Annotated in this window: 48 protein-coding genes and 1 pseudogene; 32 read left to right on the top strand and 17 right to left on the bottom strand. The window is 63.5% G+C overall.

Annotated elements, in window-relative coordinates; translation table 11 throughout:
* The 13 genes and pseudogenes from Q7J58_RS19260 to radA form a co-directional block, all read right to left on the bottom strand.
* Positions 1-99 (bottom strand): annotated as a pseudogene (locus tag Q7J58_RS19260) (IS5/IS1182 family transposase); the annotation flags it as partial.
* Positions 100-173: 74 nt separating this feature from the next.
* The gene (locus Q7J58_RS19255) at positions 174-1271 is read right to left on the bottom strand and encodes a glycosyltransferase (protein WP_304831257.1); all 1098 of its coding nucleotides are present in this window, start codon (positions 1269-1271) and stop codon (positions 174-176) included.
* 10 nt (positions 1272-1281) lie between these two features.
* Positions 1282-4497, bottom strand: a complete 3216-nt coding sequence (locus Q7J58_RS19250) for a glycosyltransferase (RefSeq protein ID WP_304831255.1) — start codon at positions 4495-4497, stop codon at positions 1282-1284.
* Positions 4494-5867: an ABC transporter ATP-binding protein gene (locus tag Q7J58_RS19245; RefSeq protein ID WP_304831253.1), complete on the bottom strand. Its 1374-nt coding sequence runs from the start codon at positions 5865-5867 to the stop codon at positions 4494-4496. Before Q7J58_RS19245 ends, Q7J58_RS19250 begins: the two co-directional genes overlap by 4 nt.
* Entirely contained in the window at positions 5857-6678 is an 822-nt protein-coding gene (locus Q7J58_RS19240; RefSeq protein ID WP_304831251.1) for an ABC transporter permease, read from the bottom strand. Before Q7J58_RS19240 ends, Q7J58_RS19245 begins: the two co-directional genes overlap by 11 nt.
* Positions 6678-7223 (bottom strand): dTDP-4-dehydrorhamnose 3,5-epimerase, encoded by a 546-nt coding sequence (gene rfbC / locus Q7J58_RS19235; protein ID WP_304831249.1) that lies wholly within the window; start codon positions 7221-7223, stop codon positions 6678-6680. The genes Q7J58_RS19240 and rfbC overlap by 1 nt, the downstream gene beginning before the upstream one ends.
* Entirely contained in the window at positions 7220-8107 is an 888-nt protein-coding gene (gene rfbA / locus Q7J58_RS19230) for a glucose-1-phosphate thymidylyltransferase RfbA (protein ID WP_304831247.1), read from the bottom strand. The genes rfbC and rfbA overlap by 4 nt, the downstream gene beginning before the upstream one ends.
* Before the next feature lie 17 nt (positions 8108-8124).
* The gene (rfbD, locus tag Q7J58_RS19225) at positions 8125-9024 is read right to left on the bottom strand and encodes a dTDP-4-dehydrorhamnose reductase (RefSeq protein ID WP_304831245.1); all 900 of its coding nucleotides are present in this window, start codon (positions 9022-9024) and stop codon (positions 8125-8127) included.
* The gene (rfbB, locus tag Q7J58_RS19220) at positions 9021-10088 is read right to left on the bottom strand and encodes a dTDP-glucose 4,6-dehydratase (protein WP_304831243.1); all 1068 of its coding nucleotides are present in this window, start codon (positions 10086-10088) and stop codon (positions 9021-9023) included. Before rfbB ends, rfbD begins: the two co-directional genes overlap by 4 nt.
* Positions 10089-10341: 253 nt before the next feature.
* Positions 10342-10548 (bottom strand): zinc-finger domain-containing protein, encoded by a 207-nt coding sequence (locus Q7J58_RS19215; protein ID WP_304831242.1) that lies wholly within the window; start codon positions 10546-10548, stop codon positions 10342-10344.
* A gap of 12 nt (positions 10549-10560) precedes the next feature.
* The gene (locus Q7J58_RS19210) at positions 10561-11502 is read right to left on the bottom strand and encodes a branched-chain amino acid transaminase (protein ID WP_304831241.1); all 942 of its coding nucleotides are present in this window, start codon (positions 11500-11502) and stop codon (positions 10561-10563) included.
* A 62-nt stretch (positions 11503-11564) separates the two neighbouring features.
* Entirely contained in the window at positions 11565-12011 is a 447-nt protein-coding gene (locus Q7J58_RS19205; RefSeq protein WP_304831239.1) for a glycerate kinase, read from the bottom strand.
* 70 nt (positions 12012-12081) lie between these two features.
* A complete protein-coding gene (gene radA, locus Q7J58_RS19200) occupies positions 12082-13575 on the bottom strand; it encodes a DNA repair protein RadA (protein WP_304831262.1) in 1494 nt (497 codons plus the stop codon).
* A 63-nt stretch (positions 13576-13638) separates the two neighbouring features.
* Here radA and Q7J58_RS19195 point away from each other — a divergent pair, with 63 nt between their 5' ends.
* On the top strand, positions 13639-14781 hold the full coding sequence (locus Q7J58_RS19195; RefSeq protein WP_304831237.1) for a hypothetical protein: 1143 nt from the start codon (positions 13639-13641) through the stop codon (positions 14779-14781).
* Between the two features lie 19 nt (positions 14782-14800).
* Here Q7J58_RS19195 and Q7J58_RS19190 read toward each other — a convergent pair whose 3' ends face one another.
* A complete protein-coding gene (locus tag Q7J58_RS19190) occupies positions 14801-15097 on the bottom strand; it encodes an antibiotic biosynthesis monooxygenase (RefSeq protein ID WP_304831235.1) in 297 nt (98 codons plus the stop codon).
* Positions 15085-16140 carry a nitronate monooxygenase gene (locus tag Q7J58_RS19185; RefSeq protein ID WP_304831233.1) on the bottom strand — a complete coding sequence of 352 codons (1056 nt, stop codon included), beginning with the start codon at positions 16138-16140 and terminating at the stop codon, positions 15085-15087. The genes Q7J58_RS19190 and Q7J58_RS19185 overlap by 13 nt, the downstream gene beginning before the upstream one ends.
* Before the next feature lie 105 nt (positions 16141-16245).
* Between Q7J58_RS19185 and hpaR the strand changes: the two genes are divergently transcribed.
* From hpaR to hpaI, 12 genes are all read left to right on the top strand, one after another.
* Positions 16246-16728, top strand: a complete 483-nt coding sequence (hpaR, locus tag Q7J58_RS19180) for a homoprotocatechuate degradation operon regulator HpaR (RefSeq protein ID WP_304831232.1) — start codon at positions 16246-16248, stop codon at positions 16726-16728.
* The gene (locus Q7J58_RS19175; protein ID WP_304831231.1) at positions 16725-17378 is read left to right on the top strand and encodes a fumarylacetoacetate hydrolase family protein; all 654 of its coding nucleotides are present in this window, start codon (positions 16725-16727) and stop codon (positions 17376-17378) included. The genes hpaR and Q7J58_RS19175 overlap by 4 nt, the downstream gene beginning before the upstream one ends.
* Entirely contained in the window at positions 17375-18139 is a 765-nt protein-coding gene (locus tag Q7J58_RS19170) for a fumarylacetoacetate hydrolase family protein (protein WP_304831230.1), read from the top strand. The genes Q7J58_RS19175 and Q7J58_RS19170 overlap by 4 nt, the downstream gene beginning before the upstream one ends.
* A 56-nt stretch (positions 18140-18195) precedes the next feature.
* A complete protein-coding gene (locus tag Q7J58_RS19165) occupies positions 18196-19395 on the top strand; it encodes an AAA family ATPase (protein ID WP_304831229.1) in 1200 nt (399 codons plus the stop codon).
* On the top strand, positions 19392-20708 hold the full coding sequence (locus tag Q7J58_RS19160) for a hypothetical protein (protein WP_304831227.1): 1317 nt from the start codon (positions 19392-19394) through the stop codon (positions 20706-20708). Before Q7J58_RS19165 ends, Q7J58_RS19160 begins: the two co-directional genes overlap by 4 nt.
* 12 nt (positions 20709-20720) lie before the next feature.
* A complete protein-coding gene (gene hpaE, locus Q7J58_RS19155) occupies positions 20721-22190 on the top strand; it encodes a 5-carboxymethyl-2-hydroxymuconate semialdehyde dehydrogenase (RefSeq protein ID WP_304831225.1) in 1470 nt (489 codons plus the stop codon).
* A gap of 352 nt (positions 22191-22542) precedes the next feature.
* On the top strand, positions 22543-23469 hold the full coding sequence (gene hpaD, locus Q7J58_RS19150; protein WP_304831223.1) for a 3,4-dihydroxyphenylacetate 2,3-dioxygenase: 927 nt from the start codon (positions 22543-22545) through the stop codon (positions 23467-23469).
* 14 nt (positions 23470-23483) lie between these two features.
* On the top strand, positions 23484-23927 hold the full coding sequence (locus Q7J58_RS19145) for a 5-carboxymethyl-2-hydroxymuconate isomerase (RefSeq protein ID WP_304831221.1): 444 nt from the start codon (positions 23484-23486) through the stop codon (positions 23925-23927).
* Between the two features lie 3 nt (positions 23928-23930).
* A complete protein-coding gene (hpaH, locus tag Q7J58_RS19140) occupies positions 23931-24758 on the top strand; it encodes a 2-oxo-hept-4-ene-1,7-dioate hydratase (protein ID WP_304831219.1) in 828 nt (275 codons plus the stop codon).
* A 21-nt stretch (positions 24759-24779) separates the two neighbouring features.
* The gene (locus Q7J58_RS19135; RefSeq protein WP_304831217.1) at positions 24780-25541 is read left to right on the top strand and encodes a class II aldolase/adducin family protein; all 762 of its coding nucleotides are present in this window, start codon (positions 24780-24782) and stop codon (positions 25539-25541) included.
* Entirely contained in the window at positions 25538-26551 is a 1014-nt protein-coding gene (locus tag Q7J58_RS19130) for a 2-dehydropantoate 2-reductase (RefSeq protein ID WP_304831215.1), read from the top strand. The genes Q7J58_RS19135 and Q7J58_RS19130 overlap by 4 nt, the downstream gene beginning before the upstream one ends.
* Before the next feature lie 121 nt (positions 26552-26672).
* Positions 26673-27482 carry a 4-hydroxy-2-oxoheptanedioate aldolase gene (hpaI, locus tag Q7J58_RS19125; protein ID WP_304831213.1) on the top strand — a complete coding sequence of 270 codons (810 nt, stop codon included), beginning with the start codon at positions 26673-26675 and terminating at the stop codon, positions 27480-27482.
* Positions 27483-27517: 35 nt separating this feature from the next.
* On the opposite strand, the gene Q7J58_RS19120 is transcribed toward hpaI, so the two are convergent.
* Both Q7J58_RS19120 and Q7J58_RS19115 read right to left on the bottom strand, forming a co-directional pair.
* The gene (locus tag Q7J58_RS19120) at positions 27518-28333 is read right to left on the bottom strand and encodes a GSU2403 family nucleotidyltransferase fold protein (RefSeq protein ID WP_304831211.1); all 816 of its coding nucleotides are present in this window, start codon (positions 28331-28333) and stop codon (positions 27518-27520) included.
* Positions 28330-29520: a hypothetical protein gene (locus tag Q7J58_RS19115; RefSeq protein ID WP_304831209.1), complete on the bottom strand. Its 1191-nt coding sequence runs from the start codon at positions 29518-29520 to the stop codon at positions 28330-28332. The genes Q7J58_RS19120 and Q7J58_RS19115 overlap by 4 nt, the downstream gene beginning before the upstream one ends.
* Before the next feature lie 184 nt (positions 29521-29704).
* Here Q7J58_RS19115 and Q7J58_RS19110 point away from each other — a divergent pair, with 184 nt between their 5' ends.
* The 19 genes from Q7J58_RS19110 to Q7J58_RS19020 all read left to right on the top strand — a co-directional run bounded on the left by Q7J58_RS19110 (position 29705) and on the right by Q7J58_RS19020 (position 54318).
* Positions 29705-30490 (top strand): HipA domain-containing protein, encoded by a 786-nt coding sequence (locus tag Q7J58_RS19110; RefSeq protein ID WP_304831261.1) that lies wholly within the window; start codon positions 29705-29707, stop codon positions 30488-30490.
* 35 nt (positions 30491-30525) lie between these two features.
* Positions 30526-30846 (top strand): hypothetical protein, encoded by a 321-nt coding sequence (locus Q7J58_RS19105; RefSeq protein ID WP_304831208.1) that lies wholly within the window; start codon positions 30526-30528, stop codon positions 30844-30846.
* Between the two features lie 67 nt (positions 30847-30913).
* Complete coding sequence (locus Q7J58_RS19100; RefSeq protein WP_304831206.1) at positions 30914-31279, top strand: hypothetical protein; 366 nt, start codon at positions 30914-30916, stop codon at positions 31277-31279.
* A gap of 22 nt (positions 31280-31301) precedes the next feature.
* A complete protein-coding gene (locus tag Q7J58_RS19095; protein WP_336623512.1) occupies positions 31302-31469 on the top strand; it encodes an anion permease in 168 nt (55 codons plus the stop codon).
* A gap of 456 nt (positions 31470-31925) precedes the next feature.
* Complete coding sequence (locus Q7J58_RS19090) at positions 31926-32942, top strand: TRAP transporter substrate-binding protein (protein WP_304831203.1); 1017 nt, start codon at positions 31926-31928, stop codon at positions 32940-32942.
* Between the two features lie 36 nt (positions 32943-32978).
* Entirely contained in the window at positions 32979-33518 is a 540-nt protein-coding gene (locus Q7J58_RS19085; RefSeq protein WP_304831201.1) for a TRAP transporter small permease, read from the top strand.
* On the top strand, positions 33515-34792 hold the full coding sequence (locus Q7J58_RS19080) for a TRAP transporter large permease subunit (protein ID WP_304831199.1): 1278 nt from the start codon (positions 33515-33517) through the stop codon (positions 34790-34792). The genes Q7J58_RS19085 and Q7J58_RS19080 overlap by 4 nt, the downstream gene beginning before the upstream one ends.
* 102 nt (positions 34793-34894) lie before the next feature.
* Positions 34895-37576 carry a pyruvate dehydrogenase (acetyl-transferring), homodimeric type gene (aceE, locus tag Q7J58_RS19075; protein WP_304831198.1) on the top strand — a complete coding sequence of 894 codons (2682 nt, stop codon included), beginning with the start codon at positions 34895-34897 and terminating at the stop codon, positions 37574-37576.
* Positions 37577-37590: 14 nt separating this feature from the next.
* Entirely contained in the window at positions 37591-39192 is a 1602-nt protein-coding gene (locus Q7J58_RS19070) for a dihydrolipoyllysine-residue acetyltransferase (protein ID WP_304831197.1), read from the top strand.
* Between the two features lie 16 nt (positions 39193-39208).
* Positions 39209-40999 (top strand): dihydrolipoyl dehydrogenase, encoded by a 1791-nt coding sequence (lpdA, locus tag Q7J58_RS19065; protein WP_304831196.1) that lies wholly within the window; start codon positions 39209-39211, stop codon positions 40997-40999.
* A 109-nt stretch (positions 41000-41108) separates the two neighbouring features.
* Complete coding sequence (locus tag Q7J58_RS19060; RefSeq protein ID WP_304831194.1) at positions 41109-43403, top strand: NADP-dependent malic enzyme; 2295 nt, start codon at positions 41109-41111, stop codon at positions 43401-43403.
* A gap of 31 nt (positions 43404-43434) precedes the next feature.
* On the top strand, positions 43435-44769 hold the full coding sequence (locus Q7J58_RS19055) for an NAD(P)/FAD-dependent oxidoreductase (RefSeq protein WP_304831192.1): 1335 nt from the start codon (positions 43435-43437) through the stop codon (positions 44767-44769).
* A gap of 13 nt (positions 44770-44782) precedes the next feature.
* Positions 44783-46417, top strand: a complete 1635-nt coding sequence (phaC, locus tag Q7J58_RS19050) for a class I poly(R)-hydroxyalkanoic acid synthase (RefSeq protein ID WP_304831190.1) — start codon at positions 44783-44785, stop codon at positions 46415-46417.
* Between the two features lie 44 nt (positions 46418-46461).
* Entirely contained in the window at positions 46462-47640 is a 1179-nt protein-coding gene (locus tag Q7J58_RS19045) for an acetyl-CoA C-acetyltransferase (protein ID WP_304831259.1), read from the top strand.
* 128 nt (positions 47641-47768) lie between these two features.
* Positions 47769-48515: an acetoacetyl-CoA reductase gene (gene phbB, locus Q7J58_RS19040; RefSeq protein ID WP_304831189.1), complete on the top strand. Its 747-nt coding sequence runs from the start codon at positions 47769-47771 to the stop codon at positions 48513-48515.
* 194 nt (positions 48516-48709) lie between these two features.
* The gene (locus tag Q7J58_RS19035; protein WP_304831188.1) at positions 48710-50089 is read left to right on the top strand and encodes a cytochrome ubiquinol oxidase subunit I; all 1380 of its coding nucleotides are present in this window, start codon (positions 48710-48712) and stop codon (positions 50087-50089) included.
* 5 nt (positions 50090-50094) lie between these two features.
* Entirely contained in the window at positions 50095-51090 is a 996-nt protein-coding gene (locus tag Q7J58_RS19030) for a cytochrome d ubiquinol oxidase subunit II (protein ID WP_304831187.1), read from the top strand.
* 40 nt (positions 51091-51130) lie between these two features.
* On the top strand, positions 51131-52957 hold the full coding sequence (locus Q7J58_RS19025; RefSeq protein WP_304831186.1) for an ATP-binding protein: 1827 nt from the start codon (positions 51131-51133) through the stop codon (positions 52955-52957).
* Positions 52954-54318 carry a sigma-54 dependent transcriptional regulator gene (locus Q7J58_RS19020; RefSeq protein ID WP_304831185.1) on the top strand — a complete coding sequence of 455 codons (1365 nt, stop codon included), beginning with the start codon at positions 52954-52956 and terminating at the stop codon, positions 54316-54318. Before Q7J58_RS19025 ends, Q7J58_RS19020 begins: the two co-directional genes overlap by 4 nt.
* Positions 54319-54964: the final 646 nt, after the last annotated feature.

Raw genomic sequence — 54964 nt, 5'->3', positions numbered from 1 at the left:
CAAAGCAGCCCAGGGAACCACGGTGTCCATCTGCTGCAAAAACGCCTGTTTGCGGGTGCGCCGCGTGCTCAGGTTCAGGTCAAAGCTGCTTTGTTTCATGGTCACTGAGTGTGCTGCACTGGGCTTACGTCTGCCATACCTCGGGGGTGGTTTTGCAGCGTTTCCCTAAATGGTCAGTGCACGTTTCGCGCTAGCAATCGAATTTCACTAATGGCGCGAATCCAATCACCAGCCCGTGCCTCAAGCGTCCGCTCTGTATGCACGTGCTTAAATGCGCGCTCTCCTAGCTGCTTGCGCATGTCTTCATCCTGAACCAGTGCTTCCATGGCGCGATACCACGCTTCGACGTTATTGTCAACTAGTATGCCAGTGACGCCGTTAAGGACTGAGGCGGGATATGGGCCGATCTTCGAAAAGATACCCGGAATACCCAAGATGCCATAGTCTAAGTATTTGATATCGGATTTGTATTGGTTGAATTGCCTGGATGATAGCGGTGCCAGTCCAATATCCCAATGTACATTGGATCGGAACCAGTTGGCAAAACATTCATAGTGGGCACCGTCAGTGGGTTCCAAGAATTTCACTGCGGTACCAAATAGTCTTTTTATTCGTTCTTGTTCAGCACTCACACCCACAATCTCTAAACGCACACTATCTGCATAATGGTAAAGTAACTTGCGCAACGGCTCTACGATGATTTTCAGATCATAGGCATGGGTAAGTGTTCCCATGTAACCAATTCGTATGAAGTCATCACTCTCTGCGCGACTAAACGGGCGTGAACCTGGGCGCACGACATCTCGTTCTTTAGGTTTGAACAGACGTTCATCAAGAGCATTGGGTAAGACGATCACTCTTGAATTGAGTGCAGAAAGCCGTTGAGCAAGCGCTGGTGTGGAAACGATTAGACCGTGTGCAGTACGGATGAAGTATCGGGTTGCTCTTAGCGTCTCTTCGGCGATGGAATTGCCCTCCTCATCCAATCCGAGATCAAGCAGATTGTCATCCAGAGTGTAAATCAATGTGGCACCACGCTGCCTGACCTCGGCGACGAGTTCAATCGCATCTTGCTCGCACAGGTCCGGCTTCCACCACCGCTCAACGATCACAACGTCCGCTGGTTCCCGAGCAAGTTGATGGGATGTTATCAATCGCACCGACGCAGCCAGGGATGGATGGCCCAACGGCCGCAATAGACGAATATGGGAACAGCCGTGGGCTTCACCCGTACGATCGTGTTCGAAAAGCACATTTATAGTTAGGCTCATGTGGTCTCCTTTATTGAAACAGCGTCTCAAGAATTACACTCGCAGGTTTCTCTGGAAAGAATAGCGCCGCTGAAGCAAGAGCCACACTCTGCATTCTGCGGCGCTGATCGTCAGAATTGATCAAGGTTGAAGCAGCCGCAACTACGGCGTCGATATCTGACGTATCAACAATAAGCGCATTTACACTATGCTGTGCAAAACTCGTTGCCCCACCGGCCTGCGGTAATATAGGAATAGCGCCGCATGCCATAGCCTCCATTGCAGTCAGGCCCATTGCCTGGAAATGTGACATGTCGATAAACAGGTCAGCAGAACTGAGTAGCTGCGCGGTTTTCTGCGGTGTCAATTGTCCGTAGTTTGCGAACTTGGTATCTGCATTGCCCCAGGGGATCGGGGGGCCATCCTTCTCGGTGCCGAAGATTGATACCGCAACCCTGTCGCCGAACGCTGCCTTGATCTTGGCCAGTGCCGTAATCGTTCCCTCCGCATTTCGACGTGGAGAACTTGGACGCACCATTGCCACTATATGTACAGCACCGTTCTGGAATCCCTGTTCTCGCCGCCTCGGAAAGAATAAATCAGCATCAAAGCTAACCCCCACAACGACAGGGCTGCGACCTGTCTTGGCTAAGACCTCGTTCCGATTCCACTCAGTTTTGGTGAACAAACGCATCTTGGGAACAAGACTATATGATGCCAAGGCTGTCTTGTAGGCATCGGTCCCCACGTTAAAGAAATAAGGCTCGAAATCTTGAATGTAGTAACCTAGAACGGGACCATTGGGAACAGTTTGCAGAGGCGCAATCCATTGAACAGAATGATTGGCTGTTGCTATCACAGCGTCGAATCCCACCGCGTGGCGAGGAATGTCTGCACCGGAGTCAACATAGATTAGAGGTATATCCAAGTTAGGATAACTTTTCTCGAATGCCCGCTTGTGGGTGGCGAGATTCAAGAGAGTGACACCAACGCCCATGCGCATCATGGTCAAAGCCTCTGTGATCACAACATTGCCACCACCACCGGCATGCATGATGGGTAATACAAACAGTATCCGTTTTCCTTCCCATGCAGCGCGTGCGCGCGAGGTGACCATCTCGCGTATGAAGTTGGCAGCTGTTCTAGCACGAATCGAAATCAGAGATCGATCCCAACGGCATTGGTCTACTCCTTGCGCAATGATTTCGCTGCCATGTTTGGCTGTGAGTTGCATTCCTGCGTGATCAGCAAGTAATTTTCGCTTCTCATGGCTGTAACTTTTAGATTGTTCGTGGTATACATAGGCATCGTCGGCTAACGCCAAAGACCAGCCTGCTTTTCGCGCACGGAGGCAATAGTCGTTCTCCTCGCCATATCCTCGGCCAAATGTCTCCTCATCAAATTGTCCGATTTTATCGATGACGTCTCGGCGTATCAAAAGGCAAAATCCGTTCAGGAAGCTCATGCGAGGATAGGTTTGTCCCGAGTATTTTGCAACAAGCCCCCCCATTTCTTCAATAGAAACTGCTTCAGGTAACGGATTTGTTGCCCAATCGCCATCTTTTTCAATTTCTGGAATTGATTGCCAAGAGGCAGTATTGCTCAATGGACCTACCAAACCAATTTTAGAATCGGATTCCGCGCATGCCACCATCTTCTCAATCCATCCAGGCGTCACGATGGTATCAGAGTTTAGCAGGATCAGGTATCCGGCCGTTGATGTCCGCATCCCCTGATTCGCCGCAAATGTATATCCCTTGGCTTCTTCGTTGCGCAATAAGATTGCACCTTGCTCTTTGCAAAAATTCAGGAGATAGTCTCGGGTATCATCTCGACTACCATCGTCCACAATTACAATCCCGCATTGCGAGGGTGAATGTCGCACGATGGAGCTCAGACAATTTCTTACGTCATCCAGTGCGTTATGCACACAAACGATAACGTCTACGCTAGTTGGCAAATTGTAAGTTTTCCAAAATCGATAACCTTGGCCAAGCGTCTGAGGATGCAGAAGATCTTGATCATTTGGGTATGGATACCTTAAATTTTCTATCTCCTGATCTGATAACGATAGTGGTGAAACAGTAGCAGGGACTGGTAAAACATACGATCGCGAGCTGGATGAGTTAGAGTAGTCACGCAGACGCTGCATGAATCCCTTGAAGCCTGACGCACTAATGATGTCAAGACTACGCCTAAGCATCATCAAACCGCCCGAGACAAGACCCCCATGATTGCCAATATATTGCCTAGCAAGTCTGATTGCATGTGCGGAGAGGTGAATTTTTCTGCGCAACCACCGAAAAGGCTTAGTTATTTTTAAAGAATTGCTAAGATAAAGTCTATTTAACTCTTCCTGTTGTTCATATTTTTGATGGTTTAAACAGCGAATGAGTCCATCACGCTCTGCTATGGCTGCAGTGAGGACCTGAAAACTTTCGGCTGGCGATGTGGATAAATTGGCCCAATAGTTATTGGACTGCGGCTGTACGTTTATTTCAGAGTCTATAAAGTATAAGTGTCCTGAAGCAACCGATTCATCAGTCCCTGCGATGATTCTACTTCCTAACTGGTTTATTTTTGGGTTATTTTTTTTAATTACGCACATTGAGTTCAGGAATTCCACGGAGTGAATTTGTGCAAGCGTGCGCTCGGAAATTTCAACTTGAAATTTTTCTTTGAATCCGGAAATTAACGCGGTGCGCGTTTTTTCTACTCCCCAATGCTCGTGATTAATGACATCGGCAAGTAACTTGAAGAAGTTAACGGAGGAAAATGGATAATAAATTGCACCATCAAATTCTTGCCAATAGCTACAGTGCAGGTCTTCGGCGACAAATAGACCGCCATCCCTAAGTGCCGGAAAATATTGGGCAAACGCTTTGACGATGTCACCCGATGTGTGCGATCCGTCTTCGATGATCAAGTCAAAAGTAGCTGATTGTTGGTGTATTTTGTGCTGGGTGTCGTTAGTGGTGGCGTCGCCCACGATGACGGTAATGCGTGGGTCTTCATAAGTCAGCTTTGCACAGTCAGGGTTGATATCGCAGCCTACAAATTTTGTTCCATTGATCAAAAACTGACTCCAAATTTCCAGCGACCCACCATTCTGAACACCAATTTCCAACAAAGATATAGGCTGCTCACGGTAGGGGGTAAAAAGCCTGTCGTATTCACTCAAATAGAGTGACCATTTGTCAGAAACTTTGCCAGTGTGGTTTTGATATAGATCGGCCAGTGTTTTCATATTTTGGATATACATACATTTTTGAACTCAACCCCTACCAATCCATAACGGACTTTGCTGGATACCACATGCATGATGAGTGCGTTGTGCAGCCAATGGTGTTGAACGTGATTATATAGGTCGCCATCGGCCAATGAAGTCATGACTGTGTAATCGCCATTGGGCAACATGGGCAATCTGAAGTTGAACTCAGCCTGAAATCGATGTCCTGCCAGTACGGGGTGTGGCTGCAGGTTAGTGAATGGCAATGTGTTTTCGCCAAACAGATCTTGGCCCAATTTATCGCGCACCAAAAAACCAAGGATGGGTCTGTCCATGTCTTCGTGAGCGACGGCTGTGATGCACATCTTGACCATCTCCCCGCCTTGCAGGACGCCATTGCTATTTTTGGGATGGCTGGCCACCGTCAAGTTGACTGCTACTATTTCGCCAGCGCCGCTTTTCCAGCCGTTGGCCTCATTCAGGTTGCTCAGCACCTGGGCTTGAGCGTGGTAGTCCAAAAGGGGCGGTGCACCTGTGGTGTGGCTTCTTTCCGGTTCTATTGCGCGCGCTTCTTCAGGTTGACCTTTGTGGTTTATCCCCAGCTTTTCAATGGCTTGCAGTTGTGCTTCGCCCCCATAGACTTCTTGAAGTGTGTACTGCAAATAATTTTCTGAGATGTCCTTGGCGGCGCCTATCTCGCGCACCTGGCTGCTGTGCAGCCACACTGCGTTCTCACACAAGTTGAGTACAGAGCCCATGTCGTGGCTGACAAAGAGCAAGGTGCCGTTTTCTTTGAATTTGCGGATGAAGCGCATGCACTTCTGTGTAAACACCGCATCACCCACCGCAAGGGCCTCGTCGACCACCAAAATGTCAGCATCCACGTGCGCAATCACGGCGAAAGCCAATCGAACGTACATGCCGCTGGAGTAAGTTTTGACGGGTTGGTAGATGTGATCGCCTATTTCGGCAAACGCAGCAATCGCATCAAAGCGTTGATCGATTTCGGCTTTGTTCAGCCCATAGAGGGATGCGGCCATGTAGACATTTTCAACCCCGCTGAACTCAGGGTTGAAGCCCGCTCCCAACTCCAGCAGCGCGGCTATACGGCCTTTTATCGTGATTTCGCCCGCTGTGGGATTGAGTGTGCCGCAGATCATTTGCAGTAGGGTGGATTTGCCCGAGCCGTTGCGGCCGATGATGCCGACGGTCTCGCCTTTTTTGATCTTGAAACTGACATCTCTGAGAGCCCAAAATTCTTTGTAGTACTGCTTGCGCCCACGCACCAGCATTTGCTTGAGACGGTCGCTGGGCTTGTCGTAGATCTGATAACACTTACTTAGGCTATTCACCTCAATGGCGTATTCGGTGGTGTATTCAGATGACATCGGCAAACCCTTTGCGTGTCTTCTGGAACCAGGCAAAGCCCAGCATGGAAAAGCCCAGGGCTCCGCAAGCGGACATGGTCAGAAGGCGGATGCTAGGGAACTTGCCCCAGTACATCAAGTCTCGAACCATTTCTATAGGCGCGGTGAGTGGGTTCAGGAAAATAACGCTTTGGTACGCAGGCGGCAAAGACGAGGCAGGGTAAAAAATAGGGGTCAAAAACATCAGCATGGTGATGAGCACGCCAATGATCTGCCCTACGTCGCGCAGGTATACGCCCAACGAGGCTAGCGCCCAGCTAAGACCCATCACAAACAGCACAAGCGGCATCAGCACCAAGGGCAGCAGCAGCACATGCCAATGTGGCAAACCAAACAAGATTGCATACGCCACCAGCCAAACACCCAGGCTGACGACAAACTGAAACAAAGAGCTGCCCATGTTGACCCAAGGCAGCACTTCCAGCGGAAAAATGACCTTTTTAACGTAGTTGGCATTGGCTAAAATCAGACCGGGTGCTTTGCTGATGCATTCAGCAAAGAGGTTGAACACCATCAGACCGGCAAACAGAACCAGTGCAAATTCGGTTTTGGAGTCACTGCCACCCGAGCCCCAGCGCGCCTTAAAAACGACACTGAAGACAAACGTGTAGACCATCAACATAAAGATGGGATTGGCCAGCGACCAAAAAATGCCCAACATGGAACCTTTGTAGCGGCCAACCACTTCGCGCTTTACGAGGCTACGGATTAGCGCTTTGTTGCGCCAAAGGCTGACCACTAGCTCCCGAGGAGATGCAGAAAAATTTTGCATCAGGCAAATACCTCAGCTCGTGCAAGGATAAGACCAGCTTGGTCTTTGGCAGATAGTTTTGGTGCAATGTCCGCAGGCCATTCAATGCCAATAGTCGGATCGTTCCACGCAATACACCGCTCGTGCGCAGGCGCGTAGTAATCGGTGGTCTTGTACAGAAAGTCGGCCGTCTCACTCAATACCAAAAACCCATGCGCAAAACCCGCCGGCACCCACAGTTGCTTGTGGTTTTCTTCAGTTAATTCCACGCCAACCCACTGGCCAAAGGTGGGTGAGCTTTTGCGGATGTCCACCGCCACATCAAACACCGCGCCGCGCACCACTCGCACCAGCTTGCCCTGGGGTTGCTGCAGTTGGTAATGCAAGCCGCGCAGCACACCCTTGGCGCTGCGGCTGTGGTTGTCCTGCACAAAGTTCACATTCAGTCCGGTGGCTTCGTTGAAGGCTTTTTGGTTGAAGCTTTCGAAGAAAAAGCCGCGTGCATCACCAAATACCTTGGGTTCAATCACCATCACGTCGGGGATGGCGGTGGGTGTGGCCTTCATACAAAAACCTTTTCGTTCAAGATGCGTTTGAGGTACTGGCCGTAGCCGTTCTTCAGCAGCGGCTGGGCCAGAGCTTCCAGCGCGGCGCTGTTTATCCAGCCATGGCGCCAGGCAATTTCTTCCGGGCAGGCAATCTTCAGGCCCTGGCGGTGTTCCAGCGTGGCAATGAACTGACCGGCTTCGAGCAGGCTCTCGTGGGTGCCGGTGTCCAGCCAGGCGTAGCCGCGCTTCATGATCTGCACGTTGAGCTGGTCCATGTCCAGATACACTTGGTTCACGGCGGTGATTTCCAGCTCTCCCCGAGCGCTGGGCTTGACGGCTTTGGCAATGTCCATCACCTGGTTGTCGTAGAAGTACAGCCCGGTGACGGCGTAGTTGCTCTTGGGCTTGAGGGGCTTTTCTTCGATGCTGCTGGCTTTGCCGGCGGCGTCAAACGCCACCACGCCGTAGCGCTCGGGGTCTTGCACGTGGTAGGCGAACACGGCCGCGCCGCTGGTTTGTGCATCGGCATCGCCCAGCAGGTGGGTGAAGTCGTGACCGTAGTAAATGTTGTCGCCCAGCACCAGCGCGCTGGGCGCGTTGCCCACAAACTGCTCGCCGATGATGAAGGCCTGCGCCAAGCCGTCCGGGCTGGGTTGCACCGCGTATTGCAGGTTCATGCCCCAGGCGCTGCCGTCGCCCAGCAATTGGGCAAAGCGCGGCGTGTCTTGCGGCGTGCTGATGATGAGCACATCGCGAATGCCCGCGAGCATGAGCGTGCTCAGCGGGTAATAAATCATGGGCTTGTCGTACACCGGCAGCAGTTGTTTGCTGATGGCGAGGGTGGCCGGGTGCAGCCGCGTGCCGGAGCCGCCTGCGAGGATGATGCCTTTGCGTTGGGTCATGGGTGTTCCTGTTGCGGTCAGAGAATTTCGCTCAGCATGCGCCGCACGCCGTGTTGCCAGTCGGGCAGCACCAGGCCAAAGGTCTGGCGCAGGTGGGTGGTGTTCAGGCGCGAATTCAGCGGGCGCGTGGCGGGCGTGGGGAAGGCGCTGGTGGGCACCGGGGCCACGTCTTGCACCGCCAGAGCCAGGCTGGGCTTGAGGGCGCGCGCAGTGTCGATGACGAAGCGGGCGTAGCCGTTCCAGCTGGTTTCGCCAGCAGCAGCCAGGTGGTACACGCCGTTGCAGCCGGGGTCTTGCTGCGCTTGCCTTATGGCGTGGGCCGTCACGTCGGCAATCAGCTCGGCACCGGTGGGGGCACCCCACTGGTCGTCGATCACGGTCAGGCGTTCGCGCTCGGCGGCCAGGCGCAGCATGGTTTTGGCAAAGTTGCCGCCGCGTGCCGCGTACACCCAACTGGTGCGAAAAATCAGGTGGCGGCAGCCGCTGGCTTGTATGGCGCGTTCGCCGTCGAGCTTGGTGCTGCCGTACACGCTCAGCGGGCCGGTGGGCGCGTCTTCGCTCCAGGGTGTGGTGCCGCTGCCGTTGAACACGTAGTCGGTGGAGTAGTGAACCAGCAGCGCGCCCACGCGGTGCGCGGCCTCGGCCAGCACACCGGGGGCCAGCGCGTTGAGGGTGCGGGCCAGTTCGGGCTCGCTTTCGGCCTTGTCCACAGCAGTGTGTGCGGCGGCGTTGACGATCACATCCGGGCGCAGCGCCAGCACGGTCTGGCGCAGGGCGTCCAGCTGGCTCAGGTCGCCGCAGCCGCCGTCGGCCTCGGTGCTGTGGCGGTCCAGCGCCACCAGTTCGCCCAAGGGGGCCAGGCTGCGTTGCAGTTCCCAGCCCACCTGGCCGTTTTTGCCCAGCAGCAACATCTTCATGCTGCGCTGCCACTGTATTGTTTGCCCACCCATTCCCGGTAAGCGCCGCTTTGCACATGGGCCACCCAGTCGGGGTTGTCCAGGTACCACTGCACGGTTTTGCGGATGCCGGACTCGAAGGTTTCGGCCGGCTTCCAGCCCAGTTCGGCTTCGAGCTTGCGTGCGTCGATGGCGTAGCGCCGGTCGTGGCCGGGGCGGTCGGTCACGTAGCTGATCTGGGCTGCATAGGGCTGGCCGCCGGCGCGCGGGCGCAGCTCGTCGAGCAGGGCGCACACGGTGTGGACGATCTCGATGTTGGGCTTTTCGTTCCAGCCGCCCACGTTGTAGACCTCGCCCAGGCGACCCGCTTCGAGCACGCGGCGGATGGCGCTGCAATGGTCTTTCACATACAGCCAGTCGCGGATTTGCATGCCGTCGCCGTACACCGGCAGGGCTTTGCCCGCGAGGGCGTTGACGATCATCAGCGGGATGAGTTTTTCTGGGAAATGGTACGGGCCGTAGTTGTTGCTGCAGTTGGTGGTGAGCACCGGCAGGCCGTAGGTGTGGTGGTAGGCGCGCACCAGGTGGTCGCTGGCGGCTTTGCTGGCGCTGTACGGGCTGTTGGGCTCGTAGCGGTGGTTCTCGGTGAAGGCGGGGTCGTCTTTGCCCAGGCTGCCATACACCTCGTCGGTGGACACATGCAGAAAGCGGAACGCTTCGCGCTCGGCGCCTGGCAAGCTGCCCCAATAAGCCCGCACCGATTCCAGCAGATGGAAGGTGCCAACGATGTTGGTCTGGATGAAGTCTTCAGGCCCGTGGATGGAGCGGTCCACATGGCTTTCGGCCGCAAAGTTGACCACGGCGCGCGGGCGGTGCTCGGCCAGCAGGCGCGAGACCAAAGCGGCGTCGCCAATGTCGCCTTGAACGAACACATGGCGGGCATCGCCTTGCAGTCTGGCCAGGGTTTCCAGGTTGCCTGCGTAGGTGAGTTTGTCGAGGTTGATGACGGGCTCGTCGTGCTGGGCGAGCCAGTCGAGCACAAAATTGGCGCCAATGAAGCCAGCGCCGCCGGTGACGAGAATCATGTGGTTTCCCCTTGTTGGTGTCTGTTGAGTAGGTTTTTCTAGACTACTTCGCACCAATTATTTAACCTACTTGGGGCTCTTAAAGGCCCCATTTTTATTTCGTTGAATAGATCGTATGCAGTGTCTGCAGATCGATGAATCGTGATTGGCCTTGTTGCGTTGTCTTAACAAGGAACAAGGCCAATTGGGTGGTATTGCGCTGAATCAGCGCAATCGGTTGGCTTGAACGGGCCTCTTTGGCGCCACGCCTTTTTTAATGGCCGTGGCCCACCGTTTCGCCCGCCTTGAGCCGGTACACCGTGCCGCAATACGGGCAGCGGGCTTCGCCGGTTTTGGCCACATCCAGGTACACCTTGGGGTGGGTGTTCCACAGTTTCATGTCGGCCAGCGGGCTGGGGCAGAACACCCCGCCGTGGGCGTTGAGGTCTTTGGCGGCCAGTTCAATCGCAGCGTTGCTCATGGTGTGTGGACCTCAGACTTGGGTGAGCCAGTGGGCGTAATGGGGGTTGCGGCCACCGACGATGTCGAAGAACGCGCTCTGGATTTTTTCGGTGATCGGGCCACGGCTGCCTGCGCCGAGTTCAATGCGGTCGAGTTCGCGGATGGGCGTCACTTCGGCGGCGGTGCCGGTGAAGAAGGCTTCGTCGGCAATATAGACCTCGTCGCGCGTGATGCGCTTTTGCACGATCTCCAGGCCCAGGTCTTTGGCGATGTGGAACACCGTGTTGCGGGTGATGCCGTTGAGCGCGCCGGCCGACAGGTCGGGCGTGTAGATCACACCGTTTTTGACGATGAAGATGTTTTCACCGGCACCTTCGCTCACGAAGCCCGAGCTGTCCAGCAGCAGGGCCTCGTCGTAACCCTCGTCGGTCACTTCCATGTTGGCCAGGATGCTGTTGGTGTAGTTGCTCACCGCCTTGGCCTGCGTCATGGTGATGTTGACGTGGTGGCGGGTGTAGCTGCTGGTTTTGACGCGAATGCCGCGTTTCAAACCCTCTTCACCCAGGTAAGCGCCCCAGGACCAGGCGGCCACCATCAGATGGATGGTGTTGCCTTTGGGGGATACGCCGAGCTTTTTGTCGCCGATCCAGGTCAGGGGCCGAATGTAGGCGCTTTCCAGCCGGTTCTCGCGCACCACGGCTTTTTGCGCTTCGTTCACTTCCTCTTTGGTGAACGGCAGCTTCATGCGCAGAATTTTGGCGCTGTTGAACAGGCGTTCGGTGTGCTCTTCCAGCCGGAAGATGGCGGTGCCGCCGTCGGCCGTTTGGTAGGCCCTCACACCCTCAAAGGCGCCGCAACCGTAGTGCAGGGTGTGGGTCAGCACGTGGATTTTGGCGTCGCGCCAATCGACCATCTGGCCGTCCATCCAGATCTTGCCGTCGCGGTCTGACATCGAGGGAACTACGGGGCTCATGTGCGGTGTCCTTTGAGGAGGTGGTGGGGTGGTGGCAGTGTGCCCTGCCAAACCTGCTGATTTTACGGCGCTGGGTGGAGGGGCCGCGTGGCGGTGTCCGGCGCGGGCGTCTCACCGTCGGGCGGGGGGCGCTGCAGGGTCCACTGCACCAGCTTGCCGCCCTGAAAGTCGGCGCTCACGGCCGATCCGCCGCTGTCGGTCCAGCGAAAACGCTCGGGTTCTTCGCCCTCGGGCGAGAGGCGTTCACCCAGCGAGCGCGTCATGGCGATCACGTGCATGAGCGTGACGCCGCGTTTGAGCTTGGCGTTGAACATGACGGCGCTGCCGACGTGGCCTATCGGGCGGTTGGCGGCGCGTTTGAGCACGGTCATGAGGCGTGTGAAATGCAGCATCACCCACATCATCACGGCGCCCAGCGCTGCGGCCACGCCGGGCCAGCCGTAGGTTTGGTGCGCCATGGCCACCAGCGCGATGCCCGCCAGGGCCACCAGGATTTTCTGAAATGTCATGCGCCGATTGTCCAACGCCGCGCGGGGCCGGGCATTGCGGTTTGTACGCAGGGCGTGGCGCAGGCCAGGTTCAGGTCAGTGAGCGGGCCAGCTCCATGGCCTCTTCGATGCGCTCCACGCCGTGCACCGTCAGGCCTTCAAAGGCTTTGTCGTTCTTTTTGGGCAGGTTGGCCTTGGGCACCACGGCCACGCTGAAACCGAGTTTGGCGGCTTCTTTCAGCCGCTCCTGGCCGCGCGGAGCCGGGCGCACCTCGCCGGCCAGCCCCACCTCGCCGAAGGCCAGAAAGCCTTTGGGCAGCGGTTTGCCGCGCAGGCTGGAGGTGATGGCCAGCATCACCGCCAAATCCGCCGCCGGCTCGCTGATGCGCACGCCGCCCACCGCGTTCACAAACACGTCCTGGTCCATGCAGGCCACGCCCGCATGGCGGTGCAGCACCGCCAGCAGCATGGCCAGGCGGTCGCGGTCCAGGCCCACGCTCAGACGCCGGGGGCTGGGGCCGCCGGTGTCCACCAGCGCCTGAATTTCCACCAGCATCGGCCGCGTGCCCTCCAGCGTCACCATCACGCAACTGCCCGGCACGGGCTCCGAATGTTGCGAGAGAAAGATGGCGCTCGGGTTGCTCACGCCTTTCAGGCCTTTTTCGGTCATGGCAAACACGCCGATTTCGTTCACCGCGCCAAAGCGGTTTTTGATGGCGCGGATCAGGCGAAAGCTGCTGTGCGTGTCGCCCTCGAAATACAGCACCGTGTCCACCATGTGCTCCAGCACGCGCGGGCCGGCCAGTGCGCCTTCCTTGGTCACATGGCCCACCAGCACAATGGCCGTGCCGCTGGCCTTGGCCGCGCGCGTCAGGTGCGCTGCGCATTCGCGCACCTGCGCCACCGAGCCGGGCGCGCTGGTGAGTTGTTCGGAATACACGGTATGGATCGAGTCGATCACGGCCACGGAAGGGCGGTGCGCGTCCAGCGTGGCGAGTATTTTTTCGAGCTGAATTTCGGCCAACACGTTGACCCGCGAACCCTCCAGCCCCAGCCGGCGCGCGCGCAGCGCCACCTGGGCGCCGCTTTCTTCGCCGGTGACGTACAGCGTGCCCCCACGCTCCCCCGCTGCGCGAGGTCCGCTGCCCCCCAAGGGGGCTTTCGCGCCTTGGGACGGCCCGGCGTCGCTCAGGAACGTGCCCCCGCGCTGCCCCGCACGGCCCGGCGCAGCTTCCCAGGCGCGCTGCAAAGAATCCAGCGCTTGCAGCAGCAGGGTGGACTTGCCAATGCCCGGGTCGCCGCCGATCAGCACCACGCCGCCTTCCACGATGCCGCCGCCGAGCACGCGGTCCAGCTCGTCGTGGCCGGTGGGCGTGCGCTCCACGTCGCTGGCTTCAATGTCGGCCAGCGCGGTCACCGCAGCGGTTTTGGCCAGCGAGGCAAAGCGGTTTTTGGTGGGCGCGGCGGACTCGGCCACCGATTCAATCAAGGTGTTCCAGGCGTTGCAGTGCGGGCACTTGCCCAGCCACTTGGGGCTGGTGCCACCGCATTCGTTGCAGGTGTAGAGGGTTTTTTCTTTGGCCATGTGGCTGGCAATATAGTCGAGTCCCGCCGCGCCTTGGCGCAGCCCGAACCCTTGGGACACACCTTGTCAGCCAGCCCCGATTCTTTTCCGCCTGCGGTGGCGCAGGCCTTGCGCGTGCAGCCGCCGGGCGACGTGCCCGCGTCCGCCGCTGCGCGGGCCTTCAACCTGCAACTCACCCGCATCGACAAGCTCAAGGCCCAGCTGGACGCGCTGGACGCCCTGGGCCAGTCGCACCGGGTGGAACTGCACCAGTGGGTGGCACCCTTGCAGCAGCGCCAGCGTCAGCGCACGCGCGACATGGCCTTGTGGCTGGCCGAATGCCTGCAGGGCAAAGCGCTGAGCCGGCTGCAACAAGACACCGCCACCGAAGCGCTGTGCCGCCTGGCACAAACGCTGGCCGACGACGGCGATGCAAGCATGGCGGTGCTGCACGACCGGCACAGCCGCCTCACGCTGGCGCAAAAAAAGCAGGCCGCAGCCGAGGCCATGCGCGCCAGGCTGGAAGCGGTGCTGGGCGAGCCCCTGGCCAACACCGACCCGGACGCCCCGATGGAAGAGCTGCTGCGGGTCGGCATGGCGCGCTGGCGCGAGGCGCAAGACGCCGCGCAGGCGCGCCGCCGCGACAAGAAAAATGCGCGCAAGGCCCGCCAGAAACCGGGCGCCGAGCAGACACAAGCGCAGGCGCAACAGGCCGACGCCGACACGCAGCTGCGCACGCTGTTTCGCCAGCTGGCCAGCGCCTTGCACCCCGACCGCGAACCCGATGCGCAAGAGCGCCTGCGCAAAACCACCCTGATGAGCGAGGCCAACGCCGCTTACGGCCGCAAAGACCTGGTGACGCTGATGCAGATTCAGCTGCGCGCTGAACTGGCCGACCCGGCGGCGGTGTCGCGCCTGGCCGACGACAAGCTGGCCGCGCTCACCCTGCTGCTCAAGCAGCAGGTGGCCGAGCTGGAGCGCGAGCGCGCGGCCCGCCAGGAGCGCCTGGCCGCCGAGTTTGACCTGCCGCCCGGCGCCGTGACCAACCCAAACACCCTCAAACAAAGCCTGCTGGCGCAGGTGGAGGCGCTGGAGCGGGATGTGGCGCAGCTGGAGCGCGACCTGGACCAGATGCAGGAGCCGGCCGGGCTCAAGCGCTGGTTGAATGCGCAGCACAACCAGCCGAAGCACGACCGCAGCGACCGCGATCCCGACGACTATTGCTGATCGTGCAGCCTGTCCAGGTTCACGGCGCCGGGTGGCGGTAGTGCCGCTTCACCTCGGCAATCTCCACCGAATACGCGGCGTACCAGCGCTCGCGGCCCAGTTTTTGTGCCGCCAGGTGGTCGGTGTGCTGTTTCCAGGCGCGGATGCTGGCTTCGTCGGGCCAGTACGACACGGCAATCTCCTGTTCGCCTTCGGTGGCGGCGGTGAAGTCGAGGCAACCGAACTGCGTCAGCGCCAGCTCGCGCATCTGCGCGGCCATGGCGCTGTATTCGGCGTCGAGCGCGCGGGCTTGGGCGCGGAAGATCACAACGTACATACGAATCCTTGCGTGAGTTGGCGGGTGATGTCGGCGGCCGGCAGGCTGTGGCAGCCGTTCGTGTTCTGCCCCGCCCACAGCGGTGAAAAGTCGCTACAGCCCTGCGCTTCAAAGTGCGCGCGCAGCGGCGCCATGGTGGCGGTGGCCAGCGGAAAGGCGGGCGCGGCCAGGCTCATGGGGCCCAGCTCGCGCATCGCGCGGTTGACGATGCCGCGCGCCGGTCGGCCGGTGAACACGTTGGTGAGCGCCGTGTGGCGCGCCGCCTCGCTGTGCAGGGCGGCGCGGTGCAGGGCGCTGGTGGTGGCTTCCACGCTGCACAGGTAGGCCGTGCCCACCTGCACGCCCGCAGCACCCAGCGCCATGGCCGCGGCCACGCCCGCCGCGTTGGCGATGCCGCCAGCGGCGATCACCGGCACGTCCACCGCCGCCACGATTTGCGGCAGCAGCGCCCAGGTGCCCATCTGCGCGCTGAGGTCGTGCGACAAAAAGTGCCCCCGGTGGCCACCCGCTTCCAGGCCTTGCGCAATCACGGCATCGGCGCCGTGCGCCACCAGCCAGCGCGCCTCGTCCACCGTGGTGGCGCTGGACAGCACCACGCTGCCCCAGCCCTTCACGCGGGCCAGCAGGTCGGGCGCGGGCAGGCCAAAGTGGAAGCTCACCACCGGCGGGCGAAAGGGCTCGATGACATCGGCCACCGCGTGGCTGAACGGCACGCGTCCGGCGCCGGCGGGCACCGCCGCCATGTCCTCCAGCCCGGCTTCGGCATAGAAAGGCGCCAGCGCCTCGCGCCAGCGCGCTTCGTGGGCGGCGTCGGGCACCGGGGGCGTGTGGCAGAAAAAGTTGACGTTCCAGGGGCGTTGTGTGCCCCCGCTCAGGGTGGCCAATTCGGTTCGCAGCGCCTCGGGCGTGAGCATGGCGCCGGGCAGCGAGCCCAGCCCGCCGGCGTTGCTCACGGCGATGGTCAGCGCCGCGCCCTGCGCGCCGGCCATGGGCGCCTGGATCAAGGGATGTGTGGTGCCCAGCAGGGCGGTCAAGGTTTTCATGGCGGGCATTGTCTCCCGTTGGGTCCCGCCCGCGTGGCCCGGACCGCGATGGCAGGGAAAACCCTGGCTTTTGGATTTTTAAAAATCATTTAACATATTAAATAAATGAACGAGCAAACTCCCTTTGTCCACCGCAACCTGCCGCGCCTGCTGCTCGAAGCGCGCGAGGCCGTGATGCAGCACACCCGGCCCAGCCTGCGCGAGCACGGCCTGTCGGACCAGCAGTGGCGCGTGTTGCGCGTGCTGGGCGAACACGCCGCCGAGCCCGGTGGCGTGGAAACGGGCCGTGTGGCGCGCGAGGCGCTGCTGCTGGGCCCCAGCCTCACCGGAGTGCTCACGCGCATGGAGCGCGATGGGCTCATCACCCGCGCGCGGTGTCCGCAGGACGCACGCCGCACCGTGGTGCGCGCCACGTCCGCGGGCCTGGAGCTGGTGCACACCTTGTCGCAGACCATTGAGGCGCACTACGCCTGGATGGAGGAACAACTGGGCAAGGCGCAGCTGGCCGCGCTCTATGGCTTGCTGGATGCGGTGATTGCGCTGGAAGCGCCCGAGGGCGATGGTTTGTCTGAGGAGCAATGCGAATGAACACAACCCCCTACCTTCCCAGCGGCACGGTTTACGGCACCCTGCTGAACTTTCAGCGCGAGCACGCGCTGTGGGTGCCGCGCATGGGCGAGCCGCCGTACAAGGCGCCGCCCCAGGCGCCGGTGCTCTATATCAAAACCGCCAACACCTTCACGCCGGCGGGCCAGGCCATTGCCTTGCCACGCGGTGTGGCCGAGGTGGACGTGAGCGCATCGCTGGGTCTGGTGGCGGGTGAGGGCGGTGCGGTGGCGGGCTGTGTGCTGTTCAACGACGTGGCGGTGCCGCACGCGAGCTATTACCGCCCACCGGTGAAGTTCCGCTGTGTCGATGGCTTTCTGGGCGTGGGCCGTGCGCTTCGGCCTTGGGATGCTGTGGGCGGTTTTGAGGGCTTGGCGGGCTTGCAGCTGGAGCTGCGGTTACACGGCGTGCTGAAACAAACCGTGGCGCTGGCCGATCTGGTGCGCGATGCCGCCACGCTCTGGGCTGATGTGAACGCCTTTCAAACCCTGCGCCCGGGCGACGTGCTGATGTTGGGCACCGACTGCCTGAGCGACGGCAGCCGACCGCGTGCCCGGGTGGGCGATGCGGTGGAGATCACGGCCACCGGATTTCAGCCGTTGGTCAACCATTTCACCGGGGAGCAGACATGAAAAGAGCCCGCATCGCCTGGGCCGGCGCGGTCCACGACGCCATCGAAGCCGATGGCCAACTGCAACTGCTCACCCCCGCTTTTTTGGGCCACCGCGTCGGCTTTGACGAGGTGGTCTGGCTGCCGCCGCTGGCGCCCGTGCCGCGCCCGCGCACCGTGCTGGCGCTGGGCCTGAACTACGCCGACCACGCCAAGGAACTCGCCTTCAAAGCACCCGACGAGCCGCTGGCGTTTGTGAAAGGCGAGGCCTCGCTGATCGGCCACCGCGCCTTCACCGTGCGGCCCGACGGCGTGCAGTTCATGCACTACGAATGCGAGCTGGCGGTGGTGATCGGCCGCGTGGCCAAACGTGTGAAACAAGCCGACGCGCTGCAGTACGTGGCGGGCTACACCGTGGCCAACGACTACGCCATCCGCGACTACCTGGAGAACTGGTACCGCCCCAATCTGAAGGTGAAAAACCGCGACACCTGCACCCCCATCGGCCCCTGGCTGGTGGACGCGGCGGACGTGCCCGACCCGCAAGCCCTGGCGCTGCGCACCACGGTCAACGGACACGTCACGCAGCAGGGGAACACGCGCGACATGATTTTTGACGTGCCCACGCTCATCGAATATTTCAGCGCCTTCATGACGCTGATGCCCGGTGACCTGATCCTGACCGGCACGCCCGACGGCGTGGTGGACTGCCAGCCGGGCGACGTGATCGTCACCGAGATCGACGGTATTGGTGCGCTCGTGAACACGATCACAAGGGTTTGATGTGCGACGACTTCATCGTATGATGTTTTCATCGTAAATCAAATTCATCGTACATCATGAAGATCAATCCCGGTGGAACCCTGGCGCTGGAAGACATCGTGGGTCGTGACGCGCTCGTCAAAGACATCTGCGCGCGCCTGGACCTGCAAAGCGTGATCCTGGTGGCGGAGCGCCGCATGGGCAAAACCCATGTGCTCGCCAAGCTCAGCGCTGAGGCGCCGAACGGCTGGGTCGTGTTCCGTCGCGACGTGGAAGGGGTGCGCAGCGCCGCAGAATTCGTGCAGAAGATCGTCGCCGACCTGCACCCTCACCTGGACAAAACCACCCAGTTCCGCGACTGGGTTCACACCATGGTCACAGAACTCAGCGGCACCAAGGTAGGCCCGCTGACCTTGCCCAATTTCCAGAGCAAACACTGGAAGCAGGCCCTGTGCGACACCTTCGATCACGTCCAGGACGCCAAAGACCTGGATCGGGTGGTTTTCCTGTGGGATGAGATCCCCTGGATGATCCAGAACATCGCACGCGCCGACGCGCAGGAAGCCATGGAATTGCTGGACGTGTTGCGTGCCCTGCGCCAGCAGCACGCCAAGCTGTGCATGGTCTTCACCGGCTCCATCGGCCTGCACCACATCGTGCGCCAGCTCAAGGCGCAGGGCTACACCAACGCGCCCACCAACGACATGGCGGCCATCGAGGTCGCGCCGTTGGAGGCGCCCGATGCCACAGGGCTGGCCAACAAGTTGCTCAAAGAAATCGGCCTTGGCGCCGAAGGCAGCACGACAGCCGCCGACATTGCGCATGAGGTGGACGGCGTGCCGTATTACATCCACCACGTGCTGTCTGACATCGCCAAGCGGCCCGACCCCAAAGCGCCGTTGACCCGCAGCGACCTGCATCGCATCGTTCGCACTGCGATCCAGTCGGCCCACGACACCTGGAACCTCAAGCACTTCGAGGAGCGCACCCAAGACTATTACGGGGTGCAGCGAGACGCCTGCCTGGCCATGCTCGACGGCATTGCCGCAGCACCAACCAGCCTGGAAGTGCAAACCGCCATCAATGGCGCCAAAGCCAGCTTTCCCGACATCAAGCAAAACGACTGGATTGAACTGGTGCGCTTGCTGGAGCGCGACCACTACCTGCTGCGCGACCCGGACACGGGCCAACTGGGCTTCAAGTTCAGCGTACTCAAACGCTGGTGGCAATGGCACCGGTTGAACCAGCCCATCATGGTGGAAGAGGCAGCATCATGAGCACGATCCAGACCCAGGCGGTTTCCCCTGTGGCAAAAAAGGCCCTGTACCTGTCGCATTTCACGCCGAGCATGATGCCGCCCGAAACGCTGCAAGCCATGCTGGTGCAACGCGGCCCCCTGCTCCAGCGGACGGTGGACAGCGTGGTGCACAGCGTAGAGACCGCCGCCAAACACCACCACCTGTTTGTCGGCCCGCGCGGCATTGGCAAAACGCACCTGATCTCGCTGATACACCACCAGATCAGCCAACACTCCGCCGTGCAAACCCAAGCGCTGATTGCCTGGATGCGCGAAGAGGAGTGGGGCGTCACCAGCTTCATGGAGTTGGTCCTGCGCATTCTGCGCACGCTTGATCAGACCTACCCCGAGCTGGGCATCGACACCCAAACGCAGGCGCTCTATGAGCTGAGCATGGCGCAGGCCGAAGAACAGGCGACGCAGATCCTGCTGCAAACCCTGGGCGACAAAACCCTGGTGATCCTGCTGGAAAACCTGGACGACCTGTTCGACCAACTCAAGTCCACCAGCCAGAAGCAACTGCGCGCCCTGATCCAGAACCACCCGCAGTTCGTGTTGGTCGCCACCACGCCCTCGCTGTTCACCGCCGTCACCTCGCAAAACTCGCCGTTTTATGGGTTCTTTGACATCGACCCGCTGGAGGAGCTGAGCTTTGAAGAAGTGGTGGAGCTGCTGGAAAAAATCGCGCTCGAACGCGGCGACACCGGTTTGGCAACCTTCATTCAAAGCACCGAAGGCCGAGCCCGCATTCGTGCGGTTCACCATTTGGCCGAAGGCAACCCGCGCATCTACATCATCTTTGCGCAGTTCATCACGCAAGAAGCATTGGACGAACTGGTGCAAGCCTTCATGCACACGCTGGACGCCTTGACGCCGCATTACCAGGGGCGCATGAAAGCCCTGTCGGGGCAGCAACGCAAGATCGTTGAATACCTGGTGCATTACCGGGGCGCGGCCACGGTGAAGCAAATTGCCCAGTCCTGCTTCATTACGCAGCAGGTGTGCTCAGGGCAACTCAAGCAACTGCGCGACAAGCGCGTGGTGCGCGCTTTTGCGCGAGGCCGGGAGAGCTATTACGAGTTGGCAGAACCCCTGATGCGCTTGTGCATGGAAGTCAAGCAGCAGCGCGGTGAAGCCCTCGCCAAGTTCGTCGTGTTGTTGCGTGAAAGGTGCGCACAAACCGACGCCGCACCATGGCCGAGGCCACAGAACCACACGTCTGTACTGGCCATGGCGTGCGAAGAAAGAAAGCTGCTGGAGCCGATGGCCAGCGTGTCACACCCCATGAAATGAAGAAACCACAACATGCCCATTAACCACCTCATCAACGGCAAAACGGTTGCCAGCCGCGACTACTTCGAAACAACCAACCCAGCCACCCAAGGCGTGCTGGCCGAAGTGGCCTCTGGCAGCGCGGCGGACGTGAACGCTGCTGTGCAGGCCGCCAAAGACGCGTTCCCGGCCTGGGCCGGTCTGCCCGCCACCGAGCGCGCCAAAAAAATGCGTGCGCTGGGCGAGCTGATCGCGAAACACGTGCCGGAGATTGCCAAGACCGAGACCGACGACACCGGCCAGACCATTGCGCAGACCGGCAAGCAGCTGGTGCCGCGTGCAGCGGACAACTTCACCTATTTCGCCGAAATGTGCACCCGCGTGGACGGCCACACCTACCCCACGCCCACGCACCTGAACTACACGCTGTTCCACCCGGTGGGCGTGTGCGCGCTCATCAGCCCGTGGAATGTGCCGTTCATGACTGCGACCTGGAAAGTGGCGCCCGCGCTGGCCTTTGGCAACACGGCCGTGTTGAAGATGAGCGAACTCAGCCCGCTGACCGCCGCACGCCTGGGCGAGCTGGCGCTGGAGGCGGGCATTCCGGCGGGCGTGCTGAACGTGGTGCATGGGTTCGGGCAGGACGTGGGCGAGCCGCTGTGTGCGCACCCGGACGTGCGGGCGATCAGCTTCACCGGATCGACCGCCACCGGCAACCGCATCGTCAAGACCGCGGGCCTGAAGAAGTTCAGCATGGAGCTGGGTGGCAAGAGCCCGTTTGTGGTGTTTGCCGACGCCGACCTGGACCGTGCGCTGGACGCGGCGCTGTTCATGATTTTCAGCAACAACGGCGAGCGCTGCACCGCTGGCAGCCGCATCCTGGTGCAGCAAAGCATTTACGCCGACTTTGCGCAGAAGTTCGCCGAGCGCGCCAAACGCATCACCGTGGGCGACCCGCAAGATGAAAACACCACCATTGGGCCGATGATTTCCAAAGCGCACTTGGCCAAGGTGCGCAGCTACATCGAGCTGGGGCCGAAGGAAGGTGCGACGCTGTTGTGCGGCGGGCTGGACCGGCCTTCGTACGCCGCCGAATTGCCCGCGCATGTGCAGGCGGGCAACTTTGTCTGGCCCACCGTGTTTGCGGATGTGGACAACCGCATGAAGATTGCGCAGGACGAGATTTTTGGCCCGGTGGCGTGTTTGATTCCGTTCAAAGACGAGGCGCACGCCATTGCGTTGGCGAACGACATTGCTTATGGGTTGTCGAGCTATGTGTGGACCGAGAACATTGGCAAGGCGCACCGCGTGGCCGCCGCGGTGGAAGCGGGCATGTGTTTTGTGAATTCGCAAAACGTGCGCGATTTGCGGCAACCGTTCGGCGGCACCAAGGCCAGCGGCACCGGGCGCGAGGGCGGCACCTGGAGTTACGAGGTGTTTTTGGAGCCCAAGAACGTGGCGGTTTCGCTCGGGTCGCATCACATTCCTCATTGGGGTGTGTGAGGTGCTGCGTTGGTGTGGCGCTTTACCGTTTGTGGTGGATCGGGCGTGCGGTGCGCCTGGCTCCGCGAATGTCCCCCGGAACGGGTTTTGCCCGTCCCTCCTCCTTTACTTCGCTGCGCCAGACACACCGCCCGCCCGATCTGCCAGCCGTGTTGGTGCGCTACGCATTCGATGCATTTTTGCTGTGTTCGTTACGCCGGGCATACCGCCAACCCGAGCTTCAAACCCGGTGGGCGACCAATGCATGCAACGCATCCCAGCGCCACGGTGCCAAAGACCACTCACCCGCACAACCCAAGCAGCCCAAAAAGCCAAAGAAACAACAACCATCCACTGACAGGAGACAAACCCCATGGGCACCGTAGCACTGGTCGGAAAAATCACCCACGTCCCCTCCATGTACCTCAGCGAGCTCGACGGCCCGCGCCAAGGCACACGGCAGGACGCCATCGACGGCCACATTGAAATCGCCCGCCGCTGCAAAGCCCTCGGCGTGGACACCATCGTCGTCTTCGACACCCACTGGCTCGTCAACGCCAGCTACCACATCAACTGCGCGCCCCACTTTGCAGGCACCTACACCAGCAACGAACTGCCGCACTTCATCAGCAACCTGCCGTTCTCCATCCCCGGCAACCCCGCGCTGGGCCAGTTGCTGGCCAAGGTGGCCAATCAACACGGCGTGGAAACCCTGGCCCACCACGCCACCACCCTCGGCCCCGAATACGGCACCCTCGTGCCCATGCGCTACATGAACGCCGACGAGCACTTCAAGGCCGTCTCCGTCTCGGCCCTGTGCACCGTGCACTACCTCAACGACAGCGCCCGCCTGGGCTGGGCCATGCGCCGCGCGGTGGAAGACCACTACGACGGCACCGTGGCTTTTCTGGCCAGCGGCAGCCTGAGCCACCGCTTCGCCCAAAACGGCCTCGCGCCCGAATTCGCCTTCAAGGTCTGGAGCCCCTTCCTCGAAACGCTGGACCGCCGCGTGGTGCAGATGTGGGAAAACGGCGAGTGGGCCGACTTCTGCGGCATGCTGCCCGAATACGCCGCCAAAGGCCACGGCGAAGGCTTCATGCACGACACGGCCATGATGCTGGGCGTCTTGGGCTGGAGCGAATACGCAGGCAAAGCCGAAGTCATCACACCGTACTTTGGCGCCAGCGGCACCGGGCAAATCAACGCCGTGTTCCCTGTCACACCCGTCACAGGCCAAGCCATTCCCAAAGCACAGGCATCCACTGCCGACGGCTTCAGCCTGGTCAGTACGAGACTTTGAGCCGGACCGCCACCATGCCCCACCTCGTCATCCTCTACACCCCCAACCTCGACCAACCCGCCCCCGAAGGCGTGGACATGGCCAGCTTGTGCCGTGCGCTGGCCGACACCATGCTCGCCGTGCGCGACGAGCAAGGCAAACAGGTCTTCCCCACCGGCGGCACGCGCGTGCTGGCCTACCCGGCGGCGCACAGCGCGGTGTCCGACGGCGGCGCGGCGGGCATCGCGGCGGGCCTGGGCGCCGACTACGCGTTTGTCTACATGAACCTGCGCATGGCCCAAGGCCGCAGCGCGCTGGTGCACCAGCGCGTGGGCGAGGCGCTCAACGCCTGCGTGAAAGAGCGCTTCGCCGCGCAACTCGCCCAGCGCCCCATCGGTATCACCGTGCAGGTGGATGAAGGCCACGAGGTGTTTGATGCCAAGAACAGCTCTTTGCACCCACTCTTTCAGAACAAGTAAACCATGTTTGACGACACCCTCATCCAGCAACTCGCCGCTGAATTGCAACAGGCGCAACAGACGCGCACGCCGGTGGAACACTTCTCCAAACGCCACCCCGGCATGACCATCGAAGACGGCTACCGCATTGGCCGCGCCTGGGTCGAGCAGCAAAAGGCCGAAGGCAGAAAAGTCATCGGCCACAAAATCGGCCTCACCAGCCGCGCCATGCAGATCAGCAGCCAGATCGACGAGCCCGACTACGGCACGCTGCTCGACAACATGCTCTTCACCGCCCCAGCGGGCGAGGTGCTGGAGATTCCGACCAAACACTTCATCGCGCCGCGCGTGGAGGTGGAACTGGCCTTTGTGCTCAAGGCCCCGCTGGCCGGGCCGAACGTGACCGTGGACGATGTGCTCAACGCCACCGCCTACATCACCCCCGCCATTGAAATCATCGACGCCCGCATCGAACAGTTCGACCGCCACACCAAAGCCATGCGCAAGGTGTTTGACACCATCAGCGACAACGCGGCCAACGCGGGCATCGTCATCGGCGCGGGCGACCCGGCCTTGCGCGCCGACCCGCACACCACCAACCGACCCTGGTGCGGCGCCATCCTGCGGCAAAACGGCGCGGTGGAAGAAACCGGCCTGGCCGCCGGCGTGCAGGGCGACCCGGCCATCGGCATCGCCTGGCTGGCCAACAAACTGGCCCCCTGGGGCGAACGGCTGGAAGCGGGCGAAATCGTCTTGGCCGGCAGCTTCACCCGGCCCGTGGCGGCCCAAGCGGGCGACTTGTTCGAGGCCGATTACGGGCCACTGGGTTGCTTGCGTTTCCGCTTCACCTAAAAGAAACCGAGGAGACCCCGCATGTCCAAAGCCTTCTTGCGACCCACCCGTTTCAGCGAAGCCGAATGGGCCGCCCGCGTGCAGCTCGCCGCCTGCTACCGCATCTTTGCCCACCTGGGCTGGTCTGAGCTGATCTACAACCACATCTCTTTAAGGGTGCCCGGGCCCGAAGACCATTTCCTCATCAACCCCTTCGGCCTGCACTACACCGAAGTCACGGCCTCCAACCTCGTCAAGGTGGATATCGACGGCCACACCGTGGGCCACAGCGACTGGCCCATCAACCCCGCAGGCTTCACCTTCCACGGCGCCATCCACGCCACGCTGCCCGACGCCCACTGCGTCATGCACGTGCACACCACACCCACCATGGCCGTGTGTTGCCTCAAAGACGGCCTGTCGTTCACCAATTTTTACGCCGCGCAGCTCCACGGCCAGGTGGCCTACCACGACTTTGAGGGCATCACCGTGCACCGCGAAGAGGGCGCCCGCATCTTGGCCAGCGCCCAAGGGCGGCGCGTGCTGCTGCTGCGCAACCACGGCCCGGTGATCATCGGCAACTCGTTGGCGCAGGCGTTCAACCTCATGTGGCTGGTGCAGCGCGCCTGCGAAATCCAGGTGGCCTCGCAGCCGCTGGGTGAATTGCAGCCCATCACCGAAGCCGCCCTGCAAGCCTGCGTGCGCGACTCGCTCAACTTCAACCCCAAGTTCGGCGCCGGTGAAGATTCCTTCGCAGCCATGCAGCGCCTCATCGACCGCATCGACCCGGGCTACCGCGCATGAACACCCCAGTTTCCCTTCAAAAAGTGGCCATCGTTGGCGTCGGCGCCATCGGGGGCTTGTTCGCCGGTTGGCTCGGCTCGCGCCTGCCGGTTGGGCAAGTCCAACTCTCCGCCGTGGCACGCGGCGACACGCTGCGCACCTTGCGCGAACGCGGCCTGACCTGGGTCGACGCCGAGGGCGCCGAACACCGCGTCGCGGTGAACGCCAGCGAAGACGCGGCGAGCCTGGGCGTGCAAGATCTGGTGATCGTCTCGGTCAAGGGCCCGGCCATGCCGCAGGTGGCACCGGCCGTGCGCGCGCTCATGGGGCCGCACACCACGGTACTGGTCGCGATGAACGGCGTGCCCTGGTGGTTCTTCGACGGCCTGCCTGGTGACGCAGCCGGCCTTCAACTCCAGGCCGTGGACCCGGGCGGCGCGACGGCCACGCAGATCCCCACGTCGCAGGTCATCGGCTGCGTGGTGCACGCCAGCGCCGCCGCGCCCACCCCAGGGCGCATCGAAAGCATCAAAAACAACCAGCTCATCATCGGCGAGCCCGCCGGCGGCGTGACCCCGCGCGTGCAGGCCGTGGCTGCGCTGCTGGGCGCGGCCGGTTTCGGTGTCACCGTTTCCGAGCGCATCCAGCGCGACATCTGGTTCAAACTCTGGGGCAACATGACCATGAACCCCGTCTCGGCCATCACCGGCGCACCCTGCGACCGCATCCTGGACGACGACCTGGTGCGCGGCTTTTGCAGCGCGGTCATGCTCGAAGCGCAGGCCATTGGTGCACGCATCGGCATACCCATTCACCAGCAACCCGAAGACCGCCACGGCCTCACCCGCAAACTCGGCTCGTTCAAAACCTCCATGCTGCAAGACGTGGAGGCCGGCCGCCCCATCGAACTCGATGCGCTCGTGGGCGCGGTGCGCGAAATCGGCCAACACCTGGGCCTGCCCACACCCAACATGGACGCACTCATGGGCCTGACGCGCCTCATGGGCCAGATGCGCGGCTTGTATCCATGACCCTCCTGCGCCGCTGCGCGGCTTCCCCCCAGGGGGACAGCACTGGCCGTCTGGCAAAGCCAGCCCGGCGGTGCTCCTGGACGAAGGCACGGCCCCCTCAACACTTTTCAGCACCTCGATCATGAAGATCCCCCCAAACACCTTCCGCGACGCCCTGCAAGCTGGGCGGCCCCAAATCGGCTGCTGGGTCGGTTTTGCCGACGCCAACGTGGCCGAAGCCCTGGCCGGCTGCGGTTTTGACTGGCTGCTGCTTGACGGCGAACACGCCCCCAACGACCCGCGCACCGTGCTCGACCAACTGCGCGCCATCGCGCCTTACAGCGCCACACACCCGGTGGTGCGCGCGGTGCAGGCCGACGTGGCGCTGGTCAAGCAATACCTCGACGTGGGCGCGCAAACCCTGCTGATTCCCATGGTGGACACGCCCGAACAGGCCGCGCTGATGGTGCAAGCCATGCGCTACCCACCCGAAGGCATTCGCGGCATGGGCGCCGCGCTGGCCCGCGCCTCGCGCTGGAACCAGGTGGACGACTACCTGAACCAGGCCAACGGCCAGATGTGCCTGCTGGTGCAGGCCGAAACTGTGACGGCGGTGAACAACCTCCAGGCCATCGCCGAGACCGACGGCGTGGACGGCGTCTTCTTCGGCCCCGCCGACCTCTCAGCCAGCATGGGCTACCGAGGCCAGCCCGGCCACCCCGAGGTGCAAAAAGTCATCTTGGATGGCATTGCCACCGTGCGCGCCGCAGGCAAAGCCGCCGGTATCTTGGCGGTGGACCCAGCGCTGGCGCAGCAATACCTGGACGCGGGCGCACTGTTTGTGGCGGTGGGGGTGGATACGACGCTGTTGGTGAAGGCGGCGACGGGGTTGGTGCAGCGGTTTGGCTCGGGCGAGTCAAAGGGACCGGCTGCGCCTTCGGGTGGGTACTGACCTGAGACGAGTCACCTAAGTACCCGAAGCCGACCTCAAAGCCCCAGAATCTGCTGAAAAGCGTATTGGCACGTGACCCGCAATTCCTCCGGATCGACCCTGCGGTCTTGTGGAATGCGGGCGGCATCTCGAATCGCGTCTGTCACGGTGTTGAATGATTCTCTGCATTCCTGCACAACGGTTTTGATCGCACCGGCTTCAAGCGACGGTGCTATGGCGTTCTCCCAGTTCGCCTTTAACTGAGGGAGCATGTGACCAAACAGTTGGATAGTGTCGAAGACATACAGGAGGTCCTGCCTGTGTTTGGCTGCAGTGCGTTGCTTCTTGATAAGGAATTTCTGCATCATGAAGCACAGCGGGTTGGCCACCTGCAGGTCTACCGGCTCATCCAGCGGCACTCCGTTCATTGGGCCAACAGTCACTATCCATGGGTCTGTCAGCAAGATGCCGAGGTGTCGGATCTTCTGGGCCGATATTCCGCCCGCCACCATGGTAGCGTCGGTTTCACCGGTTCGCTTGATGCTGCGGCCTACAAGTGGTGTCAGGAACTCTGCGTAGAAGCCACTAGTGTCACTGCCCAGCATGTAGTGGGCAACTGGCGGTCTTGCTTCACCCGAAAGTTTCTCCTTGAAACCCTTTTCAGTGAGAGCGTCTTTGAGGTTCCCCTCCATCGGGACCTTGTTGTGAAAGGCCAGGTCGGTGTCTTTCGTAAATACGGGCTGGAAATCCAGTTGGCTGGCAAACGGATGCAAGGTGTGTAGCCGGTGGGACCACCCTCCGATGAAGACCAACTGGCCGCGCCATGGGTCCAGCGCTTGTACCAGCTTTGCGAATGCTTCGAGGTCGTTCATTGCTCGCCTTGGTTGACGAGGGGCCGCAGGACTGTGTTGTAGATGTGGTCTGCCTGCTCTTGTCCCCGAGACGGGTGGTTGGAGACATCCAGCCAGACTTGGATAATGTCCGCGCAAAGGAAACCCTCACGGCGCACAGCCCCCTTGAAGGTGGCTTCAGGGGCTATCGCCTGCCGCACGATGAAGTCTGGAGCCCCTTCGGGGTAGAGGGTGACCTTGGCCCAGGCCGGGTTGTTCCGGTCGTTCGCAAAGCCAGGTAGCTTGGGCACGTATATGTAGGGTGGGACGCCGCTGACATGGCCCATTCCCAGGGCATCGGCCGCAGAAAATAGCCCCAGGCAGGTTTGGACCTGGTCTGATTGCAAGAGCTCGTGCAATTGCTGTTGAATGGCGACGCGCGCAGTGAAGCGCATGGGAATTTCGGGCGATGACCGCATGGCCGCCGCGCGCCAGCGCCTGAACAGCTCTTGGCGCCGGACGACTTGGAGTGCACCGCTGTATTCATCCAGGAACCCTTCCTGACGCAGATGCTGCAGAAGCCTTGATGCACTCATCTGGGAGCATTGGGCGGCAATGGCGAGCTCAGAGCCCGTTCGGTAGGTGTTTCTAGGCGCGTTGAGCAGATCTTCTTGGATGTCAGGGGCCAGAAGGACCTTGAGCATCCACTGGTTGAGGTCGGAAAACAGGTTGAACAACTTGGGCGGTGCCGTGTTTACGGTACCCGGGAGCCTTGCCATGTTGCGTGCGGTTGGTCTGTCTGAGTCGTTGATTTCGTAGGCATCCCCCTTGTTCCAGCGAACCAGACCTATTCCCTCAGGGGTGACGATGGCGATCGCCGCATTGGGCCTATAGGCGTCCATGAAACCGACGACCTTCTTGAACATCGATTCCGGCGCGCGTTCCACGTACAGAACCGCCATCGGCTGGGTTCCGTGGCGTTCGGCCGCGTAGCGCTGCGCTTGCAGGATGGCTTGTGAGAGCAGAGGGATGACGCGGTCAGTGCGACCTTCCGAGAGTCTCTTGACTTCGACGGTATATCGCACGCCGTCTTTCATGATTTCGCCGTCCATGGCTAGGCCAACAGCGGCCTGTTGAGGCTCGGTGTACTTGGCGCCCACCTGCTCGAAGAAGCTTGCCAGCCTGGCTGTGACATGGCTCTCCTTGCTGCGATGAAGATGACTGGGCATGCTTGATCTTCTTTAAACATGCGCATGTTACTAAACATGGGCGTGTTTGTAAACATGCGCATGTTTAAAATCTCGTGTGGTAGCTGCTTCGCCTCGGCCAGCATGGGCCACTGCTCATTCCTCCTCATGCGTTGTAATGTCCGTTTTCTAGGAGTGGCACCACCTTTGCCAACAAACGTACGACATCCATGAAACTGATCAGCGTGATTCACACCAGCGAGGCTGCAGTAGATTTGCGCCAGCGACTGGAGCGATCGGGCATTGCCGTGATCGTGCAGTCCCCGCTCTCATGCCGGTGCGGACCGAGTCGTACGCCTACCCCGATCTGCACCCCGTGTTCCGCATGAATCTGCCCGAGGGCTTTTTGCTGTCCATCTTGCAGGAGCAACTGGGGCCGCACGTTGGCGCATCGCCGCTCAACCTGCTGTCGGTCGTGGGGCGCAACGCCATCGGGCGCGTCAAGGTGGCGGCGCCGGGCGCCGACCCCACCCAGCCCCCGGTGCCCTTTGAACTGGCGTCCATTCTTCGGGGCGACAACTCCGAGGCCGCCTTCGTCGAACTGGTGCGCCGCTACGCCGCCTCCGGCGTATCGGGCGTCGTCCCAAAATTTCTGTCGCCCCACACGCTGGCCGAACACGGCAAAGGCACGCTGGCCACCGACCGCCACATCATCAAAGGCACCACCGCCCGGCTCCCGGGTGTGGCGCTCAACGAGCACTTCTGCATGGAGGTCTCGCGCCAGGCCGGGATTCCCACCGCACAGACCGAGGTGTCCGACGACGGCCAGGCGCTGGTGGTGCATCGCTTCGATGTTGAAGACGACGGCGTCACGCGCAAGGGCATGGAAGATCTGTGCAGCCTGCCCTCGCTGGACCAGGCCATCGAACAGGCGCACTTCTCGGATGTGGCGCCGATCGTGCCGACACCGCAGGAAAAAATCGGGCGCTCGCCTTTGCTGGGGAAACGCTGAGGGGCAGTTGAACTGCCAAGTAAGCAGAACGGGTGTTGAGCGGCTGGCTGGCGCGTTTCAGAGACATTGACAGGGTGTTCAAAACGGAAGAAAAAATCTTCAAAGTTGTCTTTTCTGAAGATAAATTCAGAGTTCTGAAGATTTTTTCGGCCACCACCCTTCCTATGCGGCGCATTACTTCGTGGGGTCGGTCCATCCGGTTCGCAGCCCTGCTCAGGCGCGCTCACGAGCCGCGCCCCCTGACCGAAGACCTGCTGGTGGAACTGCAGAACGCGGCCATTTCCAACCCCTTCGATCAGGCCTCCGCACAGAGCAAAACCGGCTGCAACGCGAAGCGCCCGGTGCCGCAGGCGTGACCTATGTGCCGCCCGAGCCTGAAACCACTGCCTGGGCCAGTCGGGCCGCCTGCCGCCGCACTTCCTGTTGCCGATTTCGGTGGCCATGAAGAAGCACGAGGCCGACACCTGGTTCCGCCACATGGACCTGACCGAGGCGGTGACATTCACCCAGGCCATGGCCGAAGCGTCACTGGATACCCACATGCGCCAGGAGGTGGAATTCCTCGGCCTGTTCGACCACGTCAAACGCCACATCAATGAGCGCTTCGACCTGCGGGGCAGCGATCTTGCCACGCTGATCGTGACCATCTTCCAGAACGGCGGAACCCTGTCCAACAACCGGCGCAAACGCTACGCGGACAGGGTGCAGGCGCATGTGCTGGACGCGGTGGACAGCGCGGTGGCCAGGGCCATGCGGGGGGAGTTGCTGGACGATGCGGAGCAGGGGTGAGCTGGCTGCGACCTGTGCCTTCATGCTGCCGGTGGGCACGCCGCCGAACGCAATCGTGTTCGGCACCGGCTGCGTCAGCATCTGCGAGATGGCTCGGGGCGGGCTGCTGCTCAACCTGGTGGGCGTCGTGCTGATCACGATCTTCACCGTGCTGCTCGGCCCCTGGGCGCTCGGTTTGATCATCCCCTGACGGACCCCGGCCTCGGGCCGGCAACCCCGCACGGGGCACCAGCAGAGCGCCGCGCTGCTGCAGGCCATGAGCCTGAGACCCTGAGAGCGATTCAAGGCCGGTAGGCCGGCCCCGGCGCTGGCAGATCAACGCCGCCGTCCCCGCGCAGGCGGGGACCAGCGCTTCCCGCGTTCTGAAGACGGAATGCCCTGGATTCCCACCTTCGCGGGAATGACGTTTTCTCATGTCACAGACTAGGGTTTACGCAAACCCGCCCGTCCGGCAGTCCGGACATCGCACGGCGGCGATCGCCGGAAATCCGGCGGCCCGACGGCGCGTGCGGGCACATGATCCGACGCCAAATCAACGACTTAGCGCAACTGAGTGGGTGCCGTCTCGGCTGGCACGTTGGTTGCGTTAAACAGTGCCGAGCGCATCGCCAGATGCATTCCCACAGCAACACATTGGAGACATGCCATGACTACAGCCTTCTCGCTGCGCAAGCGAGCTCTGCTCGCCACCGCTCTGCTCACCGCCACACTGACCCTGCCCGGACTGGCGCAGGCCCAGGCGCCCATGGTGATCAAGTTCAGTCACGTGGTGGCCGAACAGACACCCAAGGGCCAGGCCGCGCTCAAGTTCAAGGAGGCAGCTGAAAAGAAGCTGCCCGGCAAGGTTCAGGTGCAAATCTTCCCCAGCTCGCAATTGTTCGGTGACGCCAAGGAGCTTGAGGCGCTGCTGCTCGGCGACGTGCACATCATCGCCCCCTCGCTGTCCAAGTTTGACCGCTACACCAAGAAGATCCAGCTCTTCGACCTGCCCTTCCTGTTCGACGATCTCGACGCCGTCGATCGTTTCCAGAGCAGCGCCGCTGGCCAGGGCTTGCTGACCGCGATGACCAACCGCGGACTGATCGGGCTGGCCTACTGGCACAACGGCATGAAGCAGATGTCCAGCAGCAAGGACAAGCTGACCCGTCCGGAAGACGTGAAGGGCCTGAAGTTCCGCATCCAGACCTCCGACGTGCTCGAGGCGCAGTTCCGCGCGCTCGGCGCCAACCCGCAGAAGATGGCCTTCGCCGAGGTCTATCAGGCGCTGCAGACCGGCGTCGTCGACGGCCAGGAGAACACCTGGTCGAACACCTACGCGCAGAAATTCCACGAGGTGCAGAAGACCATCGCCGAAACCAACCACGGCGTGCTCGACTACATGGTCGTGGCCAATGCCAAGTGGTGGAACGGCCTGGCGCCGGACATCAAGAAGGGCCTGACCGAAGCCATGGCCGAGGCCACGGCGCACGGCAACAAGCTGGCCCTGGACATCAATCTGGCCGACCGCAAGAAGATCGCCGAGGCCAACAAGGCCAAGATCCAGGCGCTGAGCAAGGAGGACCTCGCCACCTGGCGCAAGGCCATGGAGCCGGTGTGGAAGAGGTTCGAGGGTGACATCGGGCGCGACCTGATCGACGCGGCACTCAAGTCCAACAACAAATAACACGAGGCGGGGCGGCAACCCGCCCCGAGAAACAACATGCGATGGCTAGAACATCTCGAGGAAGGCCTGCTGGCCTTCCTGTTGACGGCGATGACGCTGGTGACCTTCATGCAGGTCGTCGCCCGCTACATCTTCAACTACAGCTTCGTCTGGGCACACGAGATCACCGGCGTGATGTTCGGCTGGCTGATCTTCATTGGCATGTCCTACGGGGTTCGCGTCGGCGCCCACATCGGCGTCGATGCCTTCGTCAAGTCGCTGGGTGACGGCGCCGCGCGCGTGGTGGCCATGCTGGCCGCATCCCTGTGCATCGTCTACGCGCTGATCGTCACCGTGGGCGGCTACCAGTACGTGAGCAAGATGTACGAAGTGGGCATCCTGATGCAGGACGTGCCGGTGCCGCAGTGGCTGCCGCGCACCGTGCTGCCACTGGGCTTTGCCTTGCTCGCACTGCGCTTCGCGCAGGTGCTCCATCAACTGGCCACCGGCGGCAAGGCGCACCTGCTTGGCGACGAGGCCAAAGACGCGCTGAAGCTGCGCCAGGACAGCGCCGACGACGACGAGGTGAAGCCATGACCACTGCCGTTCTCTTCCTGCTGCTGTTCGCGCTGATGTTCATCGGCATGCCGGTGGCGGTGGCGCTGGGCCTGTCGTCGCTGCTGACGATCCTGTTCTTCGCGCAGGACTCGCTGGCCTCGCTGTCGCTCAAGATGTTCGAGACCTCCGAGCACTACACGCTGCTGGCGATTCCGTTCTTCATCCTCGGCGGCGCCTTCCTGACCACCGGCGGCGTGGCCAAGCGGATGATCCGCTTCGCCAATGCCTGCGTCGGGCATCTGCGTGGCGGCCTGGCGATGGCCTCGGTGATGGCCTGCATGCTGTTCGCCGCGGTGTCGGGCTCGTCGCCGGCCACCGTGGTGGCGGTGGGCTCCATCGTCATTGCCGGCATGGTCAAGGCTGGCTACCCGCAGCCCTTCGCCGCCGGCGTGATCTGCAACGCCGGCACGCTGGGCATCCTGATACCGCCGTCGATCGTGATGGTGGTCTACGGTGCAGCCACCGAGACCTCGGTGGGCAAGCTGTTCATGGCCGGCGTCATCCCGGGGCTGCTGCTGGGCCTGATGCTGATGGTGGCCATCTACGTTCGCGCCCGCATGATCGGGCTGCAGGGCTCGCCCAAGGCGTCGGCCGCCGAGGTCCTGAAGTCGGGGCGCGATTCGCTGTGGGGGCTGATGCTGATCCTCATCATCCTGGGCGGCATCTACGGCGGCATCTTCACGCCCACCGAAGCGGCTGCCGTGGCGGCGGTGTATGCCTTCGTCATCGCGGTGTTCGTCTACCGCGACGTCAACCTGAAGCAGGTGCCGCACGTGCTGCTCGACGCCGCCAAGGTGACGGTGATGCTGATGTTCATCGTCGCCAACGCGCTGCTGTTCGCGCATGTGCTGACCACCGAGCGCATTCCGCAGCAGATCGCCGAGACCATCATCGGCTGGGGCATGGCGCCGTGGCAGTTCCTCATTGTGGTCAACATCCTGCTGCTGATCGCCGGCATGTTCATGGAGCCCACCGGCATCATCCTGATCCTGGCGCCCATCCTGTTCCCGATCGCCACGAAGCTCGGCATCGATCCGGTGCATCTGGGCATCATCATGGTGGTCAACCTGGAGATCGGCATGGTCACACCGCCCATCGGCCTGAACCTCTTCGTCACCGCCGGCATCACCCGAATGTCGATCACGCAGGTGGCCAGAGCGGCGCTGCCCTGGACCCTGGTGCTGCTGGCGTTCCTGGTGATGGTCACCTACATCCCGGCCATCACGCTGGCCCTGCCCAACTGGCTGTTCTGAACCGGGCCCTGACCGGATGCGGCGAGCCGGCGCTCGCGGCGCCGGTCGGCCAAGCACTCGCACCGCGGGTCGATGCGAGCCAACAAGATCGAGGAGAAGACCATGAGCACGACGAGCGACCTGGACCCGCTGGAAACCGCGGAGTGGACCGACGCGCTGAGCGCGGTGCAGCTGCACCGCGGCGGCGAACGCAGCAACTACCTGATCAACCGCCTGGTCGACCAGGGCCGCCGCCACGGCGTGTACGTGCCGCGCTCGCTGACCACCGCCTACTGCAACACGATCCCGCCCGAACGCGAGCAGCTCAATCCGGGCGACCGCGCCATCGAACACCGGTTGCGCTCGATCATCCGCTGGAACGCGATGGCGATCATCCTGCGCGCCAACAAGGACTCGTCGGAGCTGGGCGGTCACATCGCCAGCTTCCAGTCGGCGGCCACGCTGTACGACATCGGCTTCGGCCATTTCTGGCACGCGCCCACCGACACGCATGGCGGCGACCTGCTGTTCATCCAGGGGCACAGCTCGCCGGGCATCTACGCGCGCGCCTTTCTTGAAGGGCGGCTGAGCGAAGAGCAGCTGCTGGGCTATCGGCAGGAGACGGGCGGCAAGGGTCTGTCGTCCTACCCGCACCCCTGGCTGATGCCCGACTTCTGGCAGTTCCCCACGGTTTCGATGGGCCTGGGCCCGCTGATGGCGATCTACCAGGCGCGCTTCCTGAAGTACCTGCAGGGCCGCGGCCTGGCCGAGACCTCGCAGCGCAAGGTCTGGGCGTTCATGGGCGATGGCGAAATGGACGAACCCGAATCGCTGGGCGCGATATCGCTGGCCGGCCGCGAGCGGCTGGACAACCTGATCTTCGTCATCAACTGCAACCTGCAGCGGCTGGACGGCCCGGTGCGCGGCAACGGCAAAATCGTGCAGGAGCTGGAGAGTGTGTTCCGCGGCGCCGGCTGGAACGTCATCAAGGTGCTCTGGGGCGGCGGCTGGGATGCCCTGTTCGCGAAGGACACCACTGGCAAGCTCCTGCAGCTCATGGAGGAGTGCGTCGACGGCGAGTACCAGGACTTCAAGAGCAAGAGCGGCGCCTACGTGCGAGAGCACTTCTTCGGGCGCTACGCGGAGACCAAGGCACTCGTCGCGGACATGAGCGACGATGACATCTGGAAGCTCACGCGCGGCGGACACGACCCGCAGAAGGTCTATGCCGCCTATGCCGCTGCGGCCAGGCACACCGGGCAGCCGACGCTGATCCTGCCCAAGACCGTCAAGGGCTACGGCATGGGCGAGTCGGGTGAGGGCCAGATGATCTCCCACCAGGCCAAGAAGATGACGGCCGATGCCCTGCGCGGCTTCCGTGACCGCTTCCAGATCCCGGTCAGCGACGAAGACCTGGCCAGCGTGCCCTTCATCAAGCCGGCCGAGGACAGCCCGGAGATGCAGTACCTGCGCGAGCGCCGCGCCGCGCTGGGCGGTTACCTGCCGCAGCGCCGGCGCAAGTCCACCGCGCTCACGATCCCGCCGCTGTCCACCTTCCAGCGTTTGCTGGAGAACAGTGGCGAGCGCGAGATCAGCACCACCATGGCCTTTGTGCAGATGCTCGGCACGCTGGTGCGGGACAAGCAGATCGGCAAGCACATCGTGCCCATCGTGCCCGACGAATCGCGCACCTTCGGCATGGAGGGCATGTTCCGCCAGCTCGGCATCTATTCGTCGGTGGGGCAGCTGTACAAGCCGCAGGACGCCGACCAGCTGATGTACTACCGCGAGTCCAAGGACGGTCAGGTGCTGCAGGAGGGCATCAACGAGGGCGGTGCCATGTCGAGCTGGATCGTGGCCGCCACCTCGTACAGCACGAACAACGTGCCGATGATTCCCTTCTACATCTACTACTCGATGTTCGGACTGCAGCGCGTGGGCGACCTGGCCTGGCTGGCCGGGGACATGCGCGCACGCGGCTTCCTGCTCGGTGGCACCGCGGGCCGCACCACGCTCAACGGCGAAGGCCTGCAGCACGAGGACGGCCACAGCCACATCCTGGCCAGCACGATCCCGAACTGCGTCAGCTACGACCCGACCTTCGCCTACGAGGTGGTGACGATCATCCGCGACGGCATGCGCCGCATGTACGAGGAGCAGGAGGACGTGTACTACTACGTCACCCTGATGAACGAGAACTACCCGCACCCCGGCCTGGCCGAGGCCGGTGAAGGCGCGGAGAAGGGCATCCTGAAGGGCCTGTACAAGCTGAAGGACGGTGGCAAGGCGACCAAGAAGTCGGCACGCGTGCAGCTCATGGGCAGCGGCACCATCCTGCGCGAGGTGATCGCCGCGGCCGAGATGCTCAAGGCCGACTTCAACGTCACCGCCGATGTCTGGAGCGCCACCAGCTACAACGAACTGCGCCGCGACGGCATGGCCGCCGAACGCTGGAACTTGCTGCACCCGACCGAACCGCGGCGCAAGAGCTGGGTCGAGACCTGCCTGGAAGGCCACGACGGCCCGGTGGTCGCGGCCACCGACTACATGCGCAACTACGCCGATCAGGTGCGCGAATACATCCAGGCCGCAGGACGCCGCTACGTGGTGCTGGGCACCGACGGTTTCGGCCGCAGCGACTACCGCGCCAAGCTGCGCCGGTTCTTCGAGGTTGACCGCCACTACGTCGTCGTGGCGGCACTGAAGGCGCTGGCCGATGACGGGGACATCAAGCCGGCGGTGGTGGCCGAGGCGATCACCAGGTACGGCCTGGATACCGAGCGCGCCGCGCCGTGGACCGTCTGAGCAGGGGCAACAGCATGAGCATTCACATTCAGGTACCCGACATCGGCGACTTCAAAGACGTGCCGGTGATCGAAATCTACGTCAAGGTCGGCGACACGGTGAAGGCTGAGGACCCGCTGGTCTCGCTGGAGTCGGACAAGGCAACGATGGACGTGCCGGCGCCGCGTGGCGGCAAGGTGACGTCCATCGCCGTGCAGGTTGGCGACAAGGTCAGCGAGGGCAGCGTCATCATGAGCTTCGAGCCCGAGGCCGGCGCGAGTGCCGCCCCGGCCGAAGCCGCCAAGCCCAGCGTCAGCGCACCACCCGCGCCCGTGAGCGCGCCGGCCGGCCTGGCCGAGGTGCGCGTACCCGACATCGGTGATTTCAAGGACGTGCCGGTGATCGAGATCTTCGTCAAGGTCGGCGACACGGTGAAGGCCGAGGACCCGCTGGTCTCGCTCGAATCGGACAAGGCGACGATGGACGTGCCGGCGCCACTGGGCGGCGTTGTCAAGGAGATCCGGATCGCGGTCGGCGACAAGGTCAGCGAGGGCTCGGTTGTTCTGGTCTTGTCTTCAAACCCGCCCCCTCTGGGGGAGGGCAGGGTGGGGGCACCGCCCGCCCATGCCTCCTTGGTCAACGTGCCCCCACCCCCACCCTCCCCCAGAGGGGGCGGGCGTGAAAGCACCATCGACGAAGCGGCGTTCGCCCTTGCCTATGCGGGCCCGGCGGTGCGCAAGCTGGCTCGCGAACGGGGTGTGGACCTCGGCAAGGTCAAGGGCAGCGGCGACCACGGCCGCATCGTGCGCGAGGATGTTGAGGCCTTCGCGAAGGGCGGTAGCGGCGCTGCGGCACCGGCTGCCAAGGCGGCGTCCACGCCTGCCGGCGGTGGCGTGGGCGGCATCGACCTGCTGCCCTGGCCGAAGGTCGACTTCGCGAAGTTCGGGCCGATCGAGCGAAAGGAGCAAAGCCGCATCAAGAAGATATCTGCCGCGAACCTGCACCGCAACTGGGTCGTCATCCCGCACGTCACCACGCACGACGAGGCCGACATCACCGACCTCGAACAGTTCCGCGTGCAGATGAACAAGGAGCTGGAGAAGTCGGGCGTCAAGGTCAGCATGCTGCCCTTCATGATGAAGGCGGCGGTGGCCACGCTGAAGAAGTTCCCCGAGTTCAACGCCTCGCTCGACGGCGATGCGCTGGTGCTGAAGAACTACTGGCACATCGGCTTCGCCGCCGACACGCCCAATGGGCTGATGGTGCCGGTGATCCGCGACGTCGACAAGAAGAGCATTTCCGAAATTGCCAAGGAGATGGGCGACCTCGCCAAGCTGGCGCGCGACGGCAAGCTCAAGCCCGACCAGATGTCGGGCGGCACCTTCACCATCAGCTCGCTCGGTGGCATTGGTGGCATCTACTTCACGCCCATCATCAACGCGCCCGAGGTCGCGATCATGGGCGTGTGCAAGAGCTACTGGAAGCAGCATTCCAGCGACGGCAAGAGTTCGAGCTGGCGCCTGACCCTGCCGCTGTCGCTGTCGTGGGACCACCGTGTCATCGACGGCGCCGCCGCTGCGCGCTTCAACGTGCACTTCGCCCATCTGCTCGCCGACATGCGGCGCATCCTGTTCTAAGAGAGGCACCACCACCATGGCACAACTCGTGGAAGTCAAGGTTCCCGACATCGGCGACTTCAAGGATGTCGCGATCATCGAGCTGATGGTCCAGCCCGGCGAGGTGATCGCCGTCGACACCGGCCTGATCATGGTCGAGTCGGACAAGGCGTCGATGGAAATCCCGTCGACGCACGCCGGCACCGTCAAGGAGATCAAGGTCAAGGTCGGTGACAAGGTCAGCGAAGGCTCGGTGTTGCTGACGGTGGAGGCAACGGCCGCTTCTTCCCCTCCCCCTCTGGGGGAGGGTAGGGTGGGGGCAGGGTCGCCAAGCGCTACTCATTCACCGGCCGCCGGGCCCCCACCCCAACCCTCCCCCCAAGGGGGAGGGAGTCAAGCCCAATACACGGGCAAGGCCGATGTGGAATGCGAAGTGCTGGTCTTGGGCGCCGGGCCCGGCGGCTATTCGGCAGCGTTCCGCAGCGCCGACCTGGGCATGAAGACCGTGCTCGTCGAGCGCTACGCCACACTGGGAGGCGTGTGCCTGAACGTCGGCTGCATCCCGTCGAAGGCGCTGCTGCACACCGCGGCGGTGATGGACGAGGTCAAGGCACTGGGTCACCACGGCATCAAGTACGCGGCGCCCGAGGTGGACCTTGACGCGCTGCGAGGCTTCAAGGACGGCGTGATCAAGAAGCTCACCGGTGGCCTGGCCGGCATGGCCAAGGCGCGCAAGGTCGAGGTCGTCACCGGCGTGGGCAGCTTCCTCGATCCACACCACGTGGAAGTGGTCGCTGCCGACGGCAGCAAGAAGGTCGTGAAGTTCGCCAAGGCCATCATCGCCGCCGGCAGCCAGGCGGTGAAGCTGCCCTTCATGCCCGACGACGAACGCATCGTCGACTCCACCGGCGCGTTGCTGCTCAAGCGCATCCCCAAGCGCATGCTGGTCGTTGGCGGCGGCATCATCGGCCTGGAGATGGCCACCGTCTACTCGACGCTGGGCACACGGGTCGACGTGGTCGAGATGCTCGACGGCCTGATGCAGGGCGCCGACCGCGATCTGGTCAAGGTGTGGGAGAAGATGAACACGCACCGCTTCGGCCACGTCATGCTGAAGACGCGGACGGTGGACGCGAAGGCCACGCCGGCCGGCATCGAGGTCAGCTTCGAGGGCGAGAAGGCACCCCAGGAAGCCCAGCTCTATGACCTGGTGCTGGTGGCCGTCGGCCGCAGCCCGAACGGCAACAAGATCGCTGCTGAGCAGGCCGGTGTGGCGGTCACGGAGCGCGGGTTCATCCACGTCGACAAGCAGATGCGGACCAACGTGCCGCACATCTTCGCCATCGGCGACATCGTGGGCCAGCCCATGCTGGCGCACAAGGCGGTGCACGAGGCGCACGTGGCGGCCGAAGCAGCGAACGGCCAGACCTCGTTCTTCGATGCGCGGCAGATCCCGTCGGTGGCCTACACCGACCCCGAGGTCGCCTGGGCCGGCAAGACCGAAGAGCAGTGCAAGGCCGAGGGCATCAAATTCGGCAAGGCGGTGTTCCCCTGGGCCGCGTCGGGCCGCGCCATCGCCAACGGCCGCGACGAGGGCTTCACCAAGCTGCTCTTCGACGAGGCCACGCACCGCGTGATCGGCGGCGGCATCGTCGGCACCCATGCCGGCGACCTGATCAGCGAGGTCTGCCTGGCGATCGAGATGGGCTGCGAGCCCGCCGACATCGGCAAGACGATCCACCCGCACCCAACGCTGGGCGAATCGATCGGCATGGCCGCCGAGGTCTTCGAAGGCCATTGCACCGATCTGCCGCCGCAGAAGAAGTAGGCGCGCCATCGTGACCCCGAACCTGGCTTTCGAGACCATCGGCAGCGGGCCGCCGCTGCTGACGCCGCACCCCCACTGAAAGCCCAACCCCCTCCCTGGAGCTCCCACCATGAACGAAGACCTGCGCGAAGCCGCACTCGACTACCACCGCTACCCGACGCCGGGCAAGATCTCGGTCACGCCCACCAAGGCCATGGCCACGGCGCGCGATCTGTCGCTGGCCTATTCGCCCGGCGTCGCCGATGCCTGCATGGCCATCGTTGACGACCCGCGCGAGGCCGGCAATCTCACCGCGCGCAGCAACCTGGTCGCGGTGATCACCAACGGCACCGCGGTGCTGGGCCTGGGCAACATCGGCCCCCTGGCCTCCAAGCCCGTGATGGAGGGCAAGGGTTGCCTGTTCAAGAAGTTCGCAGGCATCGATGTGTTCGACATCGAACTGGCCGAGAACGACCCTGACGCGCTGATCGAGACCATCGCCCGCATGGAGCCCACCTTCGGCGGCATCAACCTCGAGGACATCAAGGCGCCCGAGTGCTTCTACATCGAGACCAAGCTGCGCGAGCGCATGAAGATCCCGGTCTTTCACGACGACCAGCATGGCACCGCCATCGTCGCCGCGGCGGCCATCCTCAACGCGCTCAAGCATGTGGGCAAGGGCATCGCCGAGGTGAAGCTCGTGGCCTCGGGTGCCGGCGCCGCGGCACTGGCCTGCCTGGACCTGGCGGTGAGCCTGGGCCTGAAACCGCAGAACATCTTCGTCACCGATGCCAAGGGTGTGGTGTACCTGGGCCGCACCGAAGGCATGGACCCGAACAAGGCGCGCTATGCGCGTGACACCCCTGCGCGCACGCTGGCCGACATCATCCCGGGGGCCGACATCTTCCTCGGCCTGTCGGCCGGTGGCGTGCTCAAGCCGGAGATGGTCGAGAGCATGGCACGCGATCCGATCATCCTGGCGATGGCCAACCCGACGCCGGAAATCATGCCGGAGGCGGCACTGGCGGTGCGGCCCGACGCGGTCATCGGCACCGGCCGTTCGGATTACCCGAACCAGGTCAACAACGTGCTGTGCTTTCCCTTCATCTTCCGCGGCGCGCTCGACACCGGCGCCACCACCATCAACGAGGCGATGAAGCTGGCCGCGGTGCGCGCCATCGCCGAGTTGGCGCATGCCGAGATTCCCGAGGTGGTGGCGCAGGCCTATGGCGCGGCGGGCCTGCGTTTCGGCCGCGACTACCTGATCCCCAAGCCCTTCGACCCGCGCCTGATCGAGGTGGTGGCGCCGGCGGTTGCACAGGCCGCGATGGACAGCGGTGTGGCCACCCGCCCCATCGACGACATGCCGGCCTACCGCCAGCGCATGGCGCAGTTCGTCTACCAGTCGGGCAGCAGCATGCAGCCGCTGTTCGCGGCGGCCAAGCGGGCCCCGAAGCGGGTGGTCTATGCCGAAGGCGAGGACGAACGTGTGCTGCGCGCGGCCCAGGTGGTGGTGGACGAAGGCCTGGCGCGGCCGCTGCTGATGGGCCGCGCGGAGGTGATCAGCCAGCGCATCGCTGAATTCGGCCTGCGCCTGACGCCTGGCCACGACTGCGACATCGTCAATGCGCTGGACCCCACCGTGTATGGCGACGCCGCCGACGGCTACTACCAGCTGATGCGTCGCCATGGCGTGTCGCGCGCGGTGGCCCGCGCAGAGATGCGCAGCCGCGGCACCCTGCTGGCGGCCATGTGGGTGCGCCAGGGCCGCGCCGACGCCATGTTGTGCGGCACGGTCGGCGGCTACGCCGAGCACCTGCGCCATGTGCGTGACGTGATCGGCCTGCGCAGCGGTACGAACACGCTGGCCGCCATGCAGATGCTGATGCTGCCCGGGCGCCAGCTTTTCATTTGCGATACGCATGTCAACCGCGACCCCGATGCCGAGCAGGTGGCCGAGATCGCGCTGCTGGCCGCGGAAGCGGTGCGCCGCTTCGGTGTCACGCCCAGCGTCGCGCTGTTGTCGCACTCCAACTTCGGTGGTTCCGACGCTGCCTCGGCCGTGAAGATGCGCACGGCGCTCGGCCTGATCCGCGAGCGTGATCCGCACCTGGCGGTGGAAGGCGAGATGCGCGGCGACGCGGCCCTGTCCAAGCCGATCCTGGACCGCGAGTTCCCCGACTCGGGCTTGAGCATCGAGGCCAATGTGCTGGTCATGCCCAACGTGGACGCGGCCAACATCTCCTACAACCTGCTGCGCATCGCCGCCGGCAACGGCATCACCGTGGGGGGCATTCTGCTCGGTGCGGCGCGTCCGGTGCACATCCTCACGCCCTCGTCCACGGTGCGTCGCATCGTCAACATGACGGCGCTGGCGGTGGTGGACGTGGCGTCGCAGCGCGTCGCCGGCCGGGCGGACGCTTGAGTCCCCGCACCATGCCTCCGAGGTCCCCACCATGAAACCACCTGCCGAACGACATCGCATCCTCATCGTCGGCGGCGGTGCAGGTGGCCTGGAACTGGCCACCCGTTTGGGCGACACGCTGGGCAAGCGCGGCCACGCCGATGTCACGCTGATCGACAAGAACCGCACCCATGTGTGGAAGCCCAAGCTGCACGAGATCGCCTCGGGCAGCATGGACCTGAGCGCGCACGAGGTCGGCTACCTGGAACAGGCGCACTGGCACCACTTCCGCTTCAGGATCGGCGAGATGACGGCGCTGGACCGGGAGCGCCGTGAAGTGCGCGTGGCACCCTACCTGGACGCCGAGGGCCGCGAGGTCACGCCCGACCGCGTGTTTGGCTACGACACGCTGGTGCTGGCGCTGGGCAGTCTGAGCAACGACTTCGGCACGCCCGGCGTCGGCGAGCACGCGCTGAAGCTGGAGTCCAAGGCCGACGCGCAGCGCTTTCATGCGCGCATGGTCAACGCCTGCATCCGCGCCCACGCCCAGAGCACGCCCCTGCGGCCCGAGCAGCTGCATGTGGCCATCATCGGCGCCGGCGCCACCGGCGTGGAGCTGGCGGCCGAGTTGCACCGCACCACGCGCGAGGTGGTCGCCTTCGGGCTGGATCGTGTGGATGCCGACAAGGACATCCAGGTCAACCTGATCGAGGCCGCCGACCGGGTGCTGCCCGCCTTGCCGGAGCGGCTGTCCACGGCCACCGAGGCGCTGCTGGCCAAGCTCGGCGTGCAGGTGCACACCGCCGCCAAGGTGGCCGAGGTGTTGCCCGAGGGCGTGCGCCTGGCCGATGGCCGCCTCCTGCCCGCCGAGCTGGTGGTGTGGGCGGCGGGCGTGAAGGCGCCGGATTTCCTGAAGGACATCGCCGGCCTGGAAACCAACCGCATCAACCAGCTCGTCGTGCGGCCCAGCTTGCAGACCACGCGTGACGAGAACATCTTCGTCATCGGCGATTGCGCTGCCTGTGCCTGGCCGCAGGCCAATGGAGGCAAGGGTGGCTGGGTACCGCCGCGCGCACAGGCGGCACACCAGCAGGCCTCGCACGTGGCCGCGCAGATCAAGCGCCGTCTGGCGGGCAAGCCCCTGCAGGCCTACCGCTACCGAGACTTCGGCTCGCTGGTGTCGCTGGGCGAGTACAGCACCGTGGGCAACATGATGGGCGGGCTGATCGGGGGCAGCCTGATGATCGAAGGCGCCTTCGCCCGCCTGATGTACGTGTCGCTCTACAAGATGCACGAGCTGGCGCTGCACGGTCCGGCCAAGGTCACGCTCGACACGATGGCGCGGCTGATCACGCGGCGCACCGAACCCCACGTCAAGCTGCACTGAGCGGCTCTCCACCATGGACCCCCTACTGCCCAACCCCGACCCCACCCGCTGGCTGGACGAGCTGATGCGCACGTCGACCGCCCCTTGGCCGCTGGCCGACGCCACCGTTCAGGCGTGGCAACAAGGCCTGGCGCAGGTCAACGCGTTCTGGGCTGCGGCCCTGGCGCCCACTGACGCTGCCGCGGCCGATCGCCGCTTTGGCGCCGAGGCCTGGCAACAGGACCCGCGATTCGCGTCGCTGAGCCAGACCTACCTGCGGTTCGCCGCGCTGATGCAGCAGTCCGTGGACAAGGCGCCGCTGGACGCACGCAGCAAGGGGCAGTGCGCTTTCATGCTGCGCCAGCTGGTCGACGCGATGAGCCCGGCCAACTGCCTGGCGACCAACCCCGAGGCGATGCAGGCCGTGCTGGACAGCGGCGGCGCCAGCCTGCTGGAAGGCGCCCGCCTGTTCCTGGCCGACGTGGCCAAAGGGCGGATCTCGATGTCCGACGACCAGGCCTTCGAAGTGGGTCGCAACCTGGCCACCACGCCGGGCAGCGTGGTGTTCGAGAACGAACTGATGCAGCTGATCCAGTACGCGCCCACCACCACCAAGGTGCACCAGCGCCCCTTGCTGATCGTTCCGCCGTGCATCAACAAGTACTACATCCTCGACCTGCAGCCCGACAACTCCCTGGTGGCCTACGCCGTGGCCCAGGGGCACAGCGTCTTCCTGGTGTCCTGGCGCAATGTCACGGCGGCGCAGGGTCACCTGGGCTGGGACGACTACGTCGAACAGGGCGTGTTGCAGGCCGTGTCGGTCACGCAGCGCATCGGCCGCAGCCAGCAGATCAATACCCTGGGCTTCTGCATCGGCGGCACCTTGCTGGCCAGCGCACTGGCGGTGGCGGCAGCGCGTGGCGAGTCCCCGGCGGCCAGCCTCACCCTGCTGACCACGCTGCTCGATTTCTCGGACACCGGCGAACTGGGCCTGATGGTGGACCCACAGATGGTCGCCGCGCGCGAGGCCAGCATCGGCCAGGGCGGCCTGTTGCGAGGGCGCGAACTGGCCCAGGTCTTCGCCGCCTTGCGCGCCAACGACCTGATCTGGCCCTATGTGGTCAACAGCTACCTGAAGGGCCAGGCACCCCCGGCCTTCGACCTGCTGCACTGGAACGGCGACGACACCAACCTGCCGGGGCCGATGTATTGCTGGTACCTGCGCCAGACCTATCTGGAAAACCGGTTGCGCGAGCCGGGCGGTACGCAGCAGTGCGGCGTACCGGTGGACCTGTCGCGCATCGATGCACCCGCCTTTGTCTACGCCTCGCGCGAGGACCACATCGTGCCCTGGCACAGCGCCTACGCCAGCACCGGGCTACTCCGTGGCGACAGCCGCTTCGTGCTGGGCGCCAGCGGCCACATCGCAGGCGTGATCAACCCACCGGCCAAGCGCAAGCGCCATCACTGGACCGGGCCGCTCGCGGCGGATGCCTCGGCCTGGCTGGACGCTGCGCAACGCGTCGAGGGCAGCTGGTGGCCGGCGTGGAGCGACTGGCTGCAGGGTCATGCCGGCACGCTGGTCGCAGCGCCGCGCAAGCCGGGCCATGCCGCGTTTCCCGTTATCGAGCCCGCCCCCGGGCGCTATGTCCAGACCCCGGCGGCGTGAGCATGAGCCGCCAACACCACCTTTCAACCCCCAAGGAGAGTCCCATGACCGACATCGTGATAGTGGCCGCGCAACGCACGGCGGTAGGCAAGTTCGGCGGCACGCTGGCCCGCACCTCGGCGCCCGACCTGGGTGCGCATGTGGTCAGGGGCCTGCTGGCCAAGGCCGGTGTGGCTGGCGACGCGGTGTCCGAGGTCATCATGGGCCAGGTGCTGACCGCCGGTTCGGGACAGAACCCGGCCAGGCAGACCGTCATCAAGGCCGGCCTGCCGCAGTCGGTGCCGGGCATGACCATCAACAAGGTCTGCGGCTCGGGCCTCAAGGCCGTGATGCTGGCCGCGCAGGCCGTGAGGTGCGGCGATGCCGAGATCGTCGTGGCCGGCGGCCAGGAGAACATGAGTGCCTCGCCGCACGTGCTGCTCAATTCGCGCGACGGCCAGCGCATGGGCGACTGGAAGATGGTCGACGCCATGATCACCGACGGCCTGTGGGATGTGTACAACCAGTACCACATGGGCACGACGGCGGAGAACGTGGCGAAGCAATACGGCATCAACCGCGACATGCAGGACGCGCTGGCGCTGGCGTCGCAGCAGAAGGCCGCGGCGGCGCAGGAGGCAGGTCGTTTCGCCGACGAAATCCTGCCGCTGTCCATCGCGCAGAAGAAAGGCGACGCTATCGTCTTCGCCGCCGACGAGTTCATCAACAAGAAGACCAGCGCCGAGGCGCTGGCCGGTCTGCGCCCGGCCTTCGACAAGACCGGCTCGGTGACGGCCGGCAACGCCTCCGGGCTGAACGACGGCGCCGCCGCGGTGCTGGTGATGTCGGCACAGCGCGCTGCCGCGCTCGGCCTGCAGCCGCTGGCCGTGATCCGCGCCTACGCCAGCGCCGGGCTCGACCCCTCGATCATGGGCATGGGCCCGGTACCGGCGTCGCGTCTTTGCCTGCAGAAAGCCGGCTGGAACGCCCAGGACCTGGACCTGATGGAAATCAACGAGGCCTTCGCGGCGCAGGCCTGCGCGGTGAACCAGGAGATGGGCTGGGACACCAGCAAGATCAACGTCAACGGCGGCGCCATCGCCATCGGCCACCCGATCGGCGCCTCGGGCTGCCGCGTGCTGGTGACCTTGCTGCACGAGATGCGCCGCCGCGGCGCCCACAAGGGCCTGGCCTCGCTGTGCATCGGCGGCGGCATGGGCGTGGCGCTGGCCGTGGAAATGTGACCCCCCGAAGCGCCTTCGGCGCCTCCCCCTCAAGGGGGCAACACCAGCGGCCCGGCAAAGCCGGTTCCGCGGTGTTCGCTCGAAGGGATTGAGAAATATCTGACATGGATTCAACAAGGAGCAATCAAATGAGTCAACAACGCGTGGTACTGGTCACCGGTGGCATGGGTGGCCTGGGCGAGACCATCTCGACCAAGATGGTCGATGCCGGCTACAAGGTGGCGGTGACGTATTCGCCCGGCAACAAGTCGCATGGCGATTGGCTGGCGCAGATGAAGTCCAGGGGTTACGAGATCCTGGCCGTGCCTTGCGACGTGGCCGACTTCGATTCCTGTGCCAAGGCGGTGGCCGAGGTGCAGTCCAGGCTGGGCGCCGTCGACGTGCTGGTCAACAACGCGGGCATCACGCGCGACATGACCTTCAAGAAGATGGACAAGATCAACTGGGACGCGGTGCTGCGCACCAACCTCGACAGCCTGTTCAACATGAGCAAGCAGGTGGCCGACGGCATGGCCGAGCGCGGCTGGGGCCGCATCATCAACGTCTCGTCCGTCAACGGCAGCAAGGGCGCTTTCGGCCAGACCAACTACTCGGCCGCCAAGGCCGGCGTGCACGGCTTCACCAAGGCGCTGGCGCTGGAGGTGGCGAAGAAGAACGTCACCGTCAACACCATCTCGCCGGGCTATATCGGCACGAAGATGGTCACCGCGATCCCGAAGGAGGTGCTGGACAGCAAGATCCTGCCGCACATCCCCGTGGGCCGGCTGGGCAAGCCGGAGGAGGTGGCGGGCCTGATCATTTACCTGGCGTCGGAAGAAGCCGCGTTCGTGACCGGCGCCAACATTGCCATCAACGGCGGTCAGCACATGCAATGAGGGGGCGAAAATGAAGCATGGTGCGTCGCAGGCCATGCTTGACACCCACACCACACGGATCAGCGGCGTGCTCATTGGCCTGTCGCAGACCCTGCAGGCAGACAGGTCGATGGCCCCGGCCCCGGCCGCACGCCCGCGCAAGCGGTGATCCCGCGGGTGAACCATTCCTTGCACACGGACGAGAAACCAAGCCGATGGACGCACTGATCCTGGCCCGCATGCAGTTTGCGGCCAACATCACCTTCCACATCCTGTTCCCCACGATCACGATCGCGTTGGGCTGGGTGTTGCTGTTCTTCCGCTGGCGCTGGCTGAGGACGCAGCGCAGCGGCGACAGGGCCCATGCGCAGGGCTGGCTCGACGCCTACCGCTTCTGGACCAAGGTGTTCGCGCTGAGCTTCGCGCTGGGCGTGGTCAGCGGCGTCACCATGAGCTTCCAGTTCGGCACCAACTGGCCCGGCTTCATGGAGCAGGTCGGCAACATCGCCGGCCCGCTGCTGGCCTATGAGGTGCTGACGGCCTTTTTCCTGGAAGCCGGCTTCCTGGGGGTCATGCTCTTCGGCCACGGCAGGGTCAGCGAGCGGGTGCACCTGATGGCCACCTTCTTCGTTGCCTTGGGCACCACCTTGTCGGCGTTCTGGATCCTGGCGTTGAACTCCTGGATGCAGACGCCTGCCGGCCACGAGGTCCGGGGCGGCGTCTACCACGTCAGCAGCTGGTTGGAGGTGATCTTCAACCCCTCCTTCCCCTACCGGCTCACGCACATGCTGCTGGCCTCGGCGTTGACCTGCGCCTTCCTGCTGGCAGGGCTGTCGGCCTGGCAGGTGCTCAAAGGCGTGGCCCAACGCTCAGCGCCGCGGGTGATGCGCGTCGGCCTGACGATGGCGGCGCTGCTGGTGCCGCTGCAGATCTTCGTCGGCGACCTGCACGGGCTGAACACGCTGAAGCACCAGCCGGCCAAGATCGCCGCGATGGAAGGCGTGTGGGAGACCGAGCGCGGCGCACCGCTGCTGCTGTTTGCGCTGCCCGACGCCGAGCGGCGCATGAACCACTTCGAGCTCAAGGTGCCCAAGCTGGCGAGCCTGATCCTGACGCACCAGCTCGACGGTGAGGTCCAGGGCATGAACGACTTCATCAACGCGCACCCGCCACCGCTGCCGGTGTTCTTCGCCTTTCGCATCATGATCGGCATGGGCCTGCTGATGCTGGCCACCAGCTGGCTGGGCTGGTGGCTGCTGCGGCGCAAGCGCTGGCAGCCGGCGCAGTTGCCGCGCAAGCTGCTGTGGCTGTTCGCCGGCATGACTTTTTCCGGCTGGGTGGCCACGGTCGCCGGCTGGTACGTCACCGAGATCGGCCGCCAGCCCTTCATCGTGCAGGGCCTGGTGCGCACCGCCGACGTGGTGGCGCAGGTGCCGGCGCCGATGGTCGGGCTGACGCTGGCGCTTTACGTGACGCTGTACCTGGCGCTGATCGTCGCCTACATCGCGGTGCTGAAGTACATGGCCGAGAAGCCGGAAACGCCACGGCCGGTGGACGCCGGCTCGCCCTCACTGTTGCAAGGGGCGAGGCCATGACGCCCATGGATTTCGACCAGGCGCTGCCGGTGATCTTCATGGCGCTGATGGGCCTGTCCATGCTGGTCTACGTGGTCAGCGACGGCTACGACCTGGGCGTGGGCATGCTGATGCACCGCGCCAGCGACACCGACAAGGACGTGATGCTCGCCTCCATCGGCCCGTTCTGGGACGCCAACGAGACCTGGCTCGTGTTGGGCGTCGGCATCCTGCTGGTGGCCTTCCCGAAGGCACACGGCTTGGTGCTGGGCGAACTCTACCTGCCGGTGGCGCTGATGCTGGTCGGCCTCACGCTGCGCGGCGTGGCCTTCGACTTCCGCGTCAAGGCCCGCGACACGCACAAGCTCACCTGGGACCGGCTCTTCTTTGCCGGCTCCTTGCTGGCCTCGGTGGCGCAGGGCTGGATGCTCGGGCGTTATGTCAGCGGCTTCGGCGTCGGCTGGAACTACCCGCTGTTCGCCGCCGCGATCGCGGTCGCGTTGCCCATGGCCTACGTGCTGATGGGCGCGGCCTGGTTGATCATGAAGACCGAGGGCGAGCTGCAGGAACGCGCGGTGGCCTGGGCGCGTATCGCCTGGGCGCCGATGGTGGGCGGGCTGGTGCTGATTTCCATGGCCACGCCCTGGGTCAGCCCGACGGTGCGCGAGCGCTGGTTCGCGCTGCCCGAGCTGATCGCGCTGATGGCCATTCCGCTGATGACGGCCGGGTGTCTGCTGGCCGTGCGAGCCCTGCTGCGCACACGCCAGGTGCGCGGCCCGCTGTGCTGGCTGCCTTTCGTGTTGCTGGTGCTGGTCTTCGTGCTCGGTTTCCTGGGCCTGGCCTACAGCCTGTACCCCTACGTGGTGCTCGACCAACTGACGATCTGGGACGCCGCAAGCAGCCCCGAAGCGCTGAAGGTCATCCTCGTCGGTGTGTGCATTTCGGTGCCCGCCATCGCCGGCTACACCGTGTTTTCGTACCGCGTGTTTCGAGGCAAGACGGGTGAACTCAAGTACGCGTGATCATCTGCTCGCCGCTGCGGACTTGTACGATACTCGGCGCATGACGAAGACCTCGCCAGACGGCCTCGCCGCGAAGGCCGCGCCCAGCGCTCGCCGCAGGCACTTCCGGATGCGCTGGTGCGCGGCTTTGGCACTGGTGGGGGCTGCGGCCTACATGGGCCACGAGGCGGCCTTTCAGACGGTTCTGTCGCGCCTGCGTGACGCCGCTCAGCACCGACTCGACTTGGTGGTCGCCGGCCTGGACGCGCACCTGGCGCGCTTCGAGTATCTGCCTGCACTGCTGGAGATGACGCCCGTGGTGCCGGCCCTGCTCGACGCGCCCGCCGATCCCGACTTGCGGGACGGCGTCAACCGCTACCTGAAGGAGGTCGCCGCCAGCGTCGGCGCCGAGATGCTTTACGTGTTGGAAGCGGGCGGCACCTCCGTCGCCGCATCCGACTGGGACCAGCCGGGGACATCGTACGGCCAGGACTATTCCTTTCGGCCCTATATGCGCGACGCCGTCACGCAGGGTCGCGGACGTTTCTACGGGGTGGGCATCACCAGCGGGAAGCCTGGCTATTACTTGTCGTACGCACTGCGGCGTGACGAGCGCTTGCGCGGTGTGATGACGGTCAAGGTCAACATCGGTGAGGCCGAACGGGCTTGGCGAAGCCTGCCTGGCAACGTGTTGCTGATCGACGAACGCGGTGTCGTCATTCTGTCCACGCTCGACGACCTGAAGTACCGGCCGCTGGCGCCATTGGATGCCAGGCAACACGCAGAGGTACGGCTTGCCCGCCCCTACGGACAGGCGACGCTGCAGCCAGCGGACTGGAGGGAGCTGAACACACTGGCCGACGGCGTGAAGCTGGTGGCGCTGGGCGGGCGGGATCACCTGGCCTCGACGCGTGCGCTGCAGCACAGCCCGTGGCAACTGGTGGTACTGGACGAACTGGAACCGGTGCGCGTGGCGGCCCGTTATGCCGCCATCACCGCCAGCCTGGCCATGTCGGTGCTGTTGCTGGTCGCGGTGACGCTGTGGCAGCGACGGCGCGCCGTGCGCCACAAGCTGGCCAGCCAGGCGGCGCTGCAGGCGGCGCATGACAGCCTCGAATCGATGGTGATCGCGCGCACGGCGCAACTTCGTGCGGCCCAGGGCGAACTGGTGCATGCGGAGAAGTTGGCGGCGATGGGACAGATGTCCGCCGGCATCGTGCACGAATTGAACCAGCCCCTCACGGCATTGCGCACCTTGTCGGACAGTGCCGCCATCCTGCTCGAGAAGGGGCGGTCTGACGATGTGCGCGGCAACCTGCGGCGCATCACCGGCATGGTGGACCGCCTGGCGCGGCTGACCAAGCAGCTGAAGACCTTTGCGCACAAGAGCGACACGGCCTTGGCCCATGTAACCGTGGCCCGCAGCATCGCCGATGCGCAAGCCCTGCTCGAAAGCGAACTGCAGGAGCGCGGCATCAGGCTCGTGGTCGACGTGCAGCCGACCGGGCTGAGCCTGGTCACCGACGAGGCTGCGCTGAGCGGTGTGCTCGTCAACCTGATGCGCAACGCCGTCGACGCCATGAGGGAGGCTGCGCAACGCGAGTTGCGGGTGCAGGCCCGAGCACAAGGCGGCCGATTGATCCTGAGCGTGGCCGACACGGGCCACGGCATCCGTCCTGACATCCTCGGGCGCCTCTTCGAACCCTTCGTCACGAGCAAGCCGGCCGGCGCGGGGCTCGGGTTGGGACTGGTCATTTCCGAGCAACTGGTGCGCGGCGCCGGGGGGGCACTGCGTGCCGCCAATCGCGACGAGGGTGGTGCCATCTTCACCATCGACCTGCCGCTTGGCGCCGAACAACCGATTTCCGATAGGGTCAACCCACAGTGAGTGCATCAACTCCCATCCGCGTGCTGCTGGTCGAAGACGACGAGGACGTGCGCATCAGCACCGTCCAGGCGCTGAGCCTGGCCGGCTTCGAGGTGGATGACTTCGCCAGTGTCGAGCGAGCCCGGGCGCACATCAGTTTCGGCGCTCCGCTCATCGTCGTGTGCGACGTCAAGTTGCCTGGGCTTTGCGGCACCGACTGGCTGCCGCAGATCCGCACCATCGATGCGGAGTTGCCCGTGGTTTTGGTGACGGGCCATGGCCACATCGCCATGGCGGTGCAGGCCATGCGCGAAGGCGCGTACGATTTCATCGAGAAGCCCTTCACGACCGAACGGCTGCTGGCGGTTGTGCGGCATGCGGTTGAGCGACGGCAACTGTCCTTGCAGGTGCGCGCGCTGCGGGATGCTCTCGAGAACTGGCACGGCATCCAGGCCGTGCTGATCGGTCGCTCGGCGCAAATGCAGCAGGTGCGCCGCACCGTGATGAACCTGGCGGAAACATCAGCCGACGTGCTGATCTATGGCGAAACCGGCACCGGCAAGGAACTCGTGGCGCGTTGCCTGCACGATCACAGTGAGCGCCGGCGGCACCACTTTGTGGCGCTGAACTGCGGCGGGCTCCCCGAAGCCCTGGCCGAGAGCGAATTGTTCGGTCACGAGGCTGGCGCATTCACCAGCGCCAACCGCCCACGCGTAGGCAAGTTCGAATATGCGCACGGTGGCACCCTCTTCCTCGACGAGATCGAGAGCATGCCCATGGCCGTACAGATCAAGCTGCTGCGCGCGCTACAGGAGCGCTCCATCGAGCGCGTCGGGTCGAACAAGTCGATCCCATTTGACTGCCGGCTGGTCGCGGCCAGCAAGGACGACCTCAAGACGCTTAGCGACCAGAAGCAGTTCAGGGCCGACCTGTACTACCGCATCGGTGTGGCTTTCGTCGAGTTGCCACCCTTGCGCGAACGCCTGGAAGACATCCCGTTGTTGTTCGAACACTTCACCTTGCTCGCGGCAAGCCGCTTCGGGCGTGCAGCGCCGACTTTGAGCAGTCTCCAATTGGCCGAGCTGATGGCCTACGCCTGGCCCGGCAACGTGCGAGAACTGCGCAATGTGGCGGATCGCTTTACGCTGGGACTGCTGGGTGATCGTCTGACCCAGACGCGTGGGGCCGGTCAGGTGATGTCGGACCTGCCACAGGGCCTCCCACAGCAGGTTCAGAGCTTCGAACGCGCCGTGATCGTGGAGGAGCTGCGGCGACACCGGGGCGATCAGAGCGCAACGGCCGCGGCACTGGGCGTTGCACGCCAAACGCTCCATGACAAGCTGCGAAAGTTGAACATCACAACAGACGAACTCGGAAGTTGATGTCCGGACAAGCGCTCGCAAGCACCTGGGTCACCAGCCCGCGCTCCCCGTAGGCGAGACGACAACCAGCGCCTCCTCGCCGGTGGGGAAATGTTGCTGATGCGCAGGTCGAGCGTGCCATTTTTAGGCTGATCAGCAAGTGAGAGGCTGAGCGTTGGCCAGGCATTTTTTGTTTCGATGGCATGCGAATTCGCTTGCGGAATCTTTGTGGAATGCGGCTGTTGCAAACAGAAGACCGGCATGGCGGGTGGCATCAATGACGATGGTGAACGGATGAGTGAGCAGTGCTTATTCCGTTTCCAGATCCATCGTGAACGCGAATGCGAAGCGCAGACAGTACAAACGTACGGCAAGCGAAGCCGACAAAGTGCACGGTTGATATGGAAATGGAATTAGCTCACTGCGCGACCACAAGACCACGGCAAGCTTCCATGGGTCGACAATTGGCAACCGTTGCGGGTTCGTTGCGCTCACCGGTCACCAGCGCGCTCGCGTCAAGCCCTACGGCAAGCACCTGCTGATCCAGATGCACAGTGGCGCCAGTGACGACAACGACGAACACGTCGACACCATCGCACGCCTCACCGAACTCGCGCGCAACTCCTACTCAGCCGCATTCCGCAGCCACACCGGGCGCTGGGAGCCA

The organism is Hydrogenophaga sp. (genome assembly GCF_030656115.1).
Taxonomy (GTDB): domain Bacteria; phylum Pseudomonadota; class Gammaproteobacteria; order Burkholderiales; family Burkholderiaceae_C; genus Hydrogenophaga.
The sequence above is the reverse complement of the archived record's forward strand: the minus strand, read 5'-3'. Positions and strand labels throughout refer to the sequence as shown.

Bases quoted from the DNA above. Each gene is read 5' to 3' on its own strand.
- phaC (WP_304831190.1), top strand. From the start codon at position 44,783: ATGGACCCCCTACTGCCCAACCCCGACCCCACCCGCTGGCTGGACGAG.
- rfbA (WP_304831247.1), bottom strand. From the start codon at position 8,107: ATGACCCAACGCAAAGGCATCATCCTCGCAGGCGGCTCCGGCACGCGG.
- rfbC (WP_304831249.1), bottom strand. From the start codon at position 7,223: ATGAAGGCCACACCCACCGCCATCCCCGACGTGATGGTGATTGAACCC.
- phbB (WP_304831189.1), top strand. From the start codon at position 47,769: ATGAGTCAACAACGCGTGGTACTGGTCACCGGTGGCATGGGTGGCCTG.
- Q7J58_RS19255 (WP_304831257.1), bottom strand. From the start codon at position 1,271: ATGAGCCTAACTATAAATGTGCTTTTCGAACACGATCGTACGGGTGAA.
- Q7J58_RS19145 (WP_304831221.1), top strand. From the start codon at position 23,484: ATGCCCCACCTCGTCATCCTCTACACCCCCAACCTCGACCAACCCGCC.
- Q7J58_RS19185 (WP_304831233.1), bottom strand. From the start codon at position 16,140: ATGAAAACCTTGACCGCCCTGCTGGGCACCACACATCCCTTGATCCAG.
- rfbD (WP_304831245.1), bottom strand. From the start codon at position 9,024: ATGAAGATGTTGCTGCTGGGCAAAAACGGCCAGGTGGGCTGGGAACTG.
- Q7J58_RS19175 (WP_304831231.1), top strand. From the start codon at position 16,725: ATGAACACAACCCCCTACCTTCCCAGCGGCACGGTTTACGGCACCCTG.
- hpaI (WP_304831213.1), top strand. From the start codon at position 26,673: ATGAAGATCCCCCCAAACACCTTCCGCGACGCCCTGCAAGCTGGGCGG.
- Q7J58_RS19160 (WP_304831227.1), top strand. From the start codon at position 19,392: ATGAGCACGATCCAGACCCAGGCGGTTTCCCCTGTGGCAAAAAAGGCC.
- Q7J58_RS19190 (WP_304831235.1), bottom strand. From the start codon at position 15,097: ATGTACGTTGTGATCTTCCGCGCCCAAGCCCGCGCGCTCGACGCCGAA.
- Q7J58_RS19055 (WP_304831192.1), top strand. From the start codon at position 43,435: ATGAAACCACCTGCCGAACGACATCGCATCCTCATCGTCGGCGGCGGT.
- Q7J58_RS19085 (WP_304831201.1), top strand. From the start codon at position 32,979: ATGCGATGGCTAGAACATCTCGAGGAAGGCCTGCTGGCCTTCCTGTTG.
- Q7J58_RS19240 (WP_304831251.1), bottom strand. From the start codon at position 6,678: ATGCAAAATTTTTCTGCATCTCCTCGGGAGCTAGTGGTCAGCCTTTGG.
- Q7J58_RS19025 (WP_304831186.1), top strand. From the start codon at position 51,131: ATGACGAAGACCTCGCCAGACGGCCTCGCCGCGAAGGCCGCGCCCAGC.
- Q7J58_RS19250 (WP_304831255.1), bottom strand. From the start codon at position 4,497: ATGAAAACACTGGCCGATCTATATCAAAACCACACTGGCAAAGTTTCT.
- hpaR (WP_304831232.1), top strand. From the start codon at position 16,246: ATGAACGAGCAAACTCCCTTTGTCCACCGCAACCTGCCGCGCCTGCTG.
- Q7J58_RS19090 (WP_304831203.1), top strand. From the start codon at position 31,926: ATGACTACAGCCTTCTCGCTGCGCAAGCGAGCTCTGCTCGCCACCGCT.
- Q7J58_RS19030 (WP_304831187.1), top strand. From the start codon at position 50,095: ATGGATTTCGACCAGGCGCTGCCGGTGATCTTCATGGCGCTGATGGGC.
- hpaE (WP_304831225.1), top strand. From the start codon at position 20,721: ATGCCCATTAACCACCTCATCAACGGCAAAACGGTTGCCAGCCGCGAC.
- hpaD (WP_304831223.1), top strand. From the start codon at position 22,543: ATGGGCACCGTAGCACTGGTCGGAAAAATCACCCACGTCCCCTCCATG.
- Q7J58_RS19215 (WP_304831242.1), bottom strand. From the start codon at position 10,548: ATGAGCAACGCTGCGATTGAACTGGCCGCCAAAGACCTCAACGCCCAC.
- Q7J58_RS19070 (WP_304831197.1), top strand. From the start codon at position 37,591: ATGAGCATTCACATTCAGGTACCCGACATCGGCGACTTCAAAGACGTG.
- Q7J58_RS19045 (WP_304831259.1), top strand. From the start codon at position 46,462: ATGACCGACATCGTGATAGTGGCCGCGCAACGCACGGCGGTAGGCAAG.
- radA (WP_304831262.1), bottom strand. From the start codon at position 13,575: ATGGCCAAAGAAAAAACCCTCTACACCTGCAACGAATGCGGTGGCACC.
- lpdA (WP_304831196.1), top strand. From the start codon at position 39,209: ATGGCACAACTCGTGGAAGTCAAGGTTCCCGACATCGGCGACTTCAAG.
- Q7J58_RS19135 (WP_304831217.1), top strand. From the start codon at position 24,780: ATGTCCAAAGCCTTCTTGCGACCCACCCGTTTCAGCGAAGCCGAATGG.
- Q7J58_RS19115 (WP_304831209.1), bottom strand. From the start codon at position 29,520: ATGCCCAGTCATCTTCATCGCAGCAAGGAGAGCCATGTCACAGCCAGG.
- Q7J58_RS19120 (WP_304831211.1), bottom strand. From the start codon at position 28,333: ATGAACGACCTCGAAGCATTCGCAAAGCTGGTACAAGCGCTGGACCCA.
- Q7J58_RS19165 (WP_304831229.1), top strand. From the start codon at position 18,196: ATGAAGATCAATCCCGGTGGAACCCTGGCGCTGGAAGACATCGTGGGT.
- Q7J58_RS19205 (WP_304831239.1), bottom strand. From the start codon at position 12,011: ATGACATTTCAGAAAATCCTGGTGGCCCTGGCGGGCATCGCGCTGGTG.
- Q7J58_RS19170 (WP_304831230.1), top strand. From the start codon at position 17,375: ATGAAAAGAGCCCGCATCGCCTGGGCCGGCGCGGTCCACGACGCCATC.
- Q7J58_RS19245 (WP_304831253.1), bottom strand. From the start codon at position 5,867: ATGTCATCTGAATACACCACCGAATACGCCATTGAGGTGAATAGCCTA.
- Q7J58_RS19035 (WP_304831188.1), top strand. From the start codon at position 48,710: ATGGACGCACTGATCCTGGCCCGCATGCAGTTTGCGGCCAACATCACC.
- rfbB (WP_304831243.1), bottom strand. From the start codon at position 10,088: ATGATTCTCGTCACCGGCGGCGCTGGCTTCATTGGCGCCAATTTTGTG.
- Q7J58_RS19060 (WP_304831194.1), top strand. From the start codon at position 41,109: ATGAACGAAGACCTGCGCGAAGCCGCACTCGACTACCACCGCTACCCG.
- Q7J58_RS19095 (WP_336623512.1), top strand. From the start codon at position 31,302: ATGCTGCCGGTGGGCACGCCGCCGAACGCAATCGTGTTCGGCACCGGC.
- Q7J58_RS19130 (WP_304831215.1), top strand. From the start codon at position 25,538: ATGAACACCCCAGTTTCCCTTCAAAAAGTGGCCATCGTTGGCGTCGGC.
- Q7J58_RS19210 (WP_304831241.1), bottom strand. From the start codon at position 11,502: ATGAGCCCCGTAGTTCCCTCGATGTCAGACCGCGACGGCAAGATCTGG.
- aceE (WP_304831198.1), top strand. From the start codon at position 34,895: ATGAGCACGACGAGCGACCTGGACCCGCTGGAAACCGCGGAGTGGACC.
- hpaH (WP_304831219.1), top strand. From the start codon at position 23,931: ATGTTTGACGACACCCTCATCCAGCAACTCGCCGCTGAATTGCAACAG.
- Q7J58_RS19080 (WP_304831199.1), top strand. From the start codon at position 33,515: ATGACCACTGCCGTTCTCTTCCTGCTGCTGTTCGCGCTGATGTTCATC.